General features: G+C 55.6%; 51 protein-coding genes. 12 read left to right on the forward strand and 39 right to left on the reverse strand.

Annotation, left to right across the window (positions count from 1 at the left end; all coding sequences use genetic code 11):
- Nucleotides 1-19: 19 nt before the first annotated feature.
- The 4 genes from DWV16_RS09440 to DWV16_RS09455 form a co-directional block, all read right to left on the reverse strand.
- Complete coding sequence (locus DWV16_RS09440) at nucleotides 20-847, reverse strand: ABC transporter substrate-binding protein (RefSeq protein ID WP_118478939.1); 828 nt, start codon at nucleotides 845-847, stop codon at nucleotides 20-22.
- A gap of 75 nt (nucleotides 848-922) precedes the next feature.
- Nucleotides 923-1,858 carry an acetamidase/formamidase family protein gene (locus DWV16_RS09445; RefSeq protein ID WP_118478941.1) on the reverse strand — a complete coding sequence of 312 codons (936 nt, stop codon included), beginning with the start codon at nucleotides 1,856-1,858 and terminating at the stop codon, nucleotides 923-925.
- A 4-nt stretch (nucleotides 1,859-1,862) separates the two neighbouring features.
- Nucleotides 1,863-2,858: an NAD(P)-dependent oxidoreductase gene (locus DWV16_RS09450; protein WP_066458914.1), complete on the reverse strand. Its 996-nt coding sequence runs from the start codon at nucleotides 2,856-2,858 to the stop codon at nucleotides 1,863-1,865.
- A gap of 1 nt (nucleotide 2,859) precedes the next feature.
- Nucleotides 2,860-3,561 carry a cyclase family protein gene (locus DWV16_RS09455; RefSeq protein ID WP_066458912.1) on the reverse strand — a complete coding sequence of 234 codons (702 nt, stop codon included), beginning with the start codon at nucleotides 3,559-3,561 and terminating at the stop codon, nucleotides 2,860-2,862.
- A 414-nt stretch (nucleotides 3,562-3,975) separates the two neighbouring features.
- Here DWV16_RS09455 and DWV16_RS09460 point away from each other — a divergent pair, with 414 nt between their 5' ends.
- The 3 genes from DWV16_RS09460 to DWV16_RS09470 all read left to right on the forward strand — a co-directional run bounded on the left by DWV16_RS09460 (nucleotide 3,976) and on the right by DWV16_RS09470 (nucleotide 7,653).
- Nucleotides 3,976-4,962 (forward strand): LacI family DNA-binding transcriptional regulator, encoded by a 987-nt coding sequence (locus DWV16_RS09460; protein ID WP_118478943.1) that lies wholly within the window; start codon nucleotides 3,976-3,978, stop codon nucleotides 4,960-4,962.
- A 31-nt stretch (nucleotides 4,963-4,993) separates the two neighbouring features.
- Nucleotides 4,994-6,334, forward strand: coding sequence for a dihydroorotase family protein (locus DWV16_RS09465; protein WP_118478945.1), 1,341 nt, complete (start codon nucleotides 4,994-4,996; stop codon nucleotides 6,332-6,334).
- Between the two features lie 116 nt (nucleotides 6,335-6,450).
- Nucleotides 6,451-7,653, forward strand: a complete 1,203-nt coding sequence (locus DWV16_RS09470; RefSeq protein ID WP_118478947.1) for a hypothetical protein — start codon at nucleotides 6,451-6,453, stop codon at nucleotides 7,651-7,653.
- A gap of 83 nt (nucleotides 7,654-7,736) precedes the next feature.
- On the opposite strand, the gene DWV16_RS09475 is transcribed toward DWV16_RS09470, so the two are convergent.
- From DWV16_RS09475 to DWV16_RS09510, 8 genes are read right to left on the reverse strand one after another with little or no spacing between them, the layout of a single operon-like run.
- Nucleotides 7,737-8,675, reverse strand: a complete 939-nt coding sequence (locus tag DWV16_RS09475) for a transketolase family protein (RefSeq protein WP_066458903.1) — start codon at nucleotides 8,673-8,675, stop codon at nucleotides 7,737-7,739.
- Complete coding sequence (locus DWV16_RS09480) at nucleotides 8,668-9,504, reverse strand: transketolase (protein ID WP_118478949.1); 837 nt, start codon at nucleotides 9,502-9,504, stop codon at nucleotides 8,668-8,670. The genes DWV16_RS09475 and DWV16_RS09480 overlap by 8 nt, the downstream gene beginning before the upstream one ends.
- 9 nt (nucleotides 9,505-9,513) lie before the next feature.
- The gene (locus DWV16_RS09485; RefSeq protein ID WP_066458899.1) at nucleotides 9,514-10,458 is read right to left on the reverse strand and encodes a transketolase family protein; all 945 of its coding nucleotides are present in this window, start codon (nucleotides 10,456-10,458) and stop codon (nucleotides 9,514-9,516) included.
- Nucleotides 10,458-11,294 carry a transketolase gene (locus DWV16_RS09490; RefSeq protein ID WP_066458897.1) on the reverse strand — a complete coding sequence of 279 codons (837 nt, stop codon included), beginning with the start codon at nucleotides 11,292-11,294 and terminating at the stop codon, nucleotides 10,458-10,460. The genes DWV16_RS09485 and DWV16_RS09490 overlap by 1 nt, the downstream gene beginning before the upstream one ends.
- A gap of 37 nt (nucleotides 11,295-11,331) precedes the next feature.
- Nucleotides 11,332-12,360, reverse strand: coding sequence for a zinc-binding dehydrogenase (locus DWV16_RS09495; RefSeq protein ID WP_066458895.1), 1,029 nt, complete (start codon nucleotides 12,358-12,360; stop codon nucleotides 11,332-11,334).
- A gap of 16 nt (nucleotides 12,361-12,376) precedes the next feature.
- Nucleotides 12,377-13,039 carry an aspartate/glutamate racemase family protein gene (locus tag DWV16_RS09500; RefSeq protein ID WP_066458893.1) on the reverse strand — a complete coding sequence of 221 codons (663 nt, stop codon included), beginning with the start codon at nucleotides 13,037-13,039 and terminating at the stop codon, nucleotides 12,377-12,379.
- Between the two features lie 26 nt (nucleotides 13,040-13,065).
- Nucleotides 13,066-13,893, reverse strand: coding sequence for an SDR family NAD(P)-dependent oxidoreductase (locus tag DWV16_RS09505; protein WP_118478951.1), 828 nt, complete (start codon nucleotides 13,891-13,893; stop codon nucleotides 13,066-13,068).
- 36 nt (nucleotides 13,894-13,929) lie between these two features.
- The gene (locus DWV16_RS09510) at nucleotides 13,930-14,280 is read right to left on the reverse strand and encodes a cupin domain-containing protein (protein WP_066458887.1); all 351 of its coding nucleotides are present in this window, start codon (nucleotides 14,278-14,280) and stop codon (nucleotides 13,930-13,932) included.
- Between the two features lie 385 nt (nucleotides 14,281-14,665).
- Between DWV16_RS09510 and DWV16_RS09515 the strand changes: the two genes are divergently transcribed.
- The 7 genes from DWV16_RS09515 (at nucleotide 14,666) to DWV16_RS09545 (ending at nucleotide 21,339) form a co-directional block, all read left to right on the forward strand.
- Complete coding sequence (locus tag DWV16_RS09515; RefSeq protein WP_066458885.1) at nucleotides 14,666-15,655, forward strand: LacI family DNA-binding transcriptional regulator; 990 nt, start codon at nucleotides 14,666-14,668, stop codon at nucleotides 15,653-15,655.
- A 333-nt stretch (nucleotides 15,656-15,988) separates the two neighbouring features.
- Nucleotides 15,989-16,933 carry a ketopantoate reductase family protein gene (locus DWV16_RS09520; protein WP_066460422.1) on the forward strand — a complete coding sequence of 315 codons (945 nt, stop codon included), beginning with the start codon at nucleotides 15,989-15,991 and terminating at the stop codon, nucleotides 16,931-16,933.
- Between the two features lie 105 nt (nucleotides 16,934-17,038).
- Nucleotides 17,039-17,728: a cyclase family protein gene (locus DWV16_RS09525; RefSeq protein ID WP_066458884.1), complete on the forward strand. Its 690-nt coding sequence runs from the start codon at nucleotides 17,039-17,041 to the stop codon at nucleotides 17,726-17,728.
- A gap of 31 nt (nucleotides 17,729-17,759) precedes the next feature.
- Nucleotides 17,760-18,821 (forward strand): sialic acid TRAP transporter substrate-binding protein SiaP, encoded by a 1,062-nt coding sequence (locus tag DWV16_RS09530; RefSeq protein WP_118478953.1) that lies wholly within the window; start codon nucleotides 17,760-17,762, stop codon nucleotides 18,819-18,821.
- 102 nt (nucleotides 18,822-18,923) lie between these two features.
- Nucleotides 18,924-19,427, forward strand: coding sequence for a TRAP transporter small permease (locus DWV16_RS09535; RefSeq protein WP_066460420.1), 504 nt, complete (start codon nucleotides 18,924-18,926; stop codon nucleotides 19,425-19,427).
- Between the two features lie 7 nt (nucleotides 19,428-19,434).
- Nucleotides 19,435-20,700, forward strand: coding sequence for a TRAP transporter large permease (locus tag DWV16_RS09540; protein WP_066458880.1), 1,266 nt, complete (start codon nucleotides 19,435-19,437; stop codon nucleotides 20,698-20,700).
- 42 nt (nucleotides 20,701-20,742) lie between these two features.
- Nucleotides 20,743-21,339 carry an HDIG domain-containing metalloprotein gene (locus DWV16_RS09545; RefSeq protein ID WP_066458878.1) on the forward strand — a complete coding sequence of 199 codons (597 nt, stop codon included), beginning with the start codon at nucleotides 20,743-20,745 and terminating at the stop codon, nucleotides 21,337-21,339.
- Between the two features lie 219 nt (nucleotides 21,340-21,558).
- Here DWV16_RS09545 and DWV16_RS09550 read toward each other — a convergent pair whose 3' ends face one another.
- On the reverse strand, nucleotides 21,559-21,933 hold the full coding sequence (locus DWV16_RS09550) for a helix-turn-helix domain-containing protein (protein ID WP_066458876.1): 375 nt from the start codon (nucleotides 21,931-21,933) through the stop codon (nucleotides 21,559-21,561).
- A gap of 307 nt (nucleotides 21,934-22,240) precedes the next feature.
- Between DWV16_RS09550 and nhaC the strand changes: the two genes are divergently transcribed.
- Nucleotides 22,241-23,698, forward strand: coding sequence for a Na+/H+ antiporter NhaC (nhaC, locus tag DWV16_RS09555; protein ID WP_243007304.1), 1,458 nt, complete (start codon nucleotides 22,241-22,243; stop codon nucleotides 23,696-23,698).
- 54 nt (nucleotides 23,699-23,752) lie between these two features.
- On the opposite strand, the gene DWV16_RS09560 is transcribed toward nhaC, so the two are convergent.
- Both DWV16_RS09560 and DWV16_RS09565 read right to left on the reverse strand, forming a co-directional pair.
- Nucleotides 23,753-24,490, reverse strand: a complete 738-nt coding sequence (locus tag DWV16_RS09560) for a GntR family transcriptional regulator (protein ID WP_118478955.1) — start codon at nucleotides 24,488-24,490, stop codon at nucleotides 23,753-23,755.
- A gap of 225 nt (nucleotides 24,491-24,715) precedes the next feature.
- Nucleotides 24,716-26,080, reverse strand: coding sequence for a hypothetical protein (locus DWV16_RS09565; RefSeq protein ID WP_066458870.1), 1,365 nt, complete (start codon nucleotides 26,078-26,080; stop codon nucleotides 24,716-24,718).
- A 415-nt stretch (nucleotides 26,081-26,495) separates the two neighbouring features.
- Between DWV16_RS09565 and DWV16_RS09570 the strand changes: the two genes are divergently transcribed.
- Nucleotides 26,496-26,774 (forward strand): zinc-ribbon domain containing protein, encoded by a 279-nt coding sequence (locus DWV16_RS09570; protein ID WP_066458868.1) that lies wholly within the window; start codon nucleotides 26,496-26,498, stop codon nucleotides 26,772-26,774.
- Nucleotides 26,775-26,843: 69 nt separating this feature from the next.
- On the opposite strand, the gene DWV16_RS09575 is transcribed toward DWV16_RS09570, so the two are convergent.
- The 24 genes from DWV16_RS09575 to DWV16_RS09690 form a co-directional block, all read right to left on the reverse strand.
- Complete coding sequence (locus tag DWV16_RS09575) at nucleotides 26,844-27,275, reverse strand: EutP/PduV family microcompartment system protein (RefSeq protein WP_118478957.1); 432 nt, start codon at nucleotides 27,273-27,275, stop codon at nucleotides 26,844-26,846.
- An 11-nt stretch (nucleotides 27,276-27,286) separates the two neighbouring features.
- Complete coding sequence (eutS, locus tag DWV16_RS09580; protein ID WP_066458866.1) at nucleotides 27,287-27,634, reverse strand: ethanolamine utilization microcompartment protein EutS; 348 nt, start codon at nucleotides 27,632-27,634, stop codon at nucleotides 27,287-27,289.
- Nucleotides 27,635-27,684: 50 nt separating this feature from the next.
- Entirely contained in the window at nucleotides 27,685-28,233 is a 549-nt protein-coding gene (locus DWV16_RS09585; RefSeq protein WP_341423446.1) for a BMC domain-containing protein, read from the reverse strand.
- A complete protein-coding gene (locus tag DWV16_RS09590; protein ID WP_118478959.1) occupies nucleotides 28,230-29,591 on the reverse strand; it encodes a 4Fe-4S dicluster domain-containing protein in 1,362 nt (453 codons plus the stop codon). The genes DWV16_RS09585 and DWV16_RS09590 overlap by 4 nt, the downstream gene beginning before the upstream one ends.
- Nucleotides 29,588-29,893 carry a EutN/CcmL family microcompartment protein gene (locus DWV16_RS09595; RefSeq protein WP_066458864.1) on the reverse strand — a complete coding sequence of 102 codons (306 nt, stop codon included), beginning with the start codon at nucleotides 29,891-29,893 and terminating at the stop codon, nucleotides 29,588-29,590. The genes DWV16_RS09590 and DWV16_RS09595 overlap by 4 nt, the downstream gene beginning before the upstream one ends.
- A 26-nt stretch (nucleotides 29,894-29,919) precedes the next feature.
- Nucleotides 29,920-30,585: a hypothetical protein gene (locus DWV16_RS09600; RefSeq protein ID WP_118478961.1), complete on the reverse strand. Its 666-nt coding sequence runs from the start codon at nucleotides 30,583-30,585 to the stop codon at nucleotides 29,920-29,922.
- Between the two features lie 12 nt (nucleotides 30,586-30,597).
- Complete coding sequence (gene pduL, locus DWV16_RS09605) at nucleotides 30,598-31,245, reverse strand: phosphate propanoyltransferase (RefSeq protein WP_187116736.1); 648 nt, start codon at nucleotides 31,243-31,245, stop codon at nucleotides 30,598-30,600.
- Entirely contained in the window at nucleotides 31,242-32,015 is a 774-nt protein-coding gene (locus tag DWV16_RS09610) for a hypothetical protein (RefSeq protein WP_118478963.1), read from the reverse strand. Before DWV16_RS09610 ends, pduL begins: the two co-directional genes overlap by 4 nt.
- Before the next feature lie 15 nt (nucleotides 32,016-32,030).
- Entirely contained in the window at nucleotides 32,031-32,327 is a 297-nt protein-coding gene (eutM, locus tag DWV16_RS09615; RefSeq protein WP_066458858.1) for an ethanolamine utilization microcompartment protein EutM, read from the reverse strand.
- Between the two features lie 60 nt (nucleotides 32,328-32,387).
- Nucleotides 32,388-32,681: a BMC domain-containing protein gene (locus tag DWV16_RS09620; RefSeq protein ID WP_066458856.1), complete on the reverse strand. Its 294-nt coding sequence runs from the start codon at nucleotides 32,679-32,681 to the stop codon at nucleotides 32,388-32,390.
- A 60-nt stretch (nucleotides 32,682-32,741) separates the two neighbouring features.
- Entirely contained in the window at nucleotides 32,742-34,247 is a 1,506-nt protein-coding gene (locus DWV16_RS09625) for an acetaldehyde dehydrogenase (acetylating) (RefSeq protein WP_118478965.1), read from the reverse strand.
- Between the two features lie 15 nt (nucleotides 34,248-34,262).
- Nucleotides 34,263-34,916, reverse strand: coding sequence for an ethanolamine utilization microcompartment protein EutL (eutL, locus tag DWV16_RS09630; protein WP_118478967.1), 654 nt, complete (start codon nucleotides 34,914-34,916; stop codon nucleotides 34,263-34,265).
- A gap of 11 nt (nucleotides 34,917-34,927) precedes the next feature.
- Nucleotides 34,928-35,869, reverse strand: coding sequence for an ethanolamine ammonia-lyase subunit EutC (eutC, locus tag DWV16_RS09635; protein WP_066458848.1), 942 nt, complete (start codon nucleotides 35,867-35,869; stop codon nucleotides 34,928-34,930).
- Nucleotides 35,870-35,875: 6 nt separating this feature from the next.
- Nucleotides 35,876-37,246 (reverse strand): ethanolamine ammonia-lyase subunit EutB, encoded by a 1,371-nt coding sequence (locus DWV16_RS09640; RefSeq protein ID WP_066458846.1) that lies wholly within the window; start codon nucleotides 37,244-37,246, stop codon nucleotides 35,876-35,878.
- Between the two features lie 21 nt (nucleotides 37,247-37,267).
- Nucleotides 37,268-38,698, reverse strand: coding sequence for an ethanolamine ammonia-lyase reactivating factor EutA (locus DWV16_RS09645; protein WP_118478969.1), 1,431 nt, complete (start codon nucleotides 38,696-38,698; stop codon nucleotides 37,268-37,270).
- Between the two features lie 132 nt (nucleotides 38,699-38,830).
- Nucleotides 38,831-39,925 (reverse strand): sensor histidine kinase, encoded by a 1,095-nt coding sequence (locus DWV16_RS09650; RefSeq protein ID WP_066458840.1) that lies wholly within the window; start codon nucleotides 39,923-39,925, stop codon nucleotides 38,831-38,833.
- Nucleotides 39,922-40,653 carry an ANTAR domain-containing response regulator gene (locus tag DWV16_RS09655; RefSeq protein ID WP_066458838.1) on the reverse strand — a complete coding sequence of 244 codons (732 nt, stop codon included), beginning with the start codon at nucleotides 40,651-40,653 and terminating at the stop codon, nucleotides 39,922-39,924. The genes DWV16_RS09650 and DWV16_RS09655 overlap by 4 nt, the downstream gene beginning before the upstream one ends.
- Before the next feature lie 124 nt (nucleotides 40,654-40,777).
- Nucleotides 40,778-42,082 carry a TRAP transporter large permease gene (locus DWV16_RS09660; protein WP_066458836.1) on the reverse strand — a complete coding sequence of 435 codons (1,305 nt, stop codon included), beginning with the start codon at nucleotides 42,080-42,082 and terminating at the stop codon, nucleotides 40,778-40,780.
- Nucleotides 42,082-42,738: a TRAP transporter small permease gene (locus DWV16_RS09665; protein WP_066458835.1), complete on the reverse strand. Its 657-nt coding sequence runs from the start codon at nucleotides 42,736-42,738 to the stop codon at nucleotides 42,082-42,084. The genes DWV16_RS09660 and DWV16_RS09665 overlap by 1 nt, the downstream gene beginning before the upstream one ends.
- Before the next feature lie 110 nt (nucleotides 42,739-42,848).
- Nucleotides 42,849-43,925, reverse strand: a complete 1,077-nt coding sequence (gene dctP, locus DWV16_RS09670) for a TRAP transporter substrate-binding protein DctP (protein ID WP_158572840.1) — start codon at nucleotides 43,923-43,925, stop codon at nucleotides 42,849-42,851.
- A gap of 41 nt (nucleotides 43,926-43,966) precedes the next feature.
- Complete coding sequence (locus DWV16_RS09675; RefSeq protein ID WP_118478973.1) at nucleotides 43,967-45,052, reverse strand: NAD/NADP octopine/nopaline dehydrogenase family protein; 1,086 nt, start codon at nucleotides 45,050-45,052, stop codon at nucleotides 43,967-43,969.
- A gap of 288 nt (nucleotides 45,053-45,340) precedes the next feature.
- The gene (locus tag DWV16_RS09680) at nucleotides 45,341-46,570 is read right to left on the reverse strand and encodes a sugar diacid recognition domain-containing protein (protein ID WP_079988256.1); all 1,230 of its coding nucleotides are present in this window, start codon (nucleotides 46,568-46,570) and stop codon (nucleotides 45,341-45,343) included.
- 913 nt (nucleotides 46,571-47,483) lie between these two features.
- Nucleotides 47,484-47,804, reverse strand: a complete 321-nt coding sequence (locus DWV16_RS09685) for a hypothetical protein (RefSeq protein WP_066458830.1) — start codon at nucleotides 47,802-47,804, stop codon at nucleotides 47,484-47,486.
- A 4-nt stretch (nucleotides 47,805-47,808) separates the two neighbouring features.
- Nucleotides 47,809-48,594, reverse strand: a complete 786-nt coding sequence (locus DWV16_RS09690) for a glycoside hydrolase family 25 protein (RefSeq protein WP_118478975.1) — start codon at nucleotides 48,592-48,594, stop codon at nucleotides 47,809-47,811.
- Between the last annotated feature and the right edge of the window lie 151 nt (nucleotides 48,595-48,745).

The following is a 48,745-nucleotide window of genomic DNA, read 5'->3' on the forward strand; positions in this document are numbered from 1 at the left end:
CTTTTCCCTGACCATCCAGCTAAAGGATTTTTGATTTATAACATGCACATTCTTTATCCCAGTAGTCATCGAAGCGGTCGAGAACAACGCGGGTACCCGGTGTGTATTCAACCAGTTTCCAAGGGCCGAAGCCGGAAGCATGGGTGGAGGCCCAGTCGGTTGCGTCGGGGTCCTCCGCAGTCTGATGCGCCTGGAATTCCTTGCTGTCAAGGATGAGACCGCAGACATGGGTCAGGAAGGCCTCACCGATCGGGTTGGCCGCGTCCATGGTGATCTTGACGGTGTACTTGTCGATCTTCTCGATCTGGTCCATGCTGTGAAGCTGCTGGCTCTGGGCGCCGAAGGTACCGGTGTTGCCCATGACGTTGAAGCCGCGCTGCCATTTGTAAATGAAATCATCCGCGGTCAGCTCGTTGCCCGCGTGGCTCATGACGCCCTCACGGAATTTCAGGGTAATAACCTGTCCGCCTTCGCTGACCTCCCAGGACTCCGCCAGCGAGCCGACGATCTTTTCATAATTTGGCAGGATAAAGCCGGTTGACTCGTCGTAATAGGTCTCGAACGCAAGCGGGGAATCGTAGAGGTTACGTTCGAGTTCCTGCGCCTCAGCGGTGTACTGGAACTCATTGTCGCAGCCGTTTGGCAGTTCAGGAACCGCCCAGATCAGGGTCTTTTCGCGGCTCACTTCCTTGAGCTGCGCGCCGTCCGCCGCCGTGGCTGTTTTGCTCTGTGCGGCGCCGCCGCTCGCGTCTCCGGATGCCGCCGGTTCGGTGGTGCTCCCACAGCCTGAGAACAACAGTGTCAGCGCCAACATGAGGGTAAGCAAAAGAGAGACTGCCTTTTTCATTTGAATCCTCCTAAATTTTACCGGCAGGACCGGTTTATTTTTGGGGTTGCCATTCTCTATTCCAAAAAACCGCTCTCACGGCTTCAGAATCGCATCTTCCCGCAGCATGGCGTGTACGCCGCGCCGCCCGTTCACAATCTGTGTGATCCGCAGGTCCACCGCCACGCTGCAAAGCGCGAGCGCCTCCTTTGGGGAATAACCGAAAAGCTTTTGCATCAGTTTTGCCATGTCTCTGAGCGCGATATATGCCGCGTCGGTGAGATCCTCCGCGAAACCGAAGGTGATCCATCCGGCCGGGGTTTTGCAGACTGGCCGCTCGATCTCCCAGTCGGAGAGCCCAAATTGTAAGCGCACTTCGCGCATCGGGCACTCGATCGCGGTGCATCCGCATTCGCCGTCCCCCTGTGCCGCGTGACCGTCGCCGGTGGAAAAAAGCGCGCCCTCCGCGAAAACCGGCAGGTAGAGGGTACTGCCCGGTACGATCTCTTTACAGTCGAGATTCGCGCCGAACCGATCGGGCAGATGGGTACGCGCGGACGCAACCTCTGCCGGCGCCACCGCAAACACGCCCATGAATGGATTCATCCGTACCCGATGGCCTCTTTGGCTCACACAGACTCTGTTTTCCACATCGATCTGCCAGCGCAGAAAATATTCTGCCCCGGAAAAGCCGATGCGCCTGAGATGGTCAGGATCTCCGCCGCCGACCCGGCTCCAGCCCCAAGTGTCCGGCACGATCGATTCAACGGTGACCGCCAGCGCCATGCCGGGCCTCGCCCCGCGTATTGCGACCGGCCCGCAAAGCGCGTGCCCAGCGTCGCGTTCGGTACGCTGAGTAAAAAAGTCCCCTTCTTCAGAGGCTTTAAAATCGGTTTCCCGGATGCGCCAGTCGGCTTCGAGCGTCTGAAAGGCCACTGTATCGCCCGGGTTGACGGTCAAAACCGGCGGATAATCCTTCGAAAGTGAACCGCGCAGCGCCGCTCGAGATGGAAAAAGCTTGTAGGTGCTCATCCGTTCACCTCTTCGGTTCGGTGAGGGTCAGCTCCGGATATCGAAGCGCCCATTCCATGTAATGCGCCGTTGCGCGTTCAAAATCGTAAACCGGCCTGAACCCGGCGTCCTCCTCCAATCGGGACATATCGAACATCCCATTGTCCGGCACGCTGAAAAAGCTGACATTCGGCTCTTTCTCCGGGTCGATCTCATATGTAAAGTCCGGGATATAGGTCCTCAGCAGTTCACAGAAGTCCGAAACCGGCCATCGCGAAACGCCACCGCAGTTATAAGCGAAGTGGCGAAGTTCTTTCGCTTCTAGCACGGCCTTCACTGCAAGCGCGGTGTCAAGCCCGTAAATCCAGCCGGTTGCGCCGGGTTTTGAGAGCACCGCCTTCTCATGCCGCAGCGCCCGGTAAACCGCCTGGCATGGCGCGCTCATCGTATCGCGCACGCCGGTGCGGTATTCCCACGCGCCGAACACATCCCCCAGCCGCAGTGAAACCGCGTCGGTCCCGTGCAGCTCGGCATAGCGCCGCACCAGGCGCTCGGCCGCAAATTTGCTGGTTTCATAGGTGCTTCGGGGATTCTTTACTACATCTTCAAAAACAGGGTCGTATTGCTGCGCCGAATCTCCGTAGACCGCAACCGAGCTTATGTAAACAAAGCGATTCACTTTGTGTTTGGCGGCCGCGTTCAGAACATTGAGTGTTCCCAGGCAGTTGACCTGCAAAACGGTGCGCATCTGCTCCTTTTCACGATCCCTGTTTGGGGTGATTGCCGCTGCATGCACCACGAAGTCGATCCCATACTTTTCCATCACCTCGGCAATGCGTTCCTCCGAAAGCACGTCCCCCTCTTCCCACACGACCCTGCCGGGCTTTTCCGACAGCATTTGCGCCGCCTGCGGAATCATCGGGCGTTTTGAATAGACGACGACCTGATGGCCGTCCCCGGCAAGAACTTCGGCAATGTTAATCCCCACAAAACCGGTCCCGCCTGTCAAAAGAACCTGCATCTCAGTTTCCCTCCTCAATTACGGCGAAGGCACGCACCGGGGAACCGGATCCGCCTTTTAAGCGCAGCGGAACCCCATAGAACATGAACTCGCCCTTTCCCAAAAGCTCTTCCAGATTCACGAGCCACTCATAATGCGCCAGCTTCAGCTCACGGCAGGCCCGGTGGCTGGGAAACAGCTTTTTGTCAAGTATATCGGTCGACGGGCCTTCCACCCCGTGCATCCGGGAGCCGTGCTTTGCGAGCCAGCGCACCACCTCCGCGGAGATCTCCGGGTTCATGCGCAGCAGGTCGTCAGAGGGGTAATATTTTTTATGGATACCGGTGCAGAAGAGGACGATGTGCCCATCGATCTTGACGCCGGCCTTCTCCTGCGCCGCCAGAACATCCGCAACTGTAACGGTGCCGCGCGGCGGGATCTGCCGTAAATCCAGACAAACCGCTTTCCCAAAGAAGAGATCGAGCGGCATTTCGTCCACGGAAAGGCCCTGCGGATCCATGTGGAAGAAAGCATCGACATGGGTGCCAGTGTGTTCGGTCATGCCGATGTAATTCCATGCCGAAGTGAACGGATCGTCCGGCGCGCCGCTTCCAAAGGCTTTGGAGTCCTCATGGGTGACCATATTCAGGTAGACGTTTCCAGCAAAGTCCCGGTTGGCGAGCATATTGCTTATGATTGGCATTGATAAATCGACAATCCGCATCTGGACGATACCTCCAAGCTTTGTCCTTTAACCGCTTTCAAATACAGAGAAAACATTTGGAGCACATTCAAAAATTCTTGCTTCATTTTTTGTATTTTCCTTTTTCTCCACAACCTTTGGCAAACATTTTGTAACCGCCTGCAACAATTTCATTATAAAGCTAATTTTTAAAAAGACAATAATTATTTTAATAAAACTGAATTTTTGTTAAATATGCAAATAAATCAATTCATTCGCTATCCAATATCAACAATTTTTTAGATTTCACTAATATTTTGTTTGCTTTTTTTCGAATTTGCATATATATTTTTATTAACGAAATTGAAAACGGTTAAAATTATTGAAATCCTTACCCGGTTTTGCTATAATTAAGAAAAATGCCGTCCAGAAGGAAAAGAAGGGGATTTTACCGACATGAACATTTACGAAGTCGCCAAGAAGGCAAAAGTCTCTGCCGCGACCGTTTCCCGTGTCATCAACAACAAGCCGAACATCAGCGCCAAAACCTACGAAAAGGTGATGTCCGTCCTTGCGGAGACAAACTACTCCCCCAACGCGATTGCACGCGGGCTGGCCCTGAATTCGATGAACATGGTCGGAATCGTCGTCGACGATATCCGCAACCTTTACCGTGCCAACGTTGTTTATTACCTGGAAGACCTGCTCAGCAAAAACAATTACAATGCGGTCATCTTTAATGCCGGCACCAAGGGGGATTCGCTCTATCCCCTGATTTTGCAGCAGCGGCTGGACGCGCTGATCTTTGTCGGTTCGTCGATGAGCACCCCACAGGTTAGGGAATTTATCCAAACACATTTCTCCCAGCAGCCGGTCCTCATGTATAACGGCGAGATCGACCTGCCCAACGTCCTCACGGTCATCTGCGACGAGTCTGCCGGGATGCAGCTGCTGGCAGATCACCTTTACCGCACCGGACGCCGCAAACCGATCTATGTGGATTTCAGCAACACGCTGGCCAGCCAGCGCAAATTTCAGGGATTCCGTGAAAAACTTGATGACCTGCGGGTGGAGTTTGACGATTCGCATGTGTTCCTCGCGCCCTCGGATGATTTCGACGGCGGCTGCGCGGCCGCGAAACGCGCGATTGAAAGCGGTTTAAAATTTGATGCCGTGGTATGCAGCCTGGACCTGCTCGCAATGGGGGTCCTCTATACTTTGCAGCAGTACGGCTTCAACATCCCCGGGGATATTTCGGTCACCGGATTTGACAATCTCGCTTACGGTAAAATCTCCGCGCCGTTTCTGACCTCCATCGACGGCAACGCGGAAGTTATGGCGAATGTAGCCGTCGAGCGGCTTATCGCCTGCATCAGCGGCGCGCCCGTTTCCACCGAACCTGTTTACATCGCGCCTTCCCTGTTCCTGGGCGGCACGACCTGATAGAACTGTAAAAAGAGAGGAGCCTGTTTTCATGTTTGACGCCGTTTTTCAGAACGCATGTGTCGTGCTGCCAGATGCGGCTGATCCTGCCGACGTGGCCGTGCGGGATGGGAAAATTGCTGCCATACTTCCCGCGGGCAGCGGCGCGGCCGCCCAAAAATCCTATGAACTGCGCGGAAAAATTCTCTTCCCCGGTGTAATCGACAGCCACGCCCATGTCACCTACTGCGGGGACATCGCATCCGGCTCGTATACGGCCGCAAGCGGCGGCGTGACCACCCTGATCGAAATGCCGACCTCCGGTTGGATGCCTTACGTGATGGACGCGGGGGTATTTTCCAAACGCGTCGCAGAGATCAACAGCACTTCTGCTGTCGATTTTGCCTTGTGGGGTGGGATTTCCCCTCAGGCGCCCGAAAAGGCACAGGAGCTTATCGCCTGCGGCGCAGCCGCATTCAAGGTCTTTCTGAGCGACGCGGGGGACTACCGTTTTTTTACCGACGAGGATCTGCTCAAGCTGTTCGCGCAGGTGAAGGAATCCGGCACACTGGTCGGCGTGCATGCCGAAACCGAGTGTATCTGCGCCGCGCGGACGGCCGCCCTGCGCGCGGCGGGCTGCGGCCCGCAGGCACATAGCGACAGCCGCCCGGTGGTTTCGGAAGTTCTGGCTGTTTCCCGGCTATGCGCCGCGGCGCTGCACGAAGGCGTCCGGGTCCATGTCTGCCACATCTCCGCGCCCGAGGTTGTGGAAACAGTCGAAATGTTCCGCCGCCGCGGCGGGCGGATCTTCGCGGAAACCTGCCCGCATTACCTGCTGCTGACCGACGAAGACGTCATCCGCTGCGGCGCTTACGCCAAATGCGCCCCGCCGATCCGCTCCCACGCGCTGGTGGAGGGGCTGTGGGAGAAGGTGCTCTCCGGAGAAATAGACATCATCGGCAGCGACCATGCCGCCTATCCCGAAACGCAGAAGGAAAAGGGCTTCTGGCAGGCGCCTGGCGGATTCCCCGGGCTTGACCTCATTCTGCCCGGGCTTTACAGCGAGGGGGTCCGCAAGCGCGGAATGAGTCTTTGCCGCCTTGCTGAAATCACCTCCGCCAACGCGGCAAAAGCCTTTCAGCTCGATTCGCGCAAGGGTTCTATCAAAGTGGGGCTGGACGCGGACTTCGCGGTGCTCGATCCAAATGCCGAGTGGGAATTTTCCGCGGCGGACACCTTTTATAACAACAAATCCGCAAAATATCCCTACGAAGGAAAAAGGCTCATCGGAAAGGTAATACGCACCTTTGTGCGCGGCAGGGAAGTTTTCCGCGACGGGACGCTCACCGACAAAAACGCCGGAGATTTTGTCCCCGCACGCGCCGGCGTATAATAGCAAATCCCCCAAACGGACGGGCGCGGCGGCACTGCCGCCGCGCCCGTCCGTTTGCTTTCGCACAGAAAACGCGGTATACTGATTCCATTACCGAACCAAAAGGACTGAAAACAATGCGGATTCCACCGAAAGATCCCGCCGGTATGGAACAGGAAATCCTCCGGAATTTTGCGGTTCCATATGCGGAAAATACCGGCAGCCTGCCGCTTCTCGAAAAGTGCCTGCGCTGCGGCCTGCCCGTGAAGGAGATTGTGGAGCGGCTGACCGGTTCGCGCAACACCCTGCTTTATGACCGCTCGGGCAGGCCTTCGCTCATGGTACGCGTGCCGAAATTTTATCTTGACGAAGTGCTGCCGGGTGCTGAGCACCGCCCGCACCCGATGTTTGCGGACGGCACGGACTATATATACCTTTCCAAATATCAGAACACGATGGAGGACGGCCTCGCCTACAGCCTGCCCGGCCGCGACATCAAAAACTTCATCAATTATGACGAAGCCCTCGCCTGCTGCGCCGAAAAAGGCAAGGGCTGGCATCTGATGAGCAACTTTGAGTGGGCGGGACTCGCGCTCTGGTGCCGCGCCCATTCGCTGGACCCGCGCGGAAACAACCGCTATGGGGCCGACTGCGCCCGTCCCGAAGAATGCGGCGAACCGGCGGCTTTCATGCCGGACGGAAGGCCTTCCCGGGTCCTCACCGGCAGCGAACCCGCCGCCTGGTCGCATGACGGCACATTGGACGGCATTTTCGACCTGAACGGAAACGTCGCGGAATGGGTGGGCGGACTGCGGATGCGCGACGGAAAACTGCTGCTGCTGCCGGAAGCGCTTGACGCCAGCTCGGATGCCCAGCGGCGCGGCAGCCCGTACTGGCATGCCCTCCTGCCAACGGGGGAACCCGTCCCGCCGGATGCGAAATATGCCCTGCATTTCGACTACACCGCGGCCCCGCCGCCCGCCGGCGGCACGCCCGCGTTCGCGCTTTCGGACGCGCGGCGCTACCAGCAGGAGGACTACATGCACGAAACGCCCGGCGTGGACGAAACCTACGGGCATATGCGTTTTTGCGACTTCACCGCGCTTTCCGGGGTGGATGTCCCGGAAATCCTGCGGATCGCCTGCATCTTCCCTTCTGATGAAAAATGCGCGCCCGGCGACCTGTATTTTCGCAATAACGGGGAGATGGCCGCCCTGCGCGGCGGCCACTGGTACCATGGACAGAGCGCGGGGATCTTCTGGCTGAACCTCGCGCACCGGCCGGAATACCGGGCCGAACGGATTGGCTTTCGCTGCGCCTATCTTCCCGCAAATCCCTGAACAAACCATGGAAAAAGGCTGTCCGCGTCCCGAAAAACGGGACGCGGACAGCCTTTTCGTATATCAAGAATGTAGGAGAAAGCTCATTTGAGCATTGCGAGCGCCTGTTTTTCGATTCCCGCGGCGTCGATGCCGAAATATCCGAGCAGCTCCGGCAGGGTACCCGCCGTGCCGAAAGTGGTCATTCCGAGCCGTTTGCAGCTTTCCATGGCGATGCCGCTTTCCGCGATGTACTCGAGCACCGCGCTGCCAAGCCCGCCGTATATGGTGCCGTCCTCGACGGTCATGACCCTCCTGCAGGAGGCGAAAGCGGCTTCCAGCGCTTCGGTGTCAAGGGGTTTAATCGTGTGCATATCCAACACCTTCGCGCACACGCCCTTTTCCCGCAGCCGGTCGGCGGCGATTGCCGCTTCCCCGACGCACGGGCCCGCGGCGATGATCGCCAGGTCATTGCCGTTGTCGCGCACCGAGACTGCTTTGCCAAGGGTAAACTGCTGATCCTTGGGATAGATGACCGGCGTGGCGCCGCGGCCAAGCCGCAGGTAGACCGGCCCATCAATTTCCGCAACCAGCTTCACAAATGCCTTTGCCGCCACAGCGTCCGCCGGACAGACGACCGTGAGGTTCGGGATGGTACGCATGAGCCCAAGGTCCTCGGTGCCCTGGTGGGTGACGCCGTCGGTGTCGCCCGAAAGACCGCCCAAGCCCGCCACAACCTTAACATTCAGGTTTGGGTAGGCTACGAAGGTGCGGATCTGTTCGGCGGCGCGCATCGAAAGGAATGGGCTGTAGCCGACCGCAAAGACGGTGTAGCCTTCGCTCGCCATTGCGGCGGAGGCGGTGATCATATTCTGTTCGGCAATGCCGAATTCAAAGTAACGGTCGGGATATTTGCCCGCATATTCGCCCAGCGCGAACGAACGGTAAGTGTCCGCCGAAGCAACCAGGATTTTATCGCAGGTTTCGGAGAGCGCCATCACGCCCTGCCCAAAACCGGTGCGCGTAGAAACCATATCAGGCATACTGTTCCACCGCCTTTCCAAGTTCTTCCATTGCGATTCGGTATTCTTCCGCGTTCGGCGCCTTCATGTGCCAAAGGTATTGGTTCTCCATAAACGAAACGCCCTTGCCTTTCGTGGTCTTGGCGATGATGACCGAAGGGGTGCCCTTGCGCTGCTTCGCGGTCTCGACCGCGCGGCGGATCGCCTCGATATCGTGGCCGTCGATGACCTGGGTATCCCATTTGAAATCGCAAAAACGCGCCTCCAAATCACCAAGATCCTGGATCGAAGCAACCGAACCGCCGCTTTGCAATCCGTTATTGTCGATAAAGAGGATGAGGTTGTCGAGTTTCGCGTTGCCCGCGTAGAGCGCCGCCTCCCAGACGATCCCCTCCTGGATTTCGCCGTCGCCCGCAATGGCATAGACCCAGTGATTCCTGTGATCCTTCTTACCAATCAGCGCCATGCCCAGCGCGGCCGAAACGCCGTTGCCGAGCGAACCGGTCGTCATGTCGACGCCCGGACATTTGCGCATGTCCGGATGGCCCTGTAGCTTGCTCGCAAGCATCCGGTACTGCATCAGGTCCTCCTCCGGAAAAAATCCTCGTTTCGCGAGCGCCGCGTAGTAGAGCGGGCAGGCGTGCCCTTTCGAGAGGACAAACCGGTCGCGGTCCTGCCAATGCGGGTTGGCCGGATCGACATTCAGGATGTCGAAATACAGGGTGGCGACCATCTCCGCCATCGAAAGGCTCGGCGCAATATGCCCTGTCTTGGCGTGGTTGACCATCTCCACCGCTTTTTGGCGCAGCTCATAGCTGATTTTATAAAGTTCTCTGACCTTTTGATCCATTGTGATCCCTCACCTTCCCTTTTCCGAAACCGCGTCCCGGGCAGCCTGCTTGATCGAATCCACGTCGATTTTGAACTCCCTGACCAGATCTTCATAGGCGCCGCTTTCGGTGAAGCAGTCGCGGATGCCGACCGTTTCAAGCGGGACGCAGACACGGTTCTTCGCGAGCGTCTCCGCAACCGCGGTGCCAAGCCCGCCGAGGATCGAATGCTCCTCCGCGGTCACGATCGCGCCGGTTTCGCGCGCGGCCGCGAGCACCGCTTCACAGTCGAGGGGTTTGATCGTGAACATATCGTAAACCCGTGCTGAAATACCCTCCGCGGCCAGTTCTTCGGCCGCCTTCTTCGCACGGTAAACCGAAAGCCCGTACGCGAAGATCGAAAGGTCCGCGCCGTCGCGCAGCTGTTTCGCCTTGCCGATGGTGAAGCTTTCTCCCGGCTGATAAAGCGGGTCATATCCGCTGCGGGAAAGGCTCACATAAGCCGGCCCGTTGTAATCTTCGATGAGCGTCCTGACCATCCAGTCCACCATAACCGGGTCGCTCGGGGACATCACCAGCATACCGGGGATGCCGCGCATGACATTGATATCGTCGAAGCTGTGATGGGTCGCTCCGTCATAGCCGCCGGTCAACCCGTTATTTCCACCGATAAGCCGGACGTTCAGTCCGGAATAGGCGATCAGGCTCTTGGCGCTCAGGGCGCAGATGCTCGCCACAAAGGTGGCGAAGGTGTTGATAAACGGGATGTAGCCGCTGCTCGCGAAGCCCGCGGCCATCGAAACCATGTTGGCTTCGGCAATCCCGACGTCAAAGAACCGGTCGGGGCATTCCTGTGCAAAAAGGACCGATTTTGTACTGGTGGCGAGATCCGCGTCGAGCACGACCACCTTTTCATTCGCCTTGCCGTATTTGCGCAGCGACTCTCCATATACATCACGTAAAGCCTGCGGCATTATTTCGCCCCCCTTAGTTCGCGCATCGCCAGTTCATATTCCTCATCGGTGATGGCTTTGCCGTGGAATTTGTTGGTCCCCTCCATGAAGGAGACGCCTTTGCCTTTAATGGTATTTGCAAGCACGACCCGCGGCATGGGATCGGCTGCATTTTTAGCGGCTTCGATCGCATTATAAAGCTGGGCGATGTTGTGCCCGTCGCATTCGTAGACCTTCCACCCGAAGCTCGCCCACTTCGCGGCCAGATCGCCGATCGGCATGACGTCTTTGGCCAAACCATCGAGCTGGACCTTGTTCCAGTCCACGATCGCGACCAGGTTGTCGCACGCAAATTTCGCGGCGGACATCGCCGCCTCCCAAACGGTTCCCTCATTGAGTTCACCGTCGCCGAGCACCGGGAATATGTATCCGCCCGCCTTCGAGAGCTTTTTCGCGCAGGCCATACCCACACTGGCGGAAAGCCCCAGACCGAGCGGCCCGGTGGAAAGCTCCACGCCGGGGGTCTTTTTCGAGCAGGGATGCCCCTGCAGACGGCTGCCCGGCTGGCGCAGGGTCTTCATCTCTTCTTTCGGGAAGAAGCCCTTTTCACAAAGGCACCGGTAGAGCATCGGCGCCGCGTGCCCTTTGCAGAGCACGATACGGTCGCGCCCCGCGTCATGCTGGTTTTCAGGCGTGATGTTGGCGCACTCCATATAGAGCGTGACCAGGATTTCGCAGACGGACAGCGAACCGCCCGCGTGGCCGGTCTGGACCGCATGCAGCAGTTCGACCGTATCGATCCGGAATTGTTTACATAAGGCGTCCAGCTCCTGGACGCGCGTTTCAGTCAACGGCATAGTATTCTCCTCTCAAAACAGTTTGCCTATAGGACGCTCAGCCGGGATTCTTGTGAAAGCGCAGCACGATCTTCCCGGTCTGCGGCAGACGCGCGGCGGCGTGTTCGAACGCCTTTTGGGTGTCGGCAAAATCAAACACATCGGTGATCATCCGCCGCGCGTGCTCCTGGTAGAGCTTGAATCGGGAGATGACCGGCACGAACTGGTGCATCTGCAGCCGCGAGGCGACGATTTTAAGCTGTTTGCGCATCGCGATGTATCCGTCACAGGTAAACGGCACGCCTGCCACCGGGACAAACCGCCCGGCCGGGGAAAGAATTTTGAACGCGTCCTCGGCAAATCTGGGGATGCCCGCGCAGTCGCACACGATGTTCGGACCGACCCCTTCGGTGATCTCCATCACCTTTTCATTGACGTCTTCTTTCTTCGCGTCAATAACATGCTGCGCGCCGATTTCCCTTGCGAGCGCGAGCCGCCCGTCGCTGACCTCACTGATCATGACGGTGGCGCCCATATGGATGGCGGTGTCCGCCAGCATGAGCCCGATGGGCCCCGCGCCGTGGATGAGCATTGTGTCCTCCGGCTCGAGCTCGGCACGCGAGCAGACCTGCCCCGCGATGGTGTACGGCTCGATGAGCGCAGCTTCGTCCCAGCTGATCCAGTCCGGAAGCTTGTGCCACTGGTGTTCGCCCGCGACGAAGTATTCCTCCATGCCGCCGCTCATGTTGCAGCCGGTCACATGCAGGCTGCTGCAAACATTTCCCTGTCCTTTTCGGCAGGCGTAGCAGGTGCCGCAGTAGTCAATCGGCTCATGCACGACCCGGTCCCCCACCTTGAGGCTTTTCACGCCGCTGCCCACTTCTGTGACAACGCCGGCAAATTCATGTCCGGGGATGCGTTTCGCGCCCACCGACTGGGAATGCTTCCCTTCAAAAATCTTGATGTCGGTGCCGCAGATTCCGCAGGATTCAACCTGCACTTTGACCGAATGTGCGTCTTTGAGCTGCGGCTCCTCGACGTCGGCAAAATAGGAACAATCCTTGCCTTCAATCACGAAAGCTTTCATTTGCGATTCCCCCTGCTTATAAGCTTTTGAGCATCTCACGGACCGCCAGCGCGCAGCTCTTAGGGCTGGTGAGCACCGGCACCGGGATCACTTTGTTGAGCGGCTCGTCCAGCCGCGCCATCGAACCCTGCGCGAGCAGGATGACGTCTGTTTCCTTCGCGAGCTGCTCCGCGGCTTCAGTGACCAGCCTGTCGTGGGTCTCGGGGTCTCCGGAGCCGAGCGCCTGATATGCGCCCTGCGCCACCCGGCTGATGATCTCCACATCCTTGCCGGCCGCTTCCGCTTTCTGGCGCAGCAGCTTCACTGTCGGCTCGATGGTGGTTTCCAGACTTGCGATTACGCCGACCTTCCCGCCGGCGGCAACAGCGCGCATGGCCATGGCGTCGTCGATACGGATCACCGGGACGGAGTATTTCGCATCCGCCGCCTGGGCGACCTGCCCAACCGAAGAGCAGGCAATGACCACCATCTGCGCGCCCGCCGCGATTGCGCTTTCGATATGCAGGAAGGTGCGCTTCTCCACGTTTTCGTCCGGCGCGCCGGTACGCATGACGTCGCGGATGAGGCTGTCGTCCGCGATGCAGATCAGCTCGCAGTCCTCGAGCGTGTCGTTCAGAATCTTTTTAAAGTTGTTGACCAGCGGGCCAAACGAAGTAAAAATGACGGCTATCTTCTTCATGACAAAAACCTCCTGATCTTTGGTTCTTAGGAATCCTGCCCGGCGAAACGTTTCTCCTCGAGCACAAAGGTATCCCCGGCGGAGGAGCCGCCGTCCACAAAGATTGCCTGCCCGGTGACATGGACGCTGCCGGGGGACAGCAGGCTCACCACCGGCCCCACCAGCCATTCGGTGCGTCCCGGCACGCCGCGCGGGATGCTCGCGACACGTTTCTGGAAGCTTTCCGGGTTCTGTTCAAGCTGCTTGCGGTTGATGTCAGTCACGATCAGGCTCGGGCAGATACAGTTGACATTGATGCCTTTCTTGGCCCACTCGATCGAAAGCGAACGGGTAAAGCCGTTGATCGCGGCTTTGCTGGCGGCGTAGGCGGTGTAATAGGACTTTCCCTGGATCGAACTCAGGGAGGAAATATTCACCACCCGGCCTTTTTTCGCTTTGAGCATATAGCGGCCGACCGATTTGCAGCAGATCACGATGCCGGTGAAGTTGACATCCATGACCTTGTTGAACTCCGCCATAGTGATCGCCGAAAGGCTATTGATGATATTGATGCCCGCGCAGTTCACAAGCCCGTCAATCTTTCCGAAATGGGCATGGATCTGATCCACCGCGTCGTTGACCGCCTGTTCGTTTGTCACATCGGCGGGCAGCGCCAGCACATCGGCGCCGGGATAGTCCGCATGCAGGCTTTCCACCGCGGCCTCGCAGTCCTTCGGGAAGAGCCCGATGATGCCCACCTTCGCCCCAAGGCTCACAAATCCTCTGCACAGCTCCAGCCCGATGGTGCCGGTGCCGCCGGAAACGACGATCACTTCGTCCTTGATACCGAACAGATTTTCCAAGGTATACTTCATATGACCAGCTCCTTTTGGTTTTATGGTATGGACGGTTTACCGGTAGAGGATGAGCGCGATCATCTCAATCGGCTCGTCCCCCGTGGCCTCGATGCTGTGTCCTTCCCCGTCGCCGGTGAAAGTGACGTCTCCCGGCCCGACCTCAACAACGGTCCCATTGTCGTTAAAAATTCCCCTGCCGCTGAGGATATAATAGGTCTCGGACTCGCCATCATGCACATGATAACCGATGGCACTGCCCGGATAAACGGTTGTGTGCGCGAAAACACGGCCTTTCTGATAAAGTTCTTCAGGGCCGTTGAGCAAGCTGCGGACAGTGATCTCATTTTTGCCGCCAAACGGCGCCGGCTTACGTTCGGAATGCTTCTCATTGCTTCTTCTAACCATAATTTTGCTTCCTTCCAAAGTATTTGGGTGACATCGATGTCACCCTGTCGACAAGACTAAAATAACACATCCTTTGGCTGAAATCAATGGTTTTTTGAAAATTTTAGAATATTTCTTGCTTTTTCGGATACACTTTTTGTTTTCTCAAAGTCCAAATTGTGATATCGATATCACTTTTACATGTAAAACTGTCTGTTTTAAGTAAAATGGACGAATTTTAAAAAAATTTTGAAATATTCATTGCCAATGCGATTTTTATATAATATTATAAAATCAACTGCATAACTTCAGATCCATGCAAAGGGGCCGTGATGAGAAGCGGCATCGAGTCAGCACCGGGTTTTCCCCTGCCGGGATCTGCATAAAAAAGGAGCGTTTAAATTTCATGACGATTTACGATATCGCCAGGCAGGTGGGCGTCTCACCAAGCTCGGTATCGCGCGTGATCAACAACAAGCCCGGCGTGAATCCCGAAACGCGTCAGAAAATCCTGCGTCTGGTGGAGGAAAACAACTACTCGCCCAACGCAATCGCCCGCGGGCTGGTGAACCAGTCCTCAAAGACCATCGGCATCCTCGTTGCCGATATCCGCAATATCCACCACACCGACGGCGCTTACTACATCGAGCGGGAGCTGGTCGGGCGCGGCTACTGCTGCATCATCCTCAACACCGGGCACGAGGACAGCGAAAAGGTCAATGCGATCGACATCCTCAAACGCCGCCGGGTCGAAGGCGTCGTGATGATGGGTTCGATTTTCCAGTGCAGCGCGGTGAAAGATGCAATCACGCAGTGCCTAAGCGACATCCCGGTCGCAATCATCAACGGCTGGATCGATCTGCCGAACGTCTATGGGATCCTTTCGGATGAGTTGGGCGGGCTGCAGTCCTGCGTCCAGCTGCTGATCGAAAAAGGGCGGCGCAGGATCGCGTTCATCTGCGACAAGCCCTATAACCCCAGCAACCGTTTGAAGGAAAAAGGCTATCTCATGGGGGCGGAATCGCTCGACATCAACGCCGCCGAATGGAGTTACCGAACCGAAAACGCCTTGGAAGGCGGATACGAAGCGACCCTCCAGGTTCTGCGGGAACATCCCGATGTGGACGGGATTGTCTACGGAATCGATCTGCTCGCGGCGGGCGGCCTGCAGGCGCTGCACGACAAGCAGATTGATGTCCCCGAACAGATCGCGATCGTTGGGGTAAACAATTCGATGTATGCGGAAATCTGCACCCCGCCGCTCACCTCTCTGGACAATAAGCGCCTCGAAGCGAGCATCATGGCCGCGCGGATCATCATCGACACCCTGTCCGGCCAGAAGCCTTCCCGCAGAATGGTCCTGCTGCCCGAACTGGTCGAGCGCAAAAGCACCTGATCGCCTGTCCCAAACGCATCCGCGTGCCGCGGATGCGTTTTTTGTTGCAGTTTCAGCGAAATCTATTGCAGCTTTGTTTCATTTCAAAATAGAGAGAAATCGATGGCATTAAGACCGAAAATACATTTTCGGGCAATTTAGCTTAAATTTACAATAATTTTTAGTGCATATTGCAAAAATCATTAGCAAATCTATTGCAAAATGATTTTGAAGTTGTTAAGATGATTTTGCACAAAAGGTGCTATCGATTTCATGATGCACATCGAAATTTCACAGCTGATCCGCATCGGATCACTGCCGAAAAACTTAGACACACTGAAAGGACTATGTTTCATGAGGATTGCAATTCTTGGCGCAGGTGCAATGGGAATGCTCTTTGGCGGGCACCTGTCCCGGAAAAATGAGGTGACGCTGATTGACATCGACCAGCAGAAGGTCGATGCGGTAAACCAAAACGGAATCACAATCTGCAACCCGGACGGGACGCGGACAAACGAACATCCGCACGCGACCACCGACAGTTCCGGCATGCCGCCGGCCGACCTGATTATCGTTTTTGTCAAGGCAATGTTTTCCCGCAGCGCTCTGCAGGCAAATAAAGCCCTGATCGGCCCCGCCACCTACGTGATGACCCTCCAGAACGGCTCCGGGCACGAGGAAGTCCTCCGGGAATTCGCTCCGCCTGAACGGATCATCATCGGCACCACCCAGCACAACAGCTCGATCTCGGACCGCTCCACCATCAACCACGGCGGCGGCGGAAAAACTGTGATCGGACGCCTGGAAGGCGAACTCGAAGCGCTCCGGCCGATTTCGGAAAGCTTTACCGCATGCGGCATTGATACGGAACTTTCCGACCAGATCCGCAAGATGATCTGGAACAAGATGTTTTTGAATGTTTCGGCAAGCGTACTGACCGGCGTTCTGCAGACAAAGCTCGGCTTCCTGACCGACAACGAATATGCCTGGTCGCTCACCGAACAGCTCCTGCGGGAAGCTGTCCGGGTTGCAAACGGCGACCAGCTCGGCTTTGACGAGGAGGAAGTGGTGGACCGCGTCAAAAACCAGATCATAGCGGCGCACGACGGCTACACCTCGATCTACGCCGACCTGCGGGACGGCCGCAAAACCGAAGTGGACACGATCAACGGCAGCGTCGTGCGGGCAAGCCGCCGCAATGGAGTCCCCGCTCCCTGCCACGAGTTTATTGTCGCGCTTGTCCACACCAAAGAAGCGCTCAACGCGGCCGCGGCTGAAAAATCCGCAGGCGCACAATAACGGCGTAAACAGATCAGCAATGCGTGATCTTTTATTTCAGCCGCGGCCGGCAACAGAAGGTATCATTCCGGCGCGGCCAGGAGAAAATCTTAAGGAGGAGACAAAATGAATGGATATTCACTTGGCGATGGGCTCCGGGTCATCGACCTGACCAAAACTCTGGATCCCAAAACCGAAACCCGTCGCTGCGGGCTGACCCGTTTCAACACGGGCGGTCCGATCCCCGATTTCCACACCATTATGGATCTGACCAGCCATCTGGGGACCCACGTGGAATGCCCGTACCACCATAACGACAACTGGACCGATGTGCAGGCGCTGCCGCTCACGACCTTCATGGGACGGGCGATCTACGTCAACATCGAACATCTCGCGCCGAACAGCCACATCATGCCGGCGGACATGGAAAAAGCCTGCGGCGACTTTCTAAAGGAGGGCGACATCGTCATCCTGGACAGCCCCTATCGCATCCCGCCGTTCACCGAGTTGACCAACACCCCGGACGACAAACGCCTGTTCATCTGCCGTGAAACCGCCGAGTGGTTCCGCGACAAAAAGGTGAAATGCGTCGGGTTTGGCGACGGCGTTTCGATCGAGAACAACTACGAGGACGTCTGCGCCTTCCACGACATCCTGATGGAAAAGGATATCGTGTTCCTGGAGGTTCTCAAGAACCTTGACCAGCTTTCCTCCCGGGTATTCTTCATGTCCTATTCCCCGCTGCCTATCAAAGGGCTGGATTCCTGCCCCGTGCGCGCCTACGCAATCGAGGGCCTCAAGGAATTCAGTGAATAATATAACGTCATAAAAGGAAAGGAAACTTCAAATGAAAAAGAATTCAAAACGTATTCTGAGTCTCCTGCTCGCAACTGCAATGGTTTCCGCATTTGGCGGCTGCTCCAGCTCCAACAGCGCATCCTCCTCCGCGCCGGCGGCTTCCACTCCGGCTGCATCCACCCCCGCGGCTTCCTCCGAAGCGTCCGCTGAAACCATCACCCTGCGTCTGGGCCACACCCAGTCCACCGAACACCTCGTGAATACCACCGCTGAGAACTTTGCCGCGATGGTCAACGAAAAAACCGGCGGCGCCGTCAAGATTGACGTCTATCCGTCCGAAACCCTCGGCACCAACACCGAGCTCGCGGAAGCCTGCTCGAAGGGCGACGTGGACTTCTATATCTCCGCGACCGGCCAGTATACCCAGCGTTACACTCCGTTCACCATCGTGGAAGCGTTCTATATGTTCCGTGACCGCGATCATCTGTTCAAATTCTATGAGAGCGAGCCCTATCAGGAGCTGGTCGACGGCCTTGCCGAAACCTGCAGCGTCCATGTCCTGGCCCCGCTTTACTACGGCGCCCGCCAGATGACCACCTCCAAAAAGCCGCTGAACACCGCCGCCGACATCGCTGGCCTGAAGATGCGCGCCGCCAACGAGCCGCTTCCGATCGCTGCGTTCACCACCCTCGGCGCAACCCCGACTCCGATCGCCTATAACGAAACTTACCTGGCGCTCCAGCAGGGCACTGTCGATGGACAGGAGAACCCGCCCGCTTCCATCAGCACCATGAAGTTCTATGAAGTCCAGGATTATCTCAACCTGACCTATCATCAGTTCCAGATGCTCAGCATCTTCATGAGCGACGCCGCCAAGCAGAAGCTCACCGAGGAGCAGGTTCAGATCATCTATGACTGCGCCAAAGCTGTTTCCGACGAGCACAACACCAAGGCTGTTGAAGAAGAGCAGACCTACATCGACCAGATCGGTGAAAATTGCGAAATCATCGAGTCCGACATCGCTTCCTTCCGCGAAAAAATCGCCCCGATGTACGACCAGTTCAAGGATCAGTGGATCGAAGGCATGTACGAAGAAATCCAGGCAATGTAATCGCACCATCATATCCGCATAGGATCGATCACTGACGGAACGCCTTCCGGGATTCCGGAAGGCGTTCCCTTTCCAAATCGATAACAAGAAAGGCGTCTTATGATGTTAAAGAAATTAGAAAACACTCTTTTAAAGATTGAAAAAACGCTCTTTGTCACAATTCTGGCGGTGATGGTGGTGATCCTCTCCTGCCATGTCGTTATGCGTTATCTTTTCAACAAGCCGCTGATCTGGACAGATGAAGTGGTCACCATGATGCAGGGCGTGATCGCCTTTCTGGGTATCGGGTACTGCTTCCACCGCGGCAAACATATCGAACTCACTCTGGTTTATGACCGGGTGCCGACCGTTGTAAAATGGCTGTTCGACATCCTTTCCAATTCCGTAATGCTGGTCTGCACCATTTTTATGGTCAAGGTGAGCTACGAATATGTCATCTTCAAACATATCCCGCTCGGTACAATCCCCTGGCTCAAGCAGAGCTATTTCTATGCGGGAATCCTGGTCGGTTTTATCGTCGCGGCCGGTTATATCCTGGTGCGCCTGATCAAGACCTTCTCCAACATTATTGAGACATGCAAAGCGCGCGGCGCTGGAAAGGAGTGAGCGAAGGATGGCATTATTGTTTATCCTGTTCTTCGGCTTCCTGATCATCCGGATGCCGGTTGGTTTCTGCATGCTGTGCAGTTCCCTCATCTATTCCTGGGTTAACGGGGAAAGCCCGGACATGCTGCTTTCCCGCGCGGTTTCGGGCTCCAGCTCGTTCACCCTGCTTGCCCTCGCCTTCTTCATCCTCGCCGGCAATATCATGAACCGCGGCGGCATCACCGACCGGATCTTCGGGTTCTGCCAGAAGCTGGTCGGCTGGATTCCGGGCGGTCTGGGCCACGCCAATGTCGCTGCATCGGTCATCTTCGCGGGCATGTCCGGTTCCGCGGTCGCGGATGCGGGCGGCCTGGGAGCAATCGAAATCAAAGCGATGAAAGACCACGGTTTCGATGAGGAATTCGCCGTGGCCGTCACCGGCGCCTCGTCCTGTATCGGCCCGATCATTCCGCCGAGCATCTCAGCGGTCGTCTTTGCGGTTGCGAGCGGCGTATCGGTCGGCAAGCTGTTCCTCGGCGGCGTCCTGCCGGGCGTCACACTAGCCATCGTCCAGATGATCTACGTTTTTATTATCTCCAAAAAACGCGGTTATCCCTGCACGCCGTTTGAAGGGTTCCGTAAGCTGGGCAATTCGTTTATCGGCTCCCTGCCTGCGCTGCTGACCCCGCTGATCATCCTCGGCAGCATTATGACCGGCATCTGCACGCCCACCGAAGCTTCGGTCGTCGCGGTTCTGTACGCGCTGGCGCTCGGCTTCATCACCAAAGACCTGCGGCTCAAAGATCTTCCCGACCTGCTTGATGAAACGATCCTGCTCACGATGAGCGTGCTGTTTATCGTCAGCAGCGCGAACTCGTTCGGTTATATCATCACCGCGCTGCAGGTCCCGACCAAGCTGGCCGCCCTTTTCATCGGCGTCATCAGCAACAAGTATGTCGCGCTGATCCTGATCAATATCTTCCTGCTGCTGGTCGGCATGGTCATGGAAAGTCTCGCTGCCCTTGTCATCCTGGTTCCGATCCTCATGCCGGTCGTCACCTCCTTTGGGATCGATCCGCTTCATTTCGGAATTATCTGCATCCTCAACATCACCATCGGCATGCTCACCCCGCCGGTCGGCATGGTGCTCTTCACCCTGACTGGTGTCAGCAGCCTCTCCTTTGAGAAGATAACAAAGGCGATGATGCCGCTATTATTCATCAACATTGTCGCCCTGCTGATTGTCACCTATTGTCCTCCGCTGGTCACCTGGCTGCCGAACCTGCTGATGTAAGCAGGAGCCATTCCACAAAAATTCATTAAAGGAGAAATCTGTATGATTCCAGTTGAACTCAAACAGGAAATCCGTGACGGCGTCGTCAAGACGCTGCCAATGGTTAACGAAATCCAAAATGAAGAACTGCGCCAGAAGGTCATCGACGCCTGGGCATTCTCACTCCAGATCAACGGTTTCACCAAAATTGAAGAGATGCCCGGTTCCGGCATGCCGGAAGCGAGCGAGCTGGGCGACCAGTCGATGCACATCCGCGCGGTAGGCTATAACGCCGTGAGCCTCTATGAGAACTTGGAAAAGGCTTATCAGATGGATCTGGGGCTGGATAAAGACATGCTGCGCGCCTGTGCGCTGCTGCACGACGTAGGCAAGCCGTACGAGTACAACAAAGAGAACCGGAAACGCTGGGCCGAAAACCACAAGACCACCGGCGCGCCGAATGCCCGCCATCCGGCATACGGCACCTACATCGCCATCACTGCTGAGCTTCCGGAAGAAGTCGTGCATGTCTGCGCCTGCCATTCCCCGGAGGGACGTTTTGTCACCCGCAGCGCATATGCAACCCTGGTTCACTATGCGGACGACGGCTCCTGGTTCTCGCTGGCAAGCATGTTTGACCTGAATATCCCGAAACTCTAATTTTTATCATTCATCCTCCATTTAGATTAGGCGCTGGTTTCCTCTGGAAACCAGCGCCTTTTTGCGCGCCCGCCGGCAGCTATGATGCCGTTATGTATATTCTAATGAAACTATAATGCCCTTTTGAACTGGTACTGCAGTGAGTTGCTATTTCTGGAAAATGTGGTATTATTAGGATACAATTTAATATCGTCTCCTGGACACCGCCCCGTGTACAACTCACGGGGCGGTGTCCTCTTTTTCTTTGTACAGCAGCGCGTGCATAATGACACGGGTCTGCCGTTTTTTCCATTCCGGAACTTCCCGGTAAACCCGCAGCCATTCCATAAAAAGCTCAGAATCAGCGTCTGTTTTTGCCTCCCGCACAGCCGTATCATCCGCAAAATCATCATGAATCAACTGCTCGACGGTCATGCCGAGACAATTCGCAATATGCACCAAGGTCGCCTGGGTGGGATTGGTTACCAGACCGCGTTCAAATTTGCTTACATAGGCGACACTCATATAGGTATCCATGGCAAAATCCAGTTGTGTGATCTTGTGCTCCTTTCGGTACTCCTTTATTTTCCGTCCAACAATTTCTCCTATTGTCATTCGAATTCCTCCCATAAAAAGAATACAATGGCAATAGAAAATTTGACATACCTATTAGTGCTATAAGCTATATGAACTATAGTTTATAGATTCATCTCTCCGGATTGCCAAGGCCAAAAACATGTGCATAATTCCTGAAATAAGATTGTTATTTTTAAAAAAATCTGTTATAATTTACTCACCAAAAGATCGCGGCAAATTTCGAAAGTATCTGCCGCTCAAACCAACGGCAAAGCTTGGAGGCGAAAACGGCTAAGGTATCAAAATGGACCGCAAAAAACAATATTGACTGAAAGAGGTGGGCGTTATGACGAAATCTGTGGAGCCAATGAAGATGCCAAGCCTATGGCTGTCTGCCGGAATCATTGTGATGATCGGCACCGTCCTGACCACCGGAATCACAGCCGGAATCGCCACAATCCCGCTGCTCACCCTCAATATTGTCCTGGTGGCCGTCGTATCTCTTCTGTCAGGTTATCCTTACCGGGAGTTGGAGCAGGGGATGATGGAAGGCGTGCGCAGATCGATCGACTGTGTCATGATCCTGATATTCGTGGGCGTGCTGATTGCCGGCTGGATTCTCTGCGGCACAGTCCCTATGCTGATTTATTACGGGCTTTCGGTCGTCAGCCCAAAGCTTCTGCTCCCGTTGGCCTTCCTGCTCTGCTCTCTGCTGTCCCTCTGCACAGGATCCTCCTGGGGTACCGCCGGGACGGTGGGAATTGCCTGCGTCAGCATCGGCGCCAGCATCGGGATGCCGGTCGCGGTGGTCGCCGGAGCGGCCATTTCCGGCTCCATTTTGGGGGATAAGCTCTCCCCATTGTCGGACGCCACCATCATGGCGGCCAGCGCCAGCGGCACGGGATTATACCAGCATGTGCGCTCGATGGCCTACACCACGGCGCCGTCCTTTCTGATCACCTTGCTCATTTTTTACTTCATGGGAGCGGCGTACGCCGATACGCCGATGCATCCGGCGGTTGTGGAAACCGTACGCGGAACCTTGGCGGAAATCTATCAATTCAGTCCCCTGCTGCTGCTGCCCATGGCCGCCATTCTCGTGTTCAGCCTCATGCGGATGCCGGCAATCCCAGCGATCCTGCTTTCCGGACTGCTGGGGCTCTTTCTGGCGGTCGCAATCCAGGGAGTGGATGTCTCGACCGCCATTTCTGCTATCCTGCAGGGGGCCGCCAGCAATACAGGTGTGGAAATTGTCGATTCGATGTTGAACAAGGGAGGCATCACAGCCATGCTTTCCACCCTCTGTACAGCCGTGCTCGCCCTGGGGCTGGGCGGAATCCTGAGCCGGGCAGGCTACCTGCATGTGCTGGTGGAAGCGATTTCGCGGAGGGTGAAGACCGACAGGGGAACCGTGATTCTGACCCTGTTCTGTGGAATGATTACCCTGTGTCTTGTCGCACAGTTTTATGTCTCAGTGGCGCTGATGGGCACGATGTTTGGTGAAATCTACGACGCGCGTAGAATCCACCGGAGCGTGCTCTCAAGAACGCTCGAGGAATCGAACACCATCATGCTGCCGCTGGTCCCCTGGAACACCAGCGCCGTCTATTATATGGGGCTGTTCGGGTTTCACAACCTTGCTTTCGCACCATATCTCGTCTTTTCCTATGTGAACATTGCAATTTGTCTTTTGTGCGTGCTTTCCGGGCTGTTCATCTTCCGCCGCCGGGCGGACAACCCCGCGGAAACCGATTGGAAGTGGCATGAGCCCGTGTCTGACTCCGCTTTTGCGCAGGAAGCCTGATCAAAAGCCGATAAAAAACAACGGCGTTTATTCAGTTTGAATAAACGCCGTTGTTTACATGTTGACCGAATGTCCAAATTCTGCAAAATCCCTGCAGCACTCCATCTGCAACGCTTCAATTTCATCAAAGTGGCTGATGATGCAGTTTCTGGTGCTCATATGATCCTTTTCGATCAGGCGCTGCGCCAATGCGACATCCTTATCGATTACCGCTTTGGCCAGGCGGACGTGCATATCCACCTCCGCTTTCAGCGCGGAAACGTTGTCCGGGATGTTCCGCGTAATATAAATTAAATGCAACTTTCCAATTCTTCTGGTCAGGTCGATCAGATTCTTCAATTCGTTGGCAATAATCTGGGGACAAAGCTCCAGCAGATAAAAATGGAACCGGAGCTGTTCGTCAAAAAACCGGAGCATCGTTTCGAGATTCACCGCGGCGTCAATCTGCCGCGCGGTTTCTTCAAAATGCCGCAGAAATTCCGAAACTCTGGCGGGGTCCGCATGTGGGATCGCTTTTTTGATCGCCATACATTCCACAGCCGCCCGGAAATCATATAAAGCTTCCAATTCTTCCGGCGTGTAATTCCGAATATAGGAACCGCTGCGCTGTTTCACTGTGATATAGCCGTCTTTGTCCAGCGCCTTAAGCGCGGTGATTACCGGCGTCCGGCTGACGCCGAACTCATTCGACAGGGCCTCGATGTCGATCCTTTCCCCCGGTGTAAACTCATTATCGATAATTTTCTTTTTAATCTCATCGTAGACCCAATCGTTTAATAATGCGATTGCCATGTAATGAAACCCCGCCCTTTACCTGTTGGATTCCCGGATTTTGAAAGCTGCCGCGCGCAGGGCTGCTAAATTTTCCGGCAGCCGCAAACGTCCGCAGCATTTTCTCCCCGCAATTATAGCATGAATCGCGCGGGAAGGCAAAATCCCGCACGCCGTCCCAACGATTTCCATGGAAAACATACGCCCGCAAAGCGGGCGTATGTTTTGAAGCAACGGATTCCCATCTTATTTTCCGACACCGAGCAGCCAGTAAGGAATCACGTCCCGTGCAAAAATATCCTGCACCGTTTCACGGCGTCTAGCCAGCGCGGCGCGCCCATTCGAAACGATAACGGTCGCGGAGCGCGGCATCGCATTGGCATTGTTGCCAAAAGACTCCATATAGGCGCCCATGTCCAGAAATGCCAGCAGGTCGCCTTCTTTAACAGCGGGGATTTTGCGCTGTTTGGCCAAAACATCGTCCGCGCTGCAAAGCTGGCCGCACACATCCACAACCTCCTCATCCGGCGCGGAGGTATTGTTCGCAACCACGATATAATGAAAACGATTCTGCGCATCGAATGGATCGCCCATCTCATTGGTGTTGCCGTCTACATAGACCCACTTTCTGTTGGTCACCTCGTGATCTTCCTTGCGCAGCCCCACACGCGTCAGGAACATGCCTGCTTTTTCCACGCAGAACCGGCCCGGCTCCAAAATCAGTTTGGGAAGCTTCATCTGGTATTCCGCGCATTTCCTGATAAAGACATCCGTGATGTCTGCCGCATACCGCTCCAGGCTTGGATAAATAAATTCGTTTCCATAACGCACCGGTGTAAAGCCGCCTCCGATATCCACCATCTCCGGTTCCCAGCCGGTCTTGTCCTTCGCCATTTTGAGAACCTCCAAAAGTTCCTCCAATTCTTCCACATGGAATCCAACCCGGCGCGGAATCCCGCCGTGATACATCGCGCCCACCAGATTCAAATACGGCGATTTCAGGCAGTGCTCAATACTTTTGAGCGCCTGATTGGGCTCATTTCCAAATTTGAAGGTCCGTTCCCATTCGGCGCCATCGACGCCAGAAGCATAACGCGGATCGACATAGTGTTCCAGATCCACCTTTTTCAGCGGCAGGCGGCAGCGGACCGCAACATTCAGCTTTTTCCCCATCTCTTTTGCCAGCGATTCCACCCGGCAAACCTCCCCATAGGTATCCAGGTTAACGGTGATACCGGCGTCGATTGCCGCGCGCAGAATTTCCGGGAGCTTGTTGCAGCCATTCATAACAATTTTTTCCGGGTCAGTACCGGTAACCAGCGCGGAATAAAGCTCGCCAAGCCCGAACGCCTCGCCGCCGGCCCCTTTTTCAGTGGCTACAATTCTGCGCATTGCCAGCCCATAGTTGGATTTCAGGCCCACACAGGTCAGAACTTCCCCCGGATATCTGGACTGAAAGGCGTCATGGAATGTCCGGATGCTGGCCCGCAAGGTGTTTTCTGAGATCACAAACAAGGGGGTACCGTACTCTTTTGCAAGATCCGTACATTTTACACCGTCAAAAATCAGTTCATTGTCCACACACTCAATAAATTCCCCATATTTTCCCATCTTCTGCACCTCTATTCCTAAAATTTCCGGTTTCCCGGTTTGGAACCAAATTTTGCGCGCCCGCCATGGCACAAACTAAAATCTAAAATTTCAGTTTGTGCTTTCAGTATAGTTGCAAATCGTTCCAATGTCAATAGCCGTCTGGCACCGCTGCGCAAACCCCTTTACAGAAAAGCGCATTGGAACCGATTGGGGACCCCCACAGGATGCGGCGGCCCGGTTAAAAGGCACCCGGAATCCAGCTGCGGATTCCGGGCGCCTGCCGGATCGAAATTTGCCTTTCTCGCGGGACTCTGTTCCGCGGGCAAAATTTTGTAGCATTTAATTTCGTAAATCCATTGACTTTTATTCCAATTGCGGATACACTTAAACAAATGCTTGTCATCTAGCATAATTTTTAAAAAAGAGGTATTTCATGTACAACGACAAAACTCTTACTTGCAAAGACTGCGGCTGCGAATTTACTTTTACTGCCAGCGAACAGGAATTTTTCGCCGAAAAAGGTTTCACCAATGAACCCCAGCGCTGCAAACCTTGCCGTGACGCCCGCAAAGGCAATTCCCGCGGCGGTTCCGGCGACAGACAAATGTATGATGCCGTGTGCGCAGAATGCGGAAGAACCTGCAAAGTTCCTTTCGAGCCCCGCAACGACCGTCCTGTATACTGCAGTGATTGCTTTGCAAATAAGAGATAACATAACGTCTGATCGCGCACCCTTCGGGGTGCGCTTTTTTTCGTTTTTTTGCTCCCGCGGAATTTCCTTTCATTTTAGAAAGGCAAGCAGCTTTTTGATCCCCTTCCCTGTAGCGGAGCTCACAAAAAAGACCTCCTGCGCCCCCGCAAACCGCAGCAGCTCCCCTGCCCGGGCGGCCTGCATGGGGGTCTCGCAAAGATCCATCTTCGTAACTACGCCGATCAGCGGCCGGTTGAACATGCCGTACATCCGCGGAGAAAACGCGCACTGTTCATCGTTGCAGCTCTGCAGCATCAAAATGCAGTCGGCTTCTACCGCTGTGACCACCAGTGCCTTATAGAATTGTTTCTGTTCGATGTATTCTCCTGGCGTGTCAATAAGCGATCCGCCGAGCACTTCGATTGCCTGCGTCTTTTTATAGTGCTGCTTTTCCTGCAAAAGGCATTGTCCAAGCCTTGTTTTTCCACAGCCGATCTTCCCAATCAGCATAATCTTTTTCATTGGCGCCCCCCTCAGGATTTGGTAATTTCCGTCGGGGTAAAATGCAGTACATGCCCCAATACCGCAAGGACGTCCCTGAGAGCCGCCTCCACACTGGAAACATCACCGCAGATCACCAGTGAACCGCTGAAACGGTCAACAAAAACGATTTCAACTTCCGCAGCTTTGGAGGCAACGTCTGCGCCGATGATGGCCGCTTCACTCGGGGTGATCGTCAGAATGCCCAAAGCCCCCCGCTTTTCCGATACCACACCGAGCTTTTTATAAAGTTCTTCTATCGGATTGGCAATCAGATGCGCCATTGTCACCTGCTTTCCGGGTACAAACTCCTGTATAATACGCTGTTTTTCTTCCGGCAATTCGCTCCCCTCCTCCCATCACGATTTCCGTCCGAAAGCACCGGGCTTTTTTACATCAGCGATTCAAAAATTTCCGGACGCGGATTTGGGATAACCACTTTGGCAAGCATCAGTCCGCGCTCGCATCCCTGTTTTGCTCCCGCCTGCACAGCTTCGTTTACCGCCGCTACTTCCCCGGTCATCGTGACAAACGATTTCCCGCCAATACCAAGTCCCAGCCTCACATCGAGTAGTGTTATATCCGCCGCCTTGACCGCTGCGTCCGCCGCATAAACCGCCGCCGTGATACTGAAAAATTCCAGTACCCCTACCGCGCCGGGTCCATCCGGTACCGATGCCGCGTTGATCGCCGCCACCACCTGCGGATGTACCATCGGGATCACAACCGAATCCACAATATGCGAGCCGCCCACGGCGGCGCCCGCGTCCAGCGACGCGCTGACTGCGGAGACCGCCCCGGTGAACATAATGACATACTTTCCCGGACAGATCGCCTTTGCAAAGAGCAGATTCGTTTCCGCGGCCTTCAAAACGGCGTCCGCCGCTTCCACGCCCTTTGCGATACTGTTCAGCTCCAGAAAACCAATCGTTTCCATCATACCGCCGCACCTTCCCCTTCCTGAATCGTGACGTACCCAGGATCAATACGCGCTGTTCCGGAAATGGAAGCATGCAGGTTTGCACCGAGCTTCCCCTCCGGGCATTTCGCAATCAGCTGCCCGGCTGTCACCGATTCCCCGTCCCGGATCACCGGTTCGGCAGGCGCGCCAATATTCTGCCGCAGCGCAATTTTTACCTGTGCGGGGATGCATTCGCGCAGGGTATCCGTGCCGCACACATCATAAAATCCAAGCACACCCGCCCGGGCGGCCGCCCGTTTTGACGGCAGCTTACGGCCCGACCGCCAGGGGGAAATGTCCCGCGCTCCGCTGCCCTTTGGATATCGGATTTCCGCCTTTGCAAGCTCTGCCTTGATCAACGCGTTCACCCGGCGCGGCTGCAGTGACATCGGACACGCGAACAGTTCGCAGACGCCGCACTCACAGCAGAGCGCGGCATTTTGTACCGCCGGATCATCCAGGATCTCTGAAAACGCCCCGGCAAAGGCAAGTTTACGCATGATTCGGTGCGGTTCAATCGGATGCCCTAAAAGATGCCGCGGGCAGAGATCTGTACATTGACTGCACTGAATGCAGGCGCTCCGGGCGCGGTTTTTCATATGTTCCACCGAAATCTTTTCCGCTGCGGCAATCGGACCAATGTCTGGCAGCAACAGAATTCCTGAGGTTGTTTTTGTTATGCAGGCGTCCGCCGCCTGCGTGCGGGTCATCCGTTTCCCCATCATCGGGCCTCCGCATACCACGATATGGTTTTCATCCGACACACCTCCCGCCAGCGCGATACAGTCCGCGTAGGAGGTGCCAACCGGAACGTGAATCACCGACGGTTCCCGGACAAGCCCCGATACCGTCAGATATTTCCAAATGAAGGGTTTTCCCTCCATGGCATCCGCGATACTCAACATGGTCGCCACATTGCTCACCACGCACCCAACATCGAGCGGGATACCAGCGGGCGGCACCGCCTGGCCGGTCACCTCGGCAACAAGGGTCTGTTCGTCGCCGGCCGGATAAAAGCTCTCCATCTCATGGATGGAAATTTCCGGATCGATCTGTGCGATGGCTTCCCGCAGCGCTGTGAGCTCCTGCCGGTACGCGCTTTTGGTGGCAACCGTGCAGCGGATGTCCCCCAATTCCCTGCGTACAGCGCTCGCCGCCGCGATCACCCGTCCGGCAAGATGCCGGAGGATATAACGGTCGGTGCGCAGGAGCGGCTCGCATTCCGCGGCATTGAGGATGATCCATTCTGCGTCTCCATTCAGTTTCGCATGCGTTGGGAAACCCGCGCCGCCGCAGCCGACGATGCCCGCTGCAAAAATCTGATCCGTCAGGCTCATACGCCGTCATCACCTTTCGCCGCCTTGGTCTGCCGCTTTTCCCGCTCGACCTCCAGCGTGTCGATAATTCCCACAATCGCGCAATCCACAGGCAGGTCGTTGCCGCCCGCCGCAACGCGCGCGGTGCTTCCGCTCACCACGAGCACCCGTTCGCCCACTCCTGCGCCGACCTGGTCAGCCGCCACAAGGACGTTTCCCCCGCGGCCGCTTTCCGTCTCGCGAACCACCATCAGTTTCTGTCCTTCCAATTCCGGCGATTTTTTGGTCGCCCACACATGGCCAATCACTTCACAAATAAGCATTGCAACCTCCCAAATACCCGTCCGGTTTATTTACATAAATCCCGCCGCACGGTTATCCCCGCATGCAGGAACACATCCTTTGCGGAGGGAGTGACGATTGTTTCCGGTCCCAGGACGACCGTCTTTTCTCCCTTCACAGCCAGGCTTCTCGCCATAGCTTCGGTGACCAGCCGTCCCGATTGTTGTTTAGGAGGCAAGGTCTGCGGCGGTTTCCCGGGCTTTGCTTTCTCCGCGCCTGGCGAAGCTCCCTGCGCGGCGAAAATCTGCACGCCAAATTCCCGCAGCGTTTCGACATAGCTTTCCATCCGCCGGTAAAGCCCGCTTTCCCAATCGGCATCCATCCTGCGGTGAGCGGGCGCCGTTTCCAGCATACGAACCGGCTTTTTCTGAAGCAGAACGTTTATCACGGCGCGGGCAGCGGGACTCTCGTCCCGTCCGAGCGCGATATCCGCGAGCTGCGTACAGGTCAACGCGGTGATATATACCCCCTCCCACCGCGCCATCTCTTCGCAGCCAGCATACTGCGCAAGGGAACAAACCGTATGCCGCTCCAAAAATTCCTTCGGCAAAAGCTCCGGTTCCCCTATGACCAGAATTGCTGGTCCCTCCGGCGAAATCTGCGCGCTGAGTGCGCGCAGCACTTCCTGCGTGACCAGCTCCACGAGCTGCCGCCTATTTTCTTCCGTTGACATCCGACCGCCTCCTTATCGCAGAATATACGCTTTTGTGTCCTTGCCGCACAGGCAGGCGTTTGCCTCGTCAAAATCGAGATGCATCGCGGGCTCGAAGGAATCCTTCACACGGATGACCACATCCGCAAAGCACACCGGACGTGCGCTCTCCACCCGGACATGCACATGCTGCCCATCCGAGACGCCCTGTTCTGCCGCAGCCGCTGGGGTGAGATGGATATGCGCGCGCGCGACAATTACGCTGCTTTTTGCCTCCAACACGCCGGACGGCCCGACAATCACAACGTTGCCCGCGCCGGTAAGATCCCCGGAAAGGTTCACCGGTGCGGAAAGCCCCAGCGCGCGGCAGTCGGTCATTGAAAGCTCGCATTGCACCGCGCCGCGCGCCGGCCCCAGCACCGCAACGCTGTCGATCGTCCCTTTTGACGTAACAAGCCGAACGCGCTGCTCCGCAAGGAACTCTCCCGGCTGGGAAAGCATCCGTTTCGGGGAAAGATTTATTCCCGGTCCAAAAAGTGTTTCGACCGCCTGTTGTGTCAGATGCACGTGACGGGCCGAAGCTTCCACAAGGATTCCGGTATGCGCTTCATTTCTCCCATCCTTGCCCCGGCAGCGGGAAACAACCTCTTCCACAATCGACTGAATCTCTTCCAGGTTCATCTGCGACCCTCCTTTACCTGTTCTGCCAAAAAACGGCAAAGCAGAATATAAAAACCACTGGAGAGGCGGTTGAGCGCCTGGATAATATCCATTCGCTGTGCGCCGTCCTCCGCAAAAGCCGTCACCGCGGCAAGCTCACATTCCCGCGCGCGTACACGCAGCAGGTTGAGTCCGGCTCCGATCTCTCCATAGCTTCGGTTGGGAACCGGGTGTGCGATCCCAATCTCTTTTTTCACATTGTGGGAGATCTCCCGCAACTGCACCGGAGAAAGCCCGCAGAACTCCGGTTCCCCAAGCGCAAGCTCCCGCACTTCAGCGGAAAGAACCGCGCGGGTGTAGCGCAGCGCGTCCTCAAGCTGCTCGGTGAGTACGGAATAGCCCTGTCCCTGCGCCCGCACCTGCAGACAGACGATCTCCGCTTCCAGCGTATCGAGCTTTCCGCGCAGGGCAATGCGCGGATGGCTTTTCGGCACCAACAGGTTTCCTCGCAGATGGGTCATATTTTCCGGTTTTTCCGCATAGTTTGCCCCAGTCGCCGCATCCCGATAGGTCTTTTCTCCATTTTTTTGCACCGGGTCGCATGGCATCCCTCCCGGATTCACCTGCATTGTTTCACATGGCTCCGCCGGTGAAAAAACCAGCTCAATTTTTCGGTCTGATAGATATTCGCGGGCCAGCGGCGTGACAAAAGCCTCCGCTGGCGCGCGGTATTCCCGGATTCCCTCCTGAAGCAGCGCCGCGCGCAAAGTTGCTTCGGTTATGATGGTCATACTGCCGCTCCCGTATTACTTGTCACTGGCGGCAAGCGTCGGCAGGATGTACTCCACGTCGGAATGAGGGCGCGGGATCACATGCACAGAAATGAGCTCGCCAATTTTGGAAGCCGCAGCCGCGCCCGCGTCTGTCGCCGCTTTGACCGCACCAACATCCCCGCGTACCATAACAGTGACCAGACCGCCGCCGACATGCACCTTTCCAATCAGATTGACATTCGCCGCTTTGACCATTGCGTCCGCCGCTTCAATCGAGCCTACCAGCCCTTTTGTTTCAATCATGCCGAGTGCCTGTAATGTTGCTGCCATTTTTATTTCCTCCTGCTATCATTTTTGTAGTATATATTTTCAATCTGCGCCTTCCGAATGTTAATCTCCCTGCGTCAGTGACGGAAGGATATATTCCACCTCCGGATGCGGGCGCGGAATGACATGCACCGAAACCAGTTCCCCAACACGGGAAGCCGCTGCCGCGCCCGCGTCGGTCGCCGCCTTGACCGCGCCGACATCCCCGCGCACCATAACAGTGACCAGACCGCCGCCGACATGTACCTTTCCAATCAGGCTGACGTTCGCCGCTTTGACCATCGCGTCCGCCGCTTCCACCGAACCGACCAGACCTTTTGTTTCCACCATTCCAAGCGCCTGTAATGTTGCTGCCATTGCTGATTCCTCCTATATCGTTTTTCCAATGGATCTATGGTTTCAACCGCGCCGTGCGGATTACTGTTGTCCAAGCCGCGCTAGCACCGCTTTGGTGATCAGCTCCACCTCTTCCCGCGTAAAGGGAACGTCCGTGCCGGTACGCTGCTTTCCGGGCGTGCCGGCGGACGGTTTGGCGAGCGGCGGCGCAGGATTTTCTCCCCGGATTTCCGAAAGCTCCTTCATCCCCCAGGCAACCCGGCGGATATTGATCAGGTTCTTCGGCGAAATATTGTCCGAGGAGGCGCTTTTGCCAACTGAACCGCATCCCAGCGTCAGGGCGGGTGCAAGATTGGTCAGCGCCCCCACGCCGCCGAGTGCGGCGGCCACATTGACCAAAAGGCGGGAAACCGGTTTTTTCAACGCGAATTCCCGGATCAGGTTTTCATCCTGCGCATGGATGGTCATTGTATGGCCCGCTCCCTCAATATGAAGGATCTCCATACAGCGTGCGCAGGCCGCCTCCCAGTTTTCCTCCACAAAAAATGCCAGAATCGGACAAAGCTTTTCGCGTGTGTAAGGATTTTGGCGCCCGGCTTCCTTCTGCCGGGAAATCAGCACGCGCGTTCCGGAAGGAATTTTGATGCCCGCCAGATCAGCGATCACCTGCGCCGTCTTGCCGACAATCTGCGGGTTCATTGTCCCGTTTGCCCGCAGGATGTAGCCGGCCAACTTTTTGGATTCCTCCGGCGAAAGGAAGTATCCGCCCTGCCGTCTGAGTTCGGAAACCACCTGTTCCTCCGCCGCGCGTTCGGTGACGATCGACTGTTCGGATGCGCAGATAGTGCCGTTATCGAAAGTTTTGCTCTCGATGATCCGTCTGACAGCGTTTGGAATGTCCGCGCTTTTATCGATGAACGCGGGGCCGTTTCCCGGTCCGACACCGATCGCCGGATTTCCGGAACTGTAGGCCGCGTGCACCATCGCCTCTCCACCGGTCGCCAGGATCAGCCCGACATCCTTTGCCTTTAAGAGCGCGTCGGTCGCCTGTGCGGTCGTCAGCTCGATACAGCCGACCGTCCCCTCCGGCGCGCCCGCACGCCTGGCCGCTTCCTGCACAATGCGCACCGTTTCCAGTATGCAGTTTTTCGCGCTCGGGTGCGGGCTTATTACAATGCTGTTGCCGGCCTTGATTGCGATGAGGCATTTATACATCACCGTTGAAGTCGGATTGGTGGACGGGATCAGGGCCGCGACCACCCCAACCGGAACGCCAATTTCCATCAGCCCTCTCTCCCGGTTTTCGCTGAGTATTCCCACAACCCGCATATCCCGGATATAATCGTAGGTCATCGTACTGCCGAGAAGATTTTTCAGAACCTTATCCTGCCAGTTGCCGAATCCGGTTTCTTCATTTGCAAGCTTTGCCAGCCGCTGCGCATTGGCGGCACAGTCGGCGGCGATCTCCCGAATGATCACATCGAGCTGTTCCTGTGTCATTTGCGCAAGCTGCCCGGCCGCCTGTTTCGCCGCGGCGACAAGACAGCGCACCTGCTGAATCGACTGCAGATCTTTATCCAGCGTCATTTCTACGATTCCCCCTTAATATATGAGCGGAGCTTGCGCAACCGCACACACCATATCCGCAAATGCTTCGCAAGCGGCTTTGCAGGCGGCCTGATCGCCGGTCAGGAGTCCTCCCGCGAAGTTTGTCTCGGTTGGCGGGCCATAAAATATCCTCATCTCCACATCCGCGGCTTTGAGCGCCGCGTCAATTCCGACCATTGCTTCCAGCGGCGGCGCGATCAGATAAGCCATTGCGCCGCCCTCCGGTACTTTCGCCTGTTTCGAGAGGTACGAACCCGTGCGGGAAATACAGTGTGCGAAATACACCACCGAATCATCCCCGCAGGCACTGTAAAAGCAGGCGTCGTGCTTGATGAAGTCCACCGCTGCCTGCAGCCCGGCATGGATTTCCGCCGGGTCCGGTCCCGCAAGAATGCCGATAAACTCCCCCGCTAACCGGGTGTTCGCATTGGCGGAACCCGCGTACATGCTCTTCGCATAGGCGACCCGCACCCGCGCCTTTTTTGTGGCCTCGTCAAGCGCCGTATAGGAAACGTCGTCGCTGTCGGTCGTGAGGATTCCCAAGCTGCGCAGCCCCTGCGGCACCCGCAGCGCTTTCAGGAGCATGGGATCAGCATTCGGGATCATCCGGGCGGAAAGCACTGTGGTTTGAATGGGATCTCCCGTCATCTTTTCGCCTCCTATTTTCTGAGATCCACGCCGCTGGCTTTCGCAGCAAGGATCGCTTCAATTACGTCACAGATATACGCGCCCGCTTCCACCGCCGAAATACCTGCTCGATGGATGTTGGAAACCACTGTGCGCCGCGCCTCCGGCATGCCAACCGTCGCTTTGTAGGCAATGTAGGCGCTCATGCTTTCCGCCGTTGCAAGCCCGGGGCGCTCTCCAAGCAGCACACAGGTAACCGCCGCGCCGAGCGTTTCCGAAACCTGATCCATTGCGGGCACCCTGCCATAGCGGACGAAAAATGGCGTACCCACCTTGAATCCCTTGGCCGGCAGCCCTTCCAGAAGCACCGGCAGGATATTCGGCAGGTTCTCGTTCACCGCTGTGGAGGACAGCCCATCGGCCGCATAGATCTGTATGTCGGGGGTCCGCACACATTTTTCGCGCAGACCTGCGAGCGTTTCTTCGTCAAACTGCCTCCCAAGATCCGGCCGGGTCAGGAATTCATTCTTATCCCGGCACCGCGTCTGAATCGTGAACAGCCCCAATCGGTCTAGCATCGCCTGATCCACATCTGTGAATACGGCATCCCGCGCCGCCGCATGGTCAGCGCGCAGCGTTAACAGCGTGCGGGTATTGAGCCGCGGACCGCAGCGCCCAACCCCGATGCGCGCGGTGGTGCGCGCTTTCATCCGTAAAAGCGCATCCGGATCCTGCGGCGACCGAAGCAGGATCTCCGCTTTCGCTTGCGGAGAAGCCAGATCAAGCGCGCCTGCCTCCCGCTTTTCTTCCAAAGCCGGATGGACGGGCGGCGCGCTCAGCGGCGGAAGCGCCGCCCGGTCTTCGGCGGCTTTGCACTTTGGACGGTCCGTCTGTTTCGGCGGTCCCACAGCCTTCGGGCGCAATCCGGCAAGCACCTCCTCCACAATCTGTTCGACCAGTTTTTCATCGAGCACGCCCGGTCACCTCCTTTTCACAAAAATGGTGGGATCGCCCGCACGGCCGGTCAGTTTGCCGTCCTCCATAATCCCCATCTTTTCCAGCCAGAGTTCGAACTCCCGAATCGGACGCTTCCCCAAAATTTCCCGCACGGCATTGACATCATGATAAGCGTTGGTCTGATAGTTCAGCATGATGTCGTCGCTGGTGGGTACACCGAGGATGTAGTTGACCCCGGCGCCTCCAAGCAGCAGCGCGAGGTTTTCGATGTCGTTTTGATCCGCCATCATATGGTTTGTGTAGCAGCAGTCGCAGCCCATCGGCACCCCGGAAAGTTTCCCCATAAAATGATCCTCCAGACCCGCGCGGATCACCTGGCGGCTATCATAAAGGTATTCCGGGCCGATAAATCCCACCACCGTATTCACCATGAACGGCGCAAAGTTGCGCGCGTAGGCATAGCAGCGCGCCTCCATAGTCACCTGGTCGGCTCCGTAATGCGCGTCGGAGGAAAGCTCGCTGCCCTGCCCGGTCTCAAAATAGAGGACATTCGGGCCGGTGGAGGTGCCGTGCCGTTTGAGCAGCTCCTTTGCCTCCAGGACGGTTTGCGTGGTAAAACCAAACGCTTCGTTTCCCTTCTGACTGCCCGCGATCGACTGGAAGATCATATCGGCCGGAGCGCCCTGCCTGACCGCTTCAATCTGAGTGGTGATATGCCCCAGCACACAGATCTGGGTCGGTATCCCAAATTCGTTTTTTACCTCGTCAAACCGCCGCAGCACTTCCGCCAAGCTCGACACCGTGTCATTCACCGGATTTAGCCCGATCAGCGCGTCTCCGCATCCGTAGCTGAGCCCTTCAAACAGCGAAGCTGTGATCCCTTCGGGATTGTCTGTGGTGTGGTTTGGCTGCAGGCGGGTGGAAAGCGTCCCGCGCAGGCCGATCGTCGTATTGCAGCGCGCTGGAACCTGCATCTTTGACGCCGCATAGATGAGATCCAGATTGCTCATCAGTTTGGCGGCGCCGGCTACCATCTCCGCTGTCAGCGCCTTTCCGATCTCCCGCAGCTGCGCTTCGTCCGTGTTTGAATCGAGAATCCACTCCCGCAGCTGCGCGACCGTCCAGCTTTTGATTTTTCCATAAGCGTATTCATTGATCCCATCCTGATTCATCCGGGTCACATCGTCGATTTCATACGGCACCGCGGGATTCTCCCGAAGCTCATGCAGCGTCATGTTTGCGAGCGCCTCCTTTGCCGCGATCCGCTCGATATCGGACGACGCCGCAATCCCGGCGAGAATATCCCCGGACTTTTCTTCATTTGCCTTGGCAAGCACCTCCTTCACCGTGTCAAAAGAAAAGGTGTTGCCCCCCAGAATCACCTGATAGCTCATGCTCTGCCTCCTAATCTGGCTTTATCCAAAAATCAGCGTCTTGACCACCACCGGAATGACAAGTCCATCCATCAGCGGCCTTCCGAGATCGATGTAGTCGTTCTGCTCAACCTGAACCGCATCGATCGAAACGACCGGGCGCGCGCTTTGAAGCGCGGCGAAAACCGCCTGGCCCAGCGCCTTGGCCATATCGGTTTCCACTGCGAGAAAGACCGGCGCGCCGAGCGGGTACACCTGGCGTACCGCCACAGCAATGGTTTCCGCCAGCCTTTTGAGCGCGTCGTAGGTGGGATTGGAGCGGCCTGGCAGCGCAAGCAGCAGTTTTTCGCCGTCCGTCTGCGCAAGGAACCATCCAAGCTGTTCCACAAGTGTGGCGCTTTCACCCGCAAAGCAGGCGTCCTGCTCCCGCATGCTCAATTTCAGCACCGGCAGGTTCTTCTGTGGAAAAAGCGGCGCGCTGTAAAAAATGGTGCTTCCGGAGATGCCGGTGGTATAGCAGCCCGCCCCAACCACCGTCGCGCGGATCGTCTCACAGCCGCTCACGATCCGGTATTCCGAGCAGAACCGGCTCTTTCGCAGTTTTTGGGCAAGGATCACCCCAATGTCCCCGTATTTTTCGATTTCCGTCTCGTTTTCATAAAAGCACCGCGCCACGCCGCCCGAAAAAAATACCGCCTGCGTGGGATACGGCGGGATAAAAGGGGAGCTTTCCGCTGTGCGCACCCGGTCGAGCAGAACCGACCGTTCCCCGGCCGTGAGCTGGAAAAGCAATTCCGCCATTGCTTCACAAACTTTGCACAGCTCCGCTTTGTCCACCCGCGTCCCTTCCCGCAGCGCAGAACCGCAGGCATCCGCAATTGCCCGCGCGCTCGGGCTGAGGTATGTGAGGACGCCATCCGGCGAAAAACAGATCTGCCCGCCGCCGATATCCACGCATCCGCGGGCAACCGCCCGGCCATCATAAAACTGCACAATATTGGAGGTGCCTCCTCCAATATCGATGTTCACAGCCGCGCAGGCGTTGTCCACAGAGTATTGCCATGCGCCGCTTCCCTTTCCGGCAATCACCGCCTCCAAATCAGGCCCTGCGGTAGAAACGACGAACTCCCCCGCAAAATTGCTGAGCTTTTCAAGTACCGCCCGGGCGTTCTCCTTACGGGCGCTTTCCCCGGTGATGATCACCGCGCCGGTCCCAATCTGCGCCGGCATATATCCCGCGCGCGCAAACTCCCCGGCGACGATCCGCTGCACCGCCTGCGCGTCGATCCGCACGCTGTTCAAAAGCGGCGTGCGGTGGATTTCCCCTGTATAGACCACCCGTTTATCCACGATCGAAACCCGCGGCGCCGAAAAGTATCCCGCTTTATTTTCCACTGTGAGACAGCTGAAAACAACCTGCGTGGTGGAGGTTCCAATATCGATCCCGACACTCAAAAATTGCTCCGCAGCCATGAAATCCGCCCGCCTCCTTGCGAAAAAACAAAAAAGGCCAAAGCAGTAATAAATTACTGCTTTGGCCTTATTGCCTTATCAAATGATGTACCCTGTTGTACGTTTTTAGTATAGCACACCAAAAGTGGAAAATCAATCCTCTTTCGGCGGCATCCGGAAAGAAAAATAGGCCTTTGTCCCAGTTTCATCCGGCGCGATGCGAAAATCCCCCCGCAGTTTATCCCGGGCAGTGAGGGTGACCAGTTCAAGCCCCAAGCTGCCCCTGCGAGGTTCCATTGGATCGTAGCCAACTCCGTCATCCTCGACCCATATCGTGGAAAACAGCCTGCCCGCTTGCGCTTTTACCGTCACCCTGCCGGTGCGATCCCCCGGATATCCATGCTCGAGCGCATTCGTGACCAGCTCATTCACAGCAAGCGCAATCGAAGACGCGAGATCCGCCGAAATCAACAGATCATCCCCTTCTACAAGGATGCGCACCCGGCTCCCAATACCGGACACCGCCTGGATTTCCCGGCAGATTCGTTCCAGCAGGAGCAGCAGCCGTACACCGCCGCCCTCCTCCCCGCGCGTCAGGATATCGTGGATCGCAGCGATACTCAGCACCCGCTGGGTATTCTCGCGAAACGCGCGCCGCACCTGTTGATTGTCGCTCCGACGCGCCTGCAGGTTCATGATCGAAGCGATCATCTGCAGATTGTTCTTCACCCGGTGGTGTACCTCCCGCATCCGCACATCGCCCGTTTTCCCGGCCACCAGAAGCTGTTTGCCGGCATGCTCTTCCTTTTCGCGCGCCAGCTCATCATATTTCTTTTCGCGGATGAGCCTGCCCGAAATATCCTTTTCACAGATGAGCACACCGATGACCTTTCCGTCTGTTCCACGCACCGGGACAACATCCTGACGGACCGTCACGCCCTCCTGGGTGATGGCTTTTAGGTCGCGCGCGGGCAGTCCGCTTTCAACCGCATGATAAACCGCAGGTTCCATCTCGCGCAAGACGGTCTTTCCCACCACATCCTCCGCATAGACAGAAGAACCGACCTGTGCCGGACGCGCCTGTGCCGCAACCAGCACGGTACGGCCGCTTTTGTCAAAGCAGTCGATGAAGATGTCAGCATTTGTGAGTTCTGCAATCACCGGGAGCTCCTGCTCCAGCTGTTCCAGCCGCGCGATGTCCGCTTCTGATAAGGCCGTCTGGATACGGCAAAGCTCCCGCAGCATCATTTTTGTTCCTCCGCTGCCTGTGCGGCCAGCCATGCTGCGGCCTGTTCAGGCGTCATATCCTTTTCCTGCGCCGCCTGCCGGATACGGGCGTACGCTTCCCTTTCCGAAAGATGCAGCAGCTCCATCAGCCGCTCCTTGTCCCGTCTGAAGGCGGGACGCGCGCCGCAGCTCTCCACAACTGCCCGTGCCAGCACGCCGACCGGGCAGCGCTTGTTCATCGCCATACGCCGCAGCTCCTGATAAGCCTGCATTTCGCTGATCTGACGCTGCGAGGCCAGGATTCCCTTCGCGCGCTCCACAAATTTCAACTCCTCCAGCTTTTCTTTGGCCTGCGCGCTCTCCCTTCTGCTTTCCCGCAGACGCCTGCTCTGTGCGATCGCCACCTCAACAGTGGGCAAAATGAGCCGCTGTTCCACTGGCTTTACAAGGTATCCGGTCACGCCGGCCTTTCCCGCTCGTTCCACCAGTTCCGGATCGGAAAATGCGGTCAGGAGAATTACACAGCCGGACAGCTCCTCATTTACAATTGTTTCCGCTGCGCCAAGGCCGTCAAAAATCGGCATGCGTACATCCAGAAGCGCCACATCCGGATGGTGTGCGCGGCAAAGCTCGACCGCGTCAAATCCATCGGACGCCTGTCCCAGTACCTGGAACCCCAGTTCCTCCAGCATCTGCGAAATATCCAGCCGTGTGATGGGCTCGTCGTCCGCGACAATTGCCGTACGCATACCGCTCCCCCTTTTGCTGATGTTCTTTTTCTTTTATTATATAAGTTCCTGCCGCATTTTTCAATTCCACGCAAAAAAGAAGGACGGCCGAATGTCCGCCCCTCTTTTTGCAGCTCCAAAGCGCCTACAGGAACAGCTTCGGCAGGATCAATTTCGGCAGCGTAAGGGAAACCGCCGGGATAAAGGTCGTGATCAGCAGAGTGGGCAGATACGCAAACAGGATGAACACCAAAGTCGGCGGAAGCATCTTGTTGATTTTCGCGTTGCACACGCGCCCGCTCAGATAGAGCATCGGGGCGGTCGGCGGGGTGATGTTCCCCATGCCGAGGTTTACGCCCAGAATTGCCGCGAAATGAATCGGATGCACCCCCAACGCCGTCACGATCGGCAGAAGGATCGGCGTGCTCAGCAGGATTCCGCTGACATCGTCCATCAACATCCCGATGATAATCATGAACACATTGATCAGCAGGAGCAGGATATATTTGTTGTCGGTCACCTGCAGCAGCGCGTTTGCAATCCGTCCCGGCACATCTTCCATTGTGAAAAGCCTGCTCAGGATCATGACCATGAAGAACATCACCATGATGACGCCCGTGGTGGTCGAAGTGTCGATGAGCGCGTCCTTGAGGCCCTTTGGGGTAAGCCCCCGGTAGAGGAACATTCCGACCGGGATCGCATACAGGACGCTGACTGCCGCCGCTTCGGTCGGCGTCATAATCCCGCCGTAGATTCCTCCCAGGATGATGAGCGGCATTATCAGCGACGGCACAGCGTGCAGGGTCTTTTTCTTCGTTTCTTCCATCCAAACGGCGCGTGGCTGTTTTTCCGGAATGATAATCGGCATCCTCCTGGCAAGGAATCCATTTACCACGCAAAGGAACAATACCAAAATGATGCCAGGACCAACTGTGGAAGCAAAACAGGCCAGAACTGACTGGTTGCTGGACCAAGCGTAAAGGATCTGCGCGGAACTGGGCGGGATCAGAAGCCCCAGCGGGCAAGCCGCTGAAAGGATTGCCGCCGTATAGCCTTTTTCATAGCCGGCCTTTGTCATACGGGGTTCCATAATGGAACCGATACAGGAAAGCGTGGCCGAAGCGCTTCCGGAAATGGAACCGAAAATCGCGCTCGCAACTACCGCTACAGCGGCAAGGCCCCCTTTGAACCGGCCGACAAACCGTTCCACCAGCCCGACCAGCGATTCTCCGATCTGTCCTTTTTCCATGATGCCGCCGGCCAGCACGAACAGCGGGATGGCAAGCAGAACCACCGAATTTAGCTGGCTGTAGCCCGCCGCCAGCAAAAAGTCCGTTTGGAAATCCAGCGAATAAGCAATCCAGATGAAGGATGCGCCAAACGCATATGGAATCGGCATGCCGATGATCAACGCGACCATCAGGATCAGAATACTGACCGCTATCTCCATTACTGCCCATCCCCTTTCTGCTTTTCCGCCTCTTCATCGGCTTTCAGCATCGCTTCAACCTCTGCCTTCAAAGGCGCGGCAGCGGTAGAATACCGCGCTTTGAGTTTTTCCGTGATATAGTCGCCATACTGCGGAACCGAAAAATATCCGCAGGATGTAAACTTGTGGATATTGATGCAGAAATAGCAGATATGGTAAAACACCATCAACAGCAGGGAGAAGAAAATTGCGCTCTGCGGAATCACCAGCGGTATCTTCAGCCCTGTGGAGAGCGGCATCTTGTTGAGTCCCCACAAAAAGTAATCCCACGCCCAGAACAGCAGGATGGCATTGACAACGATTGTCAAAAACTGCGCGATCAGGCCCATGACATCCTTCACGCGAAGGTTCTTTATGTAAACATTCAGAAGATCCGCTTTGATATGGCTGTTTTCATAACTTCCATGTACGGCTCCCATAAAATAGAGCCAGAATGCAAACATCAGAATCACTTCATCCGAACCATAAAAATTCTTCTGGAATATATAGCGCAGGGTCAGGGAGTAGATAATACAGGCGGTGGAAATCACGCTGCAGGAAACCATAACGAAGCGCACCACCCGCAGCAGGATCTTCCAAAATAAAGTCTGTGTGATATCGAAGGGTACAGACGGCATCCTCTCACCTCACATTTCGTCCATTTATCCGTCAAAATTCCCAAAAGGCCTTTTGGGATTGTTCGGACGGCTGGCTGTCAACCGCACAGCCGCCCGAACAGGCTGGAACATCACTGAACTGCTTCTACCAGTTTTTTAAGAGTCTCCTCACCAATATTCTTGTAAAGGCGCGGCCAGGTTTTTTCCTGGATGCTCTTCGCATAGGCGGCCCGTTGTTCATCGGTCAGCCGGACAATTTCGATCCCATACTCCTCCATTTTTGAGAGCGCTTCATTGTCCAGTTGCTCCGCGACCGCATAGCTGTTGATCGCTTCCTTCATGAAGGCATCCTGAATCATGGTCTGGTATTCAGCGGGAAGGCTGTTAAAAACATCAAGGCTCATGAAGAACCCGATATTTTCAGCAAAAACGTTGTAATCCACATAGTATTTGATAACATCCTTAAAGTCCGTGTAGTTGAGCTGCGGCGTGCCGCCGATCCAGCCGTCGACCACACCGGTCTGCAGTGCGCTGTAAAGGTCCGCATAGGGGATTGTAGTCGCGGAATAGCCCATGTCTTCGGTCACCAAGTTGTAAACCTCGATTGCCGGACAGCGGATCATCAAACCCTTGGAAGCCGCTGGATCCGCGTAACTATCCGGCAGCTGCGTAAGTCCGAATCCAATCAGACCTTCCACATAGAGCCCCAAAAGTTTGACGCCCAGGTTTTCATGGATCCCGCCATACTCCTTGTAGAAGTAGGAATCCGGGCCATACGCCGATTCCATCTGACTGTAGTCCGTCACCATGTAGGGGACAAAGTTCATCTCCAGTTTTGGATCGTATTCGCTGGGAATTGGGATGAGCGCAAAGTCGACGGAACCTCTCATCAGGTCCTCATAGGTCAATGTGTAGTCGCCCAACTGACTCGACGGATAGAGTTTGACCTCGATTTTTCCGCCGCTCTGCTCATTGAGATCAGCCGCGATCCTCTCCAGCGCGGCATAGCCGGGATGGCTTGTCGCATAGTGGGTTGCAAGCCGGAATGAATAACTTTCCGAGCTGTCCTTGCTTGTATCCGCAGGCGCAGACGCCTGGCCGGAAGGCTGAGCGGGCGCCGTCTGGCTTTCCGCGCCGTTTGCACTTTTGTCACAGGCAGCTAACAATAACAGGCTCATTGAAAGAACGAGTGCGATAACCTTTTTCATGGAAATCCTCCTTACCAGCATATGGTCGTGGTGGATGCGTCTTACTTCTTTCCGGTCTGCACATAGGTAAGCAGCTGTTCCTTGTTCATGCCGTCGATGCCGAGATCCTCCGCAGTGAGCCCCTCCCTGCGCCAGTCGGTCTCATGGATGACATTATAAATATCGATACAGGAGTTGGTCATCGACATCGGCACGCCCAGCAATCCACCGATCGCCGCCCACGGCACCAACCCGTACGGCGCGTCCTCGGTCAGGTAGCGGTCAAAAATGTTGTTCGGGCCACAGATGGGAGTGAGCGAAATCGCTCCGTGCCCGGCCGCGTACAGCTGCTGCCAGGTAAACCCGTCCGGCATCCCGCTGAAATCCTCCATTGGGCGCAGATGGTAACCAAGCTCCTTACCCACCGCTTTCCGCTCTTGATCCAGAACAATGTTCAGCTTGCAGGCCGACGGGGTCCAGCCGTGCTCATAGACAAAAAAGTTGTTTGTCGGGCTTTCGATGGAGGTCACGCTTAAAAGGCAGGGACCGGTATGCCAGGCCGGGTTGACAATCGACAGGCCGCATTCAAGCACATCGCGGTAGACCTTTTCAAATGGGAAGAGGTCCACCCGCATCTCATCGATCAGGCTGTCCCCGGCCGATGCGGGCAAAAACGCGATGTTCACGGCATTGCGTCCGAACAGGTTCACCTTAGCGGGGCCGCTCAGACGTGTATCATACGGCAGGTTGTTAACATCCGCAAATACTGGGCATTCCGGATCATCTCCGAACACTTTTTTGATTTGAAGTGCCGCGAACGCGCCCGGGAAGGTCACGATCACCTGATTTTTCTTCACTTTTCCTTTGAGCAGATTTGCATAAAAAGCATGAACGAACGCAGGGGTTGCAATACAGATATAATCCGCCTCTTTGATTGCTTCCTCGATATCGCAGGTTACATTATGGAGTTTTACAGAGGTTTTCAGAACGCCTTCAATGTTGATGGTTTTGGTCTCCATCAGTTTGCGCACCTCTTCGCGCGCTTCGTAAATGTACATGCTGACCTGATGACCCTTCATGGCAAAATCAGCAGCCATCATGTGTGCGCCGTTTCCATCACCAAGGATTGCGATCTTTTTTGCTGCCAAACCAAATCCCTCCTGTTCTTATTCCAACTTATTCTCTTTGGATCTCAGCCCCTGCGCAACTTTCAGGAACTAAGATTAGTATAACTGGAAAAAATTCTGGAAACATCCAGCTGTTATTACAAAAAAACGCGGGACTCTCAAAGATTTTATTGTAATAATATTATATAATATTTAAACATATAACAAAAAATATGGACAATTATCCAATCGGTTTATCTCAAATAAAAACTGTCGCCGAACATTTTTTATGTTCGGCGACAGTTTTTAAAAGCGGCTGATTTGCAGTCTTCATGGTTCCGGAAGGGCCATATATCCCCTCGGTTTGAGATAATACAATGTAACCGCAATATACAGCGCTGTTGCCTCTTTAAAATTTTTCAGATCCAGCCCGCTGATTTTTTGTATCCGGTTGATTCGGTAGGACAGCGTGTTTTTATGAATGTGCAGCCGCTGCGAGGACTCGGTGGCGTTAAATTTGGTTTCACACCAGACAAGGATCACGCGCAGCAGTTCATCCCCATCCTTCTGCCGCACAAGCGCCTGCAGATTGTCCTTATAAAAGGAAGTATAGGCTTCGCTTGAGATATTGAAAACAAGCCGTTCCAGATGGCTGTCCTTAATGTACACCAGGCGGCCCGGCTCCCCAGTCCAACGGCAGATCATCATGGCCTGGTAGGCGTCATAATAAGATTGCCGCAACGTCACCAGATCGGTTGCCAGGCTCCCCGCTCCGGCCTTCGCGCATACGCCGCTGCGCGCAAACATCTCCAAAAGCTCCCCGCCTCTGCGCTGAACCGTCGACTTGACATCACGTTCACTCTCATGGGCACCCAGCACTGCAAAAATCATGATCCGGTTAATTGAGAGCGGGATATAAATATTCTCCCGTTCAGAAAAAACCCGTTCCACAATTGCGCTGATATCCGGCCTGCTGCCAGGCATATTCTCCGGCCGCGCGGAAGCGCTGTTTTCTTCCTGGATCTCCACCATAATCGCAGCACGGGGAACTGAAAGATCAAACCCCAGGGCCTTTGCATGCAGCAGGATATTCTCCTCATCCGCTCCGCCCGCATGGAAAGCGGTGATTTCCAAAAGCAGGTTATACCTGTCCCGATCCCGCAGCTGAGACAGATTTTGTTCCAGCCGTTCCTTTAAAAAAACTTCCACAAACATTTGGATCAGCTGCCCGTATTGGGAAACCTCCTCCAGCCTTCCGGTGATCCCAACCGATCCGACAACCTCATTTCCAAGTTCAATCGGGAATGTGACTCCATAACGTGTTCCTTTGTATACTTTACAAGCCTGTTCATCCAAAAATGCGGGTTTCCGGCTTTTCATCACCGGCAGCGATGCCTCATGTAGCGAACCAATCCGCTTTAAATCATAGCATCCCAATACGACTCCTTCCGCATCGGTAATCAGAACGCCGTGTCCAATGATCCGGCTCGCCGCAAGTGCGATTTCCTGTCCAATTCCCTGATTGAGCATATCCAACACCCCGTATAGTGGAATCCCCATTATACTTCCTTTCACAAAATTCGGTTAAGGAAGGAGTTGCAAATAATCACTAAAAAAAATTATTTTTTCTGTTCTTTTAGTATATCACACACAAATTATTCTTACAAGATATGCTCCATGAAGCTCGTTAAATACCCTTCTCCACTTTGATGTTTCATAAAAATTTGTTCAGCAGACGTTACATGGCGGCCTGCCGCCGAATACTGCTTCCAGGATTGGCACATGTACCGATATTCTTTCGGTTCTGCTTTTTACGATCATTCTTCCATGGAAAATGTCACAATCACATCGTCATGGCCCAGGGCGTCTTCCCACCCAGATGTAGCTCGAAGAGTGGCACGCAGATAAAGATCCTTTTTCACCGAGAGGCACCGTCTTTTACAACCGGTTATTTTCGATGGTTTCATCTTATCACTTGGATATTAAAATAACAAATACACATATCATGTATTTAACTATACATTGAAAGAAGCAATAACACCGCCAAAAGGCGGTGTTATTGCTTCTTTTGGCTTATGGGTCGAGGTGACAAGACTAGGACCTGCGGCCTCTGCGTTCCGAACGTCCATATTTATAGCTGCAAACCAGCATTATAAGCCACTTATAAAATATGTTGACGAACATATTTTATGCTTTGCCCTGCGCCTTCTACGCAGTCATATTGTTATTGTTAAATTATACCATATACATTATTTGTGGCTATATAAAATTTAGTTAGCCTTACAATCTTTTAGCATCCGCCTAACATTATCGATATATCCCATTGAATAACTATGCTAATTTATGATAAACTTTAAACACTCGATGCTCCGGGTGAAATAAAATATTGTTTCCCTGCAAAGATGCCCGCCATGTGCGGGCATCTTTGCGTAAAGAAGGGCGGGCCAACCGGAATAACCGGAAGGCCCGTTTATCATATCTTTGCCACCTGATCAGCAGCCAATCTCGTTTTAAATCGCTCGTATTGTTCCTGCGCCTCTTTGGACATCTCCAACGCCTCCTCTACATCCCCGTTGGTCTTGTGCCCCGTCACGGCCTTAGCAGTCACTGTGGACAGCTTGCAGGCTGCGGACATCAATTCCATTGACAAGCGGCTTTCCTCCGCGCGGCGGGCGGCTCTGGCCTCGGTTCGTTTGCGGCTTTTGCTTTCCCTGGTCTCGATCACCGCCACGACGATCAAAGCCAGAGCCGACATGGTTGACGGCAGCACCGCCGTCCAGAATTGTGCATCCATCCTGTTACCCCCTGTATTTGCTGATCACCGCCTGTATATCGGCCACCAGCCCGTCATATTTCGTTTGCAAAGCGTCCCGCTCGGCTTTCATGGATTCGTATTCACCGCGCGGCACCATCTCGCCAGACGGCTCCTGCGCGCCCCATCCGTTGAGGCCGTTTGCCTTGATAATCGCCGGGTAATCCCGGTAGCAGTCATTGAGGTCAACCGGTACGCTGATCCCCGGGCAGCGGCCCACGAACCCCGGCACATCTCCGTGGTGCTGCCACATCCCATAAGCCCCGCCATAGGTGCATTTTGCCGCGTACTGCGCCACCCACTTATCGTAGTTTTTGAGCTTGTCCGCATTTACCCAATGTTCCAACCAGTCCTTTGAGGCATAGAGTCCCGCATAGTATCCGGCCTGTTCGAGCGTTTGCAGGAACGCCGCCGCCATATCGGTGCGGGTCTGTTTTCCCTGATTCAGCCCCCACTGGCCGCAGGGCGAAGCATATTCCTGATCCATATAGACCGGATAGGTTGGCCTCAGCTTCCCGAGTGCCGCCACAAAAACCTCCGCCTCCCGTCTGGCCTCGTCCACCGTCACCGCGTCGCTCCACCAGTACGCGCCCCAGTCGAGACCAGCGGCGAGCACAGCGGGCAGGTACTTCTCCCGGAAGGTCTGGAATTCCCGCAGGCCCTGTCCCGCCTTGATGATGACGTAGGAATATCCCGCCGCCTTGACCCTTTCAAAGTCGATCTCGCCCTGATGGGAGGAAATATCGATCCCCCTTGCGACGATCTCAGCCATTGCCGCCACCAATCCGCTTGATCCCATCGTAGGCGCCGCTGGCTGCCGTGGCGATCAATACAGCGTTAAGCAGGTCAAGCGCCGCCATCGACGGCGTGAGCGCCCCCGTGAAGCCCTGCGCCGCCAGCAGCACCAAAAGGGCCACAAGGTA

Source organism: Anaerotruncus sp. AF02-27 (assembly GCF_003465835.1).
GTDB lineage: Bacteria > Bacillota > Clostridia > Oscillospirales > Ruminococcaceae > Anaerotruncus > Anaerotruncus rubiinfantis.

Bases quoted from the DNA above. Each gene is read 5' to 3' on its own strand.
- DWV16_RS09515 (WP_066458885.1), top strand. From the start codon at position 14,666: ATGACGATTTACGATATCGCCAGGCAGGTGGGCGTCTCACCAAGCTCG.
- DWV16_RS09680 (WP_079988256.1), bottom strand. From the start codon at position 46,570: ATGGGGATTCCACTATACGGGGTGTTGGATATGCTCAATCAGGGAATT.
- DWV16_RS09450 (WP_066458914.1), bottom strand. From the start codon at position 2,858: ATGCAGGTTCTTTTGACAGGCGGGACCGGTTTTGTGGGGATTAACATT.
- DWV16_RS09655 (WP_066458838.1), bottom strand. From the start codon at position 40,653: ATGCGTACGGCAATTGTCGCGGACGACGAGCCCATCACACGGCTGGAT.
- DWV16_RS09525 (WP_066458884.1), top strand. From the start codon at position 17,039: ATGAATGGATATTCACTTGGCGATGGGCTCCGGGTCATCGACCTGACC.
- DWV16_RS09445 (WP_118478941.1), bottom strand. From the start codon at position 1,858: ATGAGCACCTACAAGCTTTTTCCATCTCGAGCGGCGCTGCGCGGTTCA.
- DWV16_RS09690 (WP_118478975.1), bottom strand. From the start codon at position 48,594: ATGGCTGAGATCGTCGCAAGGGGGATCGATATTTCCTCCCATCAGGGC.
- DWV16_RS09650 (WP_066458840.1), bottom strand. From the start codon at position 39,925: ATGATGCTGCGGGAGCTTTGCCGTATCCAGACGGCCTTATCAGAAGCG.
- DWV16_RS09465 (WP_118478945.1), top strand. From the start codon at position 4,994: ATGTTTGACGCCGTTTTTCAGAACGCATGTGTCGTGCTGCCAGATGCG.
- DWV16_RS09540 (WP_066458880.1), top strand. From the start codon at position 19,435: ATGGCATTATTGTTTATCCTGTTCTTCGGCTTCCTGATCATCCGGATG.
- DWV16_RS09560 (WP_118478955.1), bottom strand. From the start codon at position 24,490: ATGGCAATCGCATTATTAAACGATTGGGTCTACGATGAGATTAAAAAG.
- DWV16_RS09460 (WP_118478943.1), top strand. From the start codon at position 3,976: ATGAACATTTACGAAGTCGCCAAGAAGGCAAAAGTCTCTGCCGCGACC.
- DWV16_RS09530 (WP_118478953.1), top strand. From the start codon at position 17,760: ATGAAAAAGAATTCAAAACGTATTCTGAGTCTCCTGCTCGCAACTGCA.
- DWV16_RS09620 (WP_066458856.1), bottom strand. From the start codon at position 32,681: ATGGCAGCAACATTACAGGCGCTTGGAATGGTGGAAACAAAAGGTCTG.
- eutM (WP_066458858.1), bottom strand. From the start codon at position 32,327: ATGGCAGCAACATTACAGGCACTCGGCATGATTGAAACAAAAGGGCTG.
- DWV16_RS09570 (WP_066458868.1), top strand. From the start codon at position 26,496: ATGTACAACGACAAAACTCTTACTTGCAAAGACTGCGGCTGCGAATTT.
- DWV16_RS09455 (WP_066458912.1), bottom strand. From the start codon at position 3,561: ATGCGGATTGTCGATTTATCAATGCCAATCATAAGCAATATGCTCGCC.
- DWV16_RS09640 (WP_066458846.1), bottom strand. From the start codon at position 37,246: ATGAGCTATCAGGTGATTCTGGGGGGCAACACCTTTTCTTTTGACACG.
- DWV16_RS09610 (WP_118478963.1), bottom strand. From the start codon at position 32,015: ATGACCATCATAACCGAAGCAACTTTGCGCGCGGCGCTGCTTCAGGAG.
- DWV16_RS09595 (WP_066458864.1), bottom strand. From the start codon at position 29,893: ATGCTTATTTGTGAAGTGATTGGCCATGTGTGGGCGACCAAAAAATCG.
- DWV16_RS09440 (WP_118478939.1), bottom strand. From the start codon at position 847: ATGAAAAAGGCAGTCTCTCTTTTGCTTACCCTCATGTTGGCGCTGACA.
- DWV16_RS09480 (WP_118478949.1), bottom strand. From the start codon at position 9,504: ATGGATCAAAAGGTCAGAGAACTTTATAAAATCAGCTATGAGCTGCGC.
- DWV16_RS09585 (WP_341423446.1), bottom strand. From the start codon at position 28,233: ATGATGGAAACGATTGGTTTTCTGGAGCTGAACAGTATCGCAAAGGGC.
- DWV16_RS09575 (WP_118478957.1), bottom strand. From the start codon at position 27,275: ATGAAAAAGATTATGCTGATTGGGAAGATCGGCTGTGGAAAAACAAGG.
- DWV16_RS09475 (WP_066458903.1), bottom strand. From the start codon at position 8,675: ATGCCTGATATGGTTTCTACGCGCACCGGTTTTGGGCAGGGCGTGATG.
- dctP (WP_158572840.1), bottom strand. From the start codon at position 43,925: ATGAAAAAGGTTATCGCACTCGTTCTTTCAATGAGCCTGTTATTGTTA.
- DWV16_RS09645 (WP_118478969.1), bottom strand. From the start codon at position 38,698: ATGGCTGCGGAGCAATTTTTGAGTGTCGGGATCGATATTGGAACCTCC.
- nhaC (WP_243007304.1), top strand. From the start codon at position 22,241: ATGACGAAATCTGTGGAGCCAATGAAGATGCCAAGCCTATGGCTGTCT.
- DWV16_RS09685 (WP_066458830.1), bottom strand. From the start codon at position 47,804: ATGGATGCACAATTCTGGACGGCGGTGCTGCCGTCAACCATGTCGGCT.
- DWV16_RS09470 (WP_118478947.1), top strand. From the start codon at position 6,451: ATGCGGATTCCACCGAAAGATCCCGCCGGTATGGAACAGGAAATCCTC.
- DWV16_RS09495 (WP_066458895.1), bottom strand. From the start codon at position 12,360: ATGAAAGCTTTCGTGATTGAAGGCAAGGATTGTTCCTATTTTGCCGAC.
- DWV16_RS09590 (WP_118478959.1), bottom strand. From the start codon at position 29,591: ATGAGCCTGACGGATCAGATTTTTGCAGCGGGCATCGTCGGCTGCGGC.
- DWV16_RS09520 (WP_066460422.1), top strand. From the start codon at position 15,989: ATGAGGATTGCAATTCTTGGCGCAGGTGCAATGGGAATGCTCTTTGGC.
- DWV16_RS09490 (WP_066458897.1), bottom strand. From the start codon at position 11,294: ATGCCGTTGACTGAAACGCGCGTCCAGGAGCTGGACGCCTTATGTAAA.
- pduL (WP_187116736.1), bottom strand. From the start codon at position 31,245: ATGAACCTGGAAGAGATTCAGTCGATTGTGGAAGAGGTTGTTTCCCGC.
- DWV16_RS09660 (WP_066458836.1), bottom strand. From the start codon at position 42,082: ATGGAGATAGCGGTCAGTATTCTGATCCTGATGGTCGCGTTGATCATC.
- DWV16_RS09505 (WP_118478951.1), bottom strand. From the start codon at position 13,893: ATGAAGTATACCTTGGAAAATCTGTTCGGTATCAAGGACGAAGTGATC.
- DWV16_RS09545 (WP_066458878.1), top strand. From the start codon at position 20,743: ATGATTCCAGTTGAACTCAAACAGGAAATCCGTGACGGCGTCGTCAAG.
- DWV16_RS09535 (WP_066460420.1), top strand. From the start codon at position 18,924: ATGTTAAAGAAATTAGAAAACACTCTTTTAAAGATTGAAAAAACGCTC.
- eutL (WP_118478967.1), bottom strand. From the start codon at position 34,916: ATGACGGGAGATCCCATTCAAACCACAGTGCTTTCCGCCCGGATGATC.
- DWV16_RS09625 (WP_118478965.1), bottom strand. From the start codon at position 34,247: ATGACGCTGGATAAAGATCTGCAGTCGATTCAGCAGGTGCGCTGTCTT.
- DWV16_RS09485 (WP_066458899.1), bottom strand. From the start codon at position 10,458: ATGCCGCAGGCTTTACGTGATGTATATGGAGAGTCGCTGCGCAAATAC.
- DWV16_RS09565 (WP_066458870.1), bottom strand. From the start codon at position 26,080: ATGGGAAAATATGGGGAATTTATTGAGTGTGTGGACAATGAACTGATT.
- DWV16_RS09510 (WP_066458887.1), bottom strand. From the start codon at position 14,280: ATGGTTAGAAGAAGCAATGAGAAGCATTCCGAACGTAAGCCGGCGCCG.
- DWV16_RS09600 (WP_118478961.1), bottom strand. From the start codon at position 30,585: ATGTCAACGGAAGAAAATAGGCGGCAGCTCGTGGAGCTGGTCACGCAG.
- DWV16_RS09665 (WP_066458835.1), bottom strand. From the start codon at position 42,738: ATGCCGTCTGTACCCTTCGATATCACACAGACTTTATTTTGGAAGATC.
- DWV16_RS09550 (WP_066458876.1), bottom strand. From the start codon at position 21,933: ATGACAATAGGAGAAATTGTTGGACGGAAAATAAAGGAGTACCGAAAG.
- DWV16_RS09500 (WP_066458893.1), bottom strand. From the start codon at position 13,039: ATGAAGAAGATAGCCGTCATTTTTACTTCGTTTGGCCCGCTGGTCAAC.